The organism is Streptomyces sp. NPDC031365 (assembly GCF_055569765.1).
Map to the genome: position 1 here is coordinate 1 of NZ_JBVIIM010000044.1, position 46,739 is coordinate 46,739.

Annotated in this window: 40 protein-coding genes and 3 pseudogenes; 12 read left to right on the plus strand and 31 right to left on the minus strand. The window is 70.9% G+C overall.

The features are described 5' to 3' along the window. Positions 1–190 precede the first annotated feature (190 nt). On the minus strand, positions 191–490 hold the full coding sequence (locus ACZ5C2_RS36260) for a WXG100 family type VII secretion target (protein ID WP_006133193.1): 300 nt from the start codon (positions 488–490) through the stop codon (positions 191–193). Positions 491–791: 301 nt separating this feature from the next. On the opposite strand from ACZ5C2_RS36260, the gene ACZ5C2_RS36265 reads away from it, so the two are divergent. Then, positions 792–5,468: an FtsK/SpoIIIE domain-containing protein gene (locus ACZ5C2_RS36265; protein ID WP_468800906.1), complete on the plus strand. Its 4,677-nt coding sequence runs from the start codon at positions 792–794 to the stop codon at positions 5,466–5,468. Positions 5,469–5,943: 475 nt separating this feature from the next. Here ACZ5C2_RS36265 and ACZ5C2_RS36270 read toward each other — a convergent pair whose 3' ends face one another. Together ACZ5C2_RS36270 and ACZ5C2_RS36275 are read right to left on the minus strand one after the other, a co-directional pair. After that, positions 5,944–7,941 (minus strand): serine/threonine protein kinase, encoded by a 1,998-nt coding sequence (locus ACZ5C2_RS36270; RefSeq protein ID WP_468800908.1) that lies wholly within the window; start codon positions 7,939–7,941, stop codon positions 5,944–5,946. 105 nt (positions 7,942–8,046) lie between these two features. Further along, on the minus strand, positions 8,047–8,895 hold the full coding sequence (locus ACZ5C2_RS36275; RefSeq protein ID WP_468800910.1) for a menaquinone biosynthetic enzyme MqnA/MqnD family protein: 849 nt from the start codon (positions 8,893–8,895) through the stop codon (positions 8,047–8,049). 307 nt (positions 8,896–9,202) lie between these two features. Here ACZ5C2_RS36275 and ACZ5C2_RS36280 point away from each other — a divergent pair, with 307 nt between their 5' ends. From ACZ5C2_RS36280 to ACZ5C2_RS36290, 3 genes are all read left to right on the plus strand, one after another. Next, on the plus strand, positions 9,203–9,406 hold the full coding sequence (locus ACZ5C2_RS36280; RefSeq protein WP_003992177.1) for a cold-shock protein: 204 nt from the start codon (positions 9,203–9,205) through the stop codon (positions 9,404–9,406). A gap of 490 nt (positions 9,407–9,896) precedes the next feature. After that, positions 9,897–10,592, plus strand: a complete 696-nt coding sequence (locus tag ACZ5C2_RS36285) for a class I SAM-dependent methyltransferase (RefSeq protein WP_468800912.1) — start codon at positions 9,897–9,899, stop codon at positions 10,590–10,592. 416 nt (positions 10,593–11,008) lie between these two features. After that, positions 11,009–11,908 carry a LysR family transcriptional regulator gene (locus tag ACZ5C2_RS36290; protein WP_468800913.1) on the plus strand — a complete coding sequence of 300 codons (900 nt, stop codon included), beginning with the start codon at positions 11,009–11,011 and terminating at the stop codon, positions 11,906–11,908. Between the two features lie 63 nt (positions 11,909–11,971). On the opposite strand, the gene ACZ5C2_RS36295 is transcribed toward ACZ5C2_RS36290, so the two are convergent. Both ACZ5C2_RS36295 and ACZ5C2_RS36300 read right to left on the minus strand, forming a co-directional pair. Then, positions 11,972–13,894, minus strand: coding sequence for an AMP-dependent synthetase/ligase (locus ACZ5C2_RS36295; RefSeq protein ID WP_468800915.1), 1,923 nt, complete (start codon positions 13,892–13,894; stop codon positions 11,972–11,974). A gap of 251 nt (positions 13,895–14,145) precedes the next feature. Continuing rightward, complete coding sequence (locus ACZ5C2_RS36300; protein WP_468800917.1) at positions 14,146–15,432, minus strand: acetyl-CoA C-acetyltransferase; 1,287 nt, start codon at positions 15,430–15,432, stop codon at positions 14,146–14,148. An 87-nt stretch (positions 15,433–15,519) separates the two neighbouring features. On the opposite strand from ACZ5C2_RS36300, the gene ACZ5C2_RS36305 reads away from it, so the two are divergent. Together ACZ5C2_RS36305 and ACZ5C2_RS36310 are read left to right on the plus strand one after the other, a co-directional pair. Beyond that, on the plus strand, positions 15,520–16,842 hold the full coding sequence (locus ACZ5C2_RS36305) for a 3-oxoacyl-ACP reductase (protein ID WP_468800919.1): 1,323 nt from the start codon (positions 15,520–15,522) through the stop codon (positions 16,840–16,842). 7 nt (positions 16,843–16,849) lie between these two features. Further along, complete coding sequence (locus tag ACZ5C2_RS36310) at positions 16,850–17,713, plus strand: MaoC family dehydratase (protein ID WP_468800920.1); 864 nt, start codon at positions 16,850–16,852, stop codon at positions 17,711–17,713. Here the strand turns inward: ACZ5C2_RS36310 and ACZ5C2_RS36315 are convergent. The 10 genes and pseudogenes from ACZ5C2_RS36315 to ACZ5C2_RS36360 all read right to left on the minus strand — a co-directional run bounded on the left by ACZ5C2_RS36315 (position 17,683) and on the right by ACZ5C2_RS36360 (position 25,732). Next, positions 17,683–18,378, minus strand: a complete 696-nt coding sequence (locus tag ACZ5C2_RS36315; RefSeq protein ID WP_468800922.1) for a TetR/AcrR family transcriptional regulator — start codon at positions 18,376–18,378, stop codon at positions 17,683–17,685. The two genes, ACZ5C2_RS36310 and ACZ5C2_RS36315, sit on opposite strands and share 31 nt — an antisense overlap. Before the next feature lie 24 nt (positions 18,379–18,402). Next, positions 18,403–19,728, minus strand: coding sequence for an SPFH domain-containing protein (locus ACZ5C2_RS36320; RefSeq protein ID WP_468800923.1), 1,326 nt, complete (start codon positions 19,726–19,728; stop codon positions 18,403–18,405). After that, positions 19,725–21,530 (minus strand): SPFH domain-containing protein, encoded by a 1,806-nt coding sequence (locus tag ACZ5C2_RS36325; RefSeq protein WP_468800925.1) that lies wholly within the window; start codon positions 21,528–21,530, stop codon positions 19,725–19,727. The genes ACZ5C2_RS36320 and ACZ5C2_RS36325 overlap by 4 nt, the downstream gene beginning before the upstream one ends. A gap of 204 nt (positions 21,531–21,734) precedes the next feature. Continuing rightward, positions 21,735–21,893: pseudogene (locus ACZ5C2_RS36330) on the minus strand (dicarboxylate/amino acid:cation symporter); the annotation flags it as partial. A 119-nt stretch (positions 21,894–22,012) separates the two neighbouring features. Beyond that, complete coding sequence (locus tag ACZ5C2_RS36335; protein ID WP_468800926.1) at positions 22,013–22,312, minus strand: DUF4229 domain-containing protein; 300 nt, start codon at positions 22,310–22,312, stop codon at positions 22,013–22,015. Between the two features lie 96 nt (positions 22,313–22,408). Next, positions 22,409–22,933, minus strand: coding sequence for a GNAT family N-acetyltransferase (locus ACZ5C2_RS36340; RefSeq protein ID WP_468800927.1), 525 nt, complete (start codon positions 22,931–22,933; stop codon positions 22,409–22,411). A gap of 16 nt (positions 22,934–22,949) precedes the next feature. Further along, a complete protein-coding gene (locus tag ACZ5C2_RS36345; protein WP_468800929.1) occupies positions 22,950–23,234 on the minus strand; it encodes a hypothetical protein in 285 nt (94 codons plus the stop codon). Beyond that, on the minus strand, positions 23,231–24,394 hold the full coding sequence (mqnE, locus tag ACZ5C2_RS36350; protein ID WP_468800930.1) for an aminofutalosine synthase MqnE: 1,164 nt from the start codon (positions 24,392–24,394) through the stop codon (positions 23,231–23,233). The genes ACZ5C2_RS36345 and mqnE overlap by 4 nt, the downstream gene beginning before the upstream one ends. A gap of 74 nt (positions 24,395–24,468) precedes the next feature. Next, positions 24,469–24,927 (minus strand): Lrp/AsnC family transcriptional regulator, encoded by a 459-nt coding sequence (locus tag ACZ5C2_RS36355; RefSeq protein WP_468800931.1) that lies wholly within the window; start codon positions 24,925–24,927, stop codon positions 24,469–24,471. A 121-nt stretch (positions 24,928–25,048) separates the two neighbouring features. Continuing rightward, positions 25,049–25,732: a UbiX family flavin prenyltransferase gene (locus ACZ5C2_RS36360; protein ID WP_468800932.1), complete on the minus strand. Its 684-nt coding sequence runs from the start codon at positions 25,730–25,732 to the stop codon at positions 25,049–25,051. A 92-nt stretch (positions 25,733–25,824) separates the two neighbouring features. On the opposite strand from ACZ5C2_RS36360, the gene ACZ5C2_RS36365 reads away from it, so the two are divergent. Beyond that, positions 25,825–26,430, plus strand: coding sequence for a rhomboid family intramembrane serine protease (locus ACZ5C2_RS36365; protein ID WP_468800960.1), 606 nt, complete (start codon positions 25,825–25,827; stop codon positions 26,428–26,430). A 13-nt stretch (positions 26,431–26,443) separates the two neighbouring features. On the opposite strand, the gene mqnP is transcribed toward ACZ5C2_RS36365, so the two are convergent. From mqnP to ACZ5C2_RS36380, 3 genes are all read right to left on the minus strand, one after another. Further along, positions 26,444–27,370 (minus strand): menaquinone biosynthesis prenyltransferase MqnP, encoded by a 927-nt coding sequence (gene mqnP, locus ACZ5C2_RS36370; protein ID WP_468800934.1) that lies wholly within the window; start codon positions 27,368–27,370, stop codon positions 26,444–26,446. Positions 27,371–27,449: 79 nt separating this feature from the next. After that, positions 27,450–27,923, minus strand: a complete 474-nt coding sequence (locus ACZ5C2_RS36375) for a hypothetical protein (RefSeq protein WP_468800935.1) — start codon at positions 27,921–27,923, stop codon at positions 27,450–27,452. After that, positions 27,920–29,371, minus strand: a complete 1,452-nt coding sequence (locus ACZ5C2_RS36380; protein ID WP_468800936.1) for a menaquinone biosynthesis decarboxylase — start codon at positions 29,369–29,371, stop codon at positions 27,920–27,922. The genes ACZ5C2_RS36375 and ACZ5C2_RS36380 overlap by 4 nt, the downstream gene beginning before the upstream one ends. A gap of 67 nt (positions 29,372–29,438) precedes the next feature. On the opposite strand from ACZ5C2_RS36380, the gene ACZ5C2_RS36385 reads away from it, so the two are divergent. Beyond that, entirely contained in the window at positions 29,439–29,771 is a 333-nt protein-coding gene (locus ACZ5C2_RS36385; protein ID WP_468800938.1) for a PLD nuclease N-terminal domain-containing protein, read from the plus strand. Between the two features lie 15 nt (positions 29,772–29,786). On the opposite strand, the gene ACZ5C2_RS36390 is transcribed toward ACZ5C2_RS36385, so the two are convergent. Further along, positions 29,787–31,616: a serine/threonine-protein kinase gene (locus ACZ5C2_RS36390; RefSeq protein ID WP_468800939.1), complete on the minus strand. Its 1,830-nt coding sequence runs from the start codon at positions 31,614–31,616 to the stop codon at positions 29,787–29,789. Between the two features lie 147 nt (positions 31,617–31,763). Here ACZ5C2_RS36390 and ACZ5C2_RS36395 point away from each other — a divergent pair, with 147 nt between their 5' ends. After that, positions 31,764–32,363, plus strand: coding sequence for a TetR/AcrR family transcriptional regulator (locus tag ACZ5C2_RS36395; RefSeq protein WP_468800941.1), 600 nt, complete (start codon positions 31,764–31,766; stop codon positions 32,361–32,363). A 203-nt stretch (positions 32,364–32,566) separates the two neighbouring features. Here the strand turns inward: ACZ5C2_RS36395 and ACZ5C2_RS36400 are convergent, their stop codons facing one another. Beyond that, the gene (locus ACZ5C2_RS36400; protein WP_468800943.1) at positions 32,567–33,331 is read right to left on the minus strand and encodes a CDP-alcohol phosphatidyltransferase family protein; all 765 of its coding nucleotides are present in this window, start codon (positions 33,329–33,331) and stop codon (positions 32,567–32,569) included. Between the two features lie 111 nt (positions 33,332–33,442). Here ACZ5C2_RS36400 and ACZ5C2_RS36405 point away from each other — a divergent pair, with 111 nt between their 5' ends. Continuing rightward, positions 33,443–33,901: a nucleoside deaminase gene (locus tag ACZ5C2_RS36405; RefSeq protein ID WP_468800945.1), complete on the plus strand. Its 459-nt coding sequence runs from the start codon at positions 33,443–33,445 to the stop codon at positions 33,899–33,901. A 111-nt stretch (positions 33,902–34,012) separates the two neighbouring features. Here the strand turns inward: ACZ5C2_RS36405 and ACZ5C2_RS36410 are convergent. The 8 genes and pseudogenes from ACZ5C2_RS36410 to hemL form a co-directional block, all read right to left on the minus strand. Beyond that, positions 34,013–34,990: pseudogene (locus ACZ5C2_RS36410) on the minus strand (outer membrane protein assembly factor BamB family protein); the annotation flags it as partial. Between the two features lie 30 nt (positions 34,991–35,020). Continuing rightward, positions 35,021–36,133, minus strand: a complete 1,113-nt coding sequence (gene ccsB / locus ACZ5C2_RS36415) for a c-type cytochrome biogenesis protein CcsB (RefSeq protein ID WP_468800947.1) — start codon at positions 36,131–36,133, stop codon at positions 35,021–35,023. Beyond that, positions 36,130–37,866, minus strand: coding sequence for a cytochrome c biogenesis protein ResB (gene resB, locus ACZ5C2_RS36420; RefSeq protein ID WP_468800948.1), 1,737 nt, complete (start codon positions 37,864–37,866; stop codon positions 36,130–36,132). The genes ccsB and resB overlap by 4 nt, the downstream gene beginning before the upstream one ends. 4 nt (positions 37,867–37,870) lie before the next feature. After that, entirely contained in the window at positions 37,871–38,644 is a 774-nt protein-coding gene (locus tag ACZ5C2_RS36425; protein ID WP_468800950.1) for a cytochrome c biogenesis CcdA family protein, read from the minus strand. Position 38,645: 1 nt separating this feature from the next. Beyond that, positions 38,646–39,296, minus strand: a complete 651-nt coding sequence (locus ACZ5C2_RS36430; protein WP_468800951.1) for a TlpA family protein disulfide reductase — start codon at positions 39,294–39,296, stop codon at positions 38,646–38,648. 66 nt (positions 39,297–39,362) lie between these two features. After that, positions 39,363–40,640: a polysaccharide deacetylase family protein gene (locus ACZ5C2_RS36435; RefSeq protein WP_468800962.1), complete on the minus strand. Its 1,278-nt coding sequence runs from the start codon at positions 40,638–40,640 to the stop codon at positions 39,363–39,365. Between the two features lie 193 nt (positions 40,641–40,833). Further along, on the minus strand, positions 40,834–41,526 hold the full coding sequence (locus tag ACZ5C2_RS36440) for a histidine phosphatase family protein (RefSeq protein WP_468800953.1): 693 nt from the start codon (positions 41,524–41,526) through the stop codon (positions 40,834–40,836). After that, positions 41,523–42,839 carry a glutamate-1-semialdehyde 2,1-aminomutase gene (hemL, locus tag ACZ5C2_RS36445; RefSeq protein ID WP_468800955.1) on the minus strand — a complete coding sequence of 439 codons (1,317 nt, stop codon included), beginning with the start codon at positions 42,837–42,839 and terminating at the stop codon, positions 41,523–41,525. The genes ACZ5C2_RS36440 and hemL overlap by 4 nt, the downstream gene beginning before the upstream one ends. A 303-nt stretch (positions 42,840–43,142) precedes the next feature. On the opposite strand from hemL, the gene ACZ5C2_RS36450 reads away from it, so the two are divergent. Continuing rightward, positions 43,143–43,751 carry a hypothetical protein gene (locus tag ACZ5C2_RS36450; RefSeq protein ID WP_468800956.1) on the plus strand — a complete coding sequence of 203 codons (609 nt, stop codon included), beginning with the start codon at positions 43,143–43,145 and terminating at the stop codon, positions 43,749–43,751. 47 nt (positions 43,752–43,798) lie between these two features. Here the strand turns inward: ACZ5C2_RS36450 and ACZ5C2_RS36455 are convergent, their stop codons facing one another. Further along, positions 43,799–45,124: a tyrosine-type recombinase/integrase gene (locus tag ACZ5C2_RS36455; protein ID WP_468800964.1), complete on the minus strand. Its 1,326-nt coding sequence runs from the start codon at positions 45,122–45,124 to the stop codon at positions 43,799–43,801. 1 nt (position 45,125) lies between these two features. Then, complete coding sequence (locus ACZ5C2_RS36460) at positions 45,126–45,443, minus strand: helix-turn-helix domain-containing protein (RefSeq protein ID WP_468800957.1); 318 nt, start codon at positions 45,441–45,443, stop codon at positions 45,126–45,128. Positions 45,444–45,910: 467 nt separating this feature from the next. Between ACZ5C2_RS36460 and ACZ5C2_RS36465 the strand changes: the two genes are divergently transcribed. Beyond that, the gene (locus ACZ5C2_RS36465; RefSeq protein ID WP_468800958.1) at positions 45,911–46,153 is read left to right on the plus strand and encodes a helix-turn-helix transcriptional regulator; all 243 of its coding nucleotides are present in this window, start codon (positions 45,911–45,913) and stop codon (positions 46,151–46,153) included. A gap of 180 nt (positions 46,154–46,333) precedes the next feature. Here the strand turns inward: ACZ5C2_RS36465 and ACZ5C2_RS36470 are convergent. After that, positions 46,334–46,633 (minus strand): annotated as a pseudogene (locus ACZ5C2_RS36470) (flavoprotein); the annotation flags it as partial. Between the last annotated feature and the right edge of the window lie 106 nt (positions 46,634–46,739).

The following is a 46,739-nucleotide window of genomic DNA, read 5'->3' on the forward strand; positions in this document are numbered from 1 at the left end:
GGAGGCGTCCATGACGGGCGACTTGATCGCTTTGAGATTGGTCGTGTGCGGATCTGTCGCCCGCGCGGCGGGGGGGGGGGGGGGGGGGGCCCCGCCCCCCCCCCCCCCCCCCCCCCCCCCCGCCGCCCCCCCCCCCCCCCCCCCCCCCCCCCCCCCCCCCCCCCGCCGTCGTGTCCCCGGCGGGCCGGAGTTACTTCCGCGCCGCCTTGGCCAGTTCGTCGTCGATCTGCTCGAACTTGTCGGCGGCCATCGTCAGGTAGTCGCCCATGCCGTCCAGGCCGTCGAGCGTGGTCTTCGCACCGTTGGTGAACTCGTCGAAGTTCTCGTCGAAGGCCTTGGAGGAGCTCTTCGTGACGTAGCCGGAGTTGACGAGGTTGTTGATGTACTTGCGGAGGCCGTCCAGCTTCTCCTGCAGCTTCTCCTTCTCCTTCACGACATGCTTGGCAGCCTCCCGCATGTCCTGGTATGTGATGTCAAGGTCCTTGGCCATGAAGCCGCTCCCTCTCGCAACGCCGCAGGGCCAACCCCCGTGGCTCCCTGTTTGCGGAACCGTCGGCACGGGGCCGCTGGGGCCACCGGTGCGATCGTCCGCTCTTGCGGCAGCAGCTTACGGGGGCGAACTGTGGTGGCACATCCCGTGTTTGTGAAGGCGCCGGTGTGAAGTCGTGCATGCCGTTGCTGTCGGGAATACGGCACGCTCCCCGACTGCCCCGACCCCACGGGGGGCCGATATCGTCGACGGACCGTGACGCGCGGGGTGGAAGCGGTCACGGGGCCTGGGGAGGACAAGCGTGCGCCTGACTCTGACCGTCGTCGATCCGTTCGGTGGGGACGCCGCCGATGTCGTACTCGATGCCGATCCCGAGTCCACCGTGGGGGACATCGCGCAGGAGCTGGCCGCGCAGGTCGGGCACAGCGGGGCGCAGGTCATCCCCATCGGGCATCAGGGCCGGGCTCCGGCCCGCAACGTGCCCCTGGTGTATGTGGACGGGTACGCCGTCGATCCCGGCGCCACCGTCGTCGGATCGCCGCTGCGCGACGGTGCGGTCGTGTCGCTCCAGGACCCTGCCGGGTGTCTGCCCGGGGAGCCGTCCGGGCTCGTCGAGCTGCGGGTCGTCGGCGGGCCGGCCGCCGGGTCCGTGCACCGGCTCGGGGTCGGGCGGTACGACATCGGCAGCGGGGCGTCCACATACGTCCGGGTAGACGATCCCGAGGTCGACGGCCGGGCGCTCACCCTCTCGGTCGCCACCGACGGGACGTGTCAGGTCGTCGTGCACGGCGACGAGGAGGGCGTCACCCTCGATGGGAAGCCGATCGGCGGTTCGGAGGAGGAGAAGGGGAAGGAGAAGGGAAAAGAGAAGGGGAAGGGCCAGGCGGAGGGCAAGGGGAGGAAACGCCGGCGCAAGAAGGGCGAGGAATCCGCCCGCGAGAAGACCGACCGGTTCGACTGGCCCCTCGGTGCGCAGATCGGGCTCGGCAACACCCTTCTCGAGCTGACCCGTTACACCCCGCCGAACGCCGCCCTCAAGTGGTCCGACGACGGGATAGGGCTCGACTACAACCGGCCGCCCCGGCTGCGTCCGGCCGAGCGGCAGACCAACTTCCGGCTTCCGTCGGCGCCCCGCGAATACGAGGCCCGGCCGCTGCCGTGGCTGATGGCGCTGACGCCGCTCGTCGGTGCGATCGTCATGGTGACGATCTTCCAGCGCTGGTACTACCTGATCATGGCGGGGCTCAGCCCCATCCTGCTCTTCGCGAACTACTTCAACGACAAGAAGCACGGGCGCAAGTCCCACGCCAAGCAGGTCAAGGAGTACGAGGAGCAGAAGGAGCGGATCGAGAAGGACGCCCAGGAGGCGCTGGTCCAGGAGCGGAACGACCGGCGGCACGCCATTCCCGATCCGGCGACGGTGCTGTCGATGGGCACCGGGCCGCGGACCCGGCTGTGGGAGCGGCGGCGGACCGACCGGGATCACCTGCTGCTGCGGTTCGGGACGGGGCGGCTGCCGTCCGAGGTCGTGCTCGACGACCCCGAACAGGACGACCACCGGCGTCAGGTGACGTGGAAGATCGAGGACGCGCCCGTGGCGCTGAACCTGCGTTCGCTCGGCGTGATCGGTGTGGCGGGGCCCGGTGACTCCGCGCGGGCCCTCGGGCGGTGGGCGGTGGCACAGACCGCCGCGCTGCACAGCCCGATGGACGTGCAGTTCTACGTGTTGAGCGAGAGCAGCGCCCAGCCGTCCTGGGACTGGATGCGGTGGCTGCCGCACGCCCGGCCGTCCAGCGGGCAGGACGTCAATGTCCTCATCGGTACCGACGCCGAGACCGTCGGCGCCCGCATCGGCGAGCTGACGCAGATCCTCGACGCGCGCAAGAAGGCCGCCGAGCAGGCGCGTGCGCAGGGCACGACCTTCAGCGATCCGGACATCGTCGTCGTATGGGACGGCTCGCGGCGGTTGCGGTCGCTTCCCGGTGTGGTGCGGCTGCTGCGCGAAGGGCCGTCCGTGTCCGTGTACGCCCTCTGCCTCGATGCCGAGGAGCGGTTCCTGCCGGGTGAGTGCCAGGCGTTCGTCGTCGCCGAGCCCAGGGCCGAGGAGCACGACCGGGAGCAGCAGCAACTGCAGCAGGCCCGGCCGCAGCAGGTGAGCGGCGGTTTCCCCTCCTTCCAGGCCTGGCATACCAGCGCACCCGAGACCGGAAGCGCCCAGCAGGCGGACCGGCTGCGACTGCGCGTGGAGGAGGCGGGAGCGGAGCGGATCAAGGACGTACGGCCGGACTTCGTCCCGCCGGCCTGGTGCCTGCGGCTCGCCCGTTCGCTGTCGCCGCTGCGCGACATCAGCGGGGAGACCGAGGACTCGGCGCTGCCCGGCTCCAGCCGGCTCCTCGACGTGCTCCAGCTCGAGCCTCCGACGGCCGACGCGATCGGCGCCCGGTGGCGGATGGGCGGGCAGTCGACGCTCGCCGTCATCGGTGAGTCGTACGACGGACCGTTCGGTATCGACATGCGCAAGGACGGGCCGCACGGGCTCATCGCCGGTACGACCGGTTCCGGTAAGTCCGAGCTGCTGCAGACGATCGTCGCCGCGCTGGCCGTCGCCAACACGCCCGAGAACATGACGTTCGTCCTCGTCGACTACAAGGGCGGTTCCGCCTTCAAGGACTGTGTGAAGCTGCCGCACACCGTCGGCATGGTGACCGACCTCGACGCCCACCTCGTGGAGCGGGCACTGGAGTCGCTGGGCGCCGAACTGAAGCGGCGCGAGCACATCCTGGCCGCCGCGGACGCCAAGGACATCGAGGACTATCAGGATCTGGTGCGGCGGGATCCGTCCCACCCGCCCGTGCCACGGCTGCTGATCGTCATCGACGAGTTCGCGTCGATGGTGCGTGACCTGCCGGACTTCGTCACGGGGCTCGTGAACATCGCCCAGCGAGGGCGGTCCCTCGGCATTCACCTGCTGCTCGCGACCCAGCGGCCGAGCGGTGTCGTGTCTCCGGAGATCCGCGCCAACACCAACCTCCGGATCGCCCTGCGGGTGACGGACGCCGGTGAGTCGACGGACGTCATCGACTCGCCCGAGGCGGGTCACATCTCGAAGAGCACCCCGGGTCGGGCATACGCGCGGCTCGGTCACGCCTCGCTGGTGCCGTTCCAGTCGGGGCGGGTCGGTGGCCGGCGGCCCGGGGCGGCGGACCCGGCCGCCCTCGCACCCTGGGTAGGCCCTCTGACCTGGGAGGATCTCGGGCGTGCCGCACTGGCCAAGCCGAAGTCGGAAGCGCGCGAGGACGACGAGATCACGGATCTGAAGGTGCTCGTCGACGCCGTGCGCGAGGCGAACAGCGCGCTTGGCATCCCGGCCCAGCACAGCCCTTGGCTCCCCGCGCTGGACGAGACGCTGCTGCTCGACGACGTCGAGGTCCCGGCCGTCGCCCTCGCGCCGGGCAAGCTGCCGCCGGCCCCGTTCGGCATCGAGGACCTGCCGGGCGACCAGGCTCGCCGTCCGGTCGCCGTCGACTTCTCCACCTTCGGGCATCTGATGATCGGCGGTGCCCCGCGCAGCGGCCGGTCACAGGTGCTGCGCACCATCGCGGGTTCCCTGGCCCGCACCCACTCCGTGGCCGACGTCCACCTGTACGGCATCGACTGCGGCAACGGCGCGCTGAACGCGCTGACCCGGCTGCCGCACTGCGGTGCGGTCGTCGGCCGCAACCAGACCGAGCGGGTGGTCCGGCTCGTCAACCGGCTCAAGGGCGAGCTCTCCCGGCGCCAGGACCTGCTGGCGGACAAGGGGTTCGCGGACATCGGCGAGCAGCGGGCCGTGGTCGCCGAGGAGGAGCGGCTGCCGCACATCGTGGTGCTGCTGGACCGCTGGGAGGGCTGGGTGCCCACGCTCGGCGAGATCGACCACGGTTCCCTGACCGACGAGTTGCAGACGATGATGCGGGAAGGCGCGAGCGTCGGCATCCACCTCGTCCTCACCGGTGACCGGACGCTGCTCGTCGGCCGGATCGCCTCCCTCACCGAGGACAAGTACGGTCTGCGGCTGGCCGATCGCAGCGACTTCTCCTCGCTCGGCATTCCGACCCGCAAGGTGCCGGAGGAGATCCCGCCGGGCCGTGCCTTCCGTAACGAGGCCGGTACGGAAACGCAGTTCGCGCTGCTCTCCGAGGACACCACCGGTCAGGGCCAGGCAGCGGCGATCACGGCCATCGGTGAGGCGGCGGCCGCCCGTGCCGCCGAAGTGCCGCGTACGCGGCGGCCGTTCCGGGTGGACAGCCTGCCGAGCCGGATCTCCTTCCCGGAGGCGTGGGAGCTGCGCGACCCGGAGGGGTCCCGGTCCAAGCTGTGGGGGCTGGTCGGTATCGGCGGCGACGAGATCACCGGCTTCGGTCCCGATCTCGCCGACGGAGTACCGGCGTTCGTCATCGCGGGGCCGGCCAAGTCGGGCCGTTCGACGGTGCTGATGAACTTCGCGCAGTCGTTCCTCGCGCACGGCACCCGCCTGGTCGTCGCCGCCCCACGCCAGTCGCCGTTGCGCCAACTCGACGGTGCGGAGGGCGTGCTGAAGGTCTTCACCGGTGATGACATCGACGAGGACGAGTTCGAGGAGCTGATCGGTGAGGCGTCGACGGACGAACCGATCGCCGTGCTCGTCGACGACGGGGAGATCCTGGAGGACTGCGACGCCGAGAGCCAGCTGAAGAAGCTCGTCTCCCGGGGCGCCGAGCGCGGGCTCGCCCTGGTCATCGCCGGTGACGAGGAGGACGTGTGCAGCGGCTTCTCCGGCTGGCAGGTCGACGCCAAGAAGGCCCGGCGCGGGATTCTGCTCTCGCCGCAGGAGTCGTCCAGCGGCGACCTCATCGGCGTTCGGCTGTCCCGCGGGATGGTCGGGGGCCAGGTGGCCCCGGGCAAGGGCATGCTCCACCTCGGGGACGGTGAGCTGCGGACGGTCGTGGTGCCGGGGTGAGCGGCGGATCGGCGGATCGGTGGATCGGTGGATCGGTGGATCGGTGGATCGGCGAGTGTGAAGGGGCGGAAGGCGGCCGGACGGTCCGTGGGGTGCATGTACCGGCCCGGCCGCCGGGCGCCCTCCGCGTCGTGGCCCGGCCGGGCGCCCTCCGCGCTGTGCGAGGCACAAGCCGGGGTGACCGGGCCCTCGGCTGACTGGGGCCCCTGCTCAACTGCCTGGTGCCGGTCGTACGGTCCCCAAGGCTCGTGCCGGTCGTGCCGCTGATCCTCGTCCGCCTGTAGTGGGGCCCCGGGGTCTGGGGCCGAGCCGGTGCTGCCGAAATGGCCGGGTGCCGTGGGTCCCGTCGCCGTGGTCGCGGTGGCGGTGGCCGTGGCCGTGGCGGTGCTCATGATCGGCTGGTTCGACGCGTACGTGGTCAAGGACCGTCCGGCCGATTCCGGGGTGGGGACCACCGACGTGCCGGATTCCGCCTCTACTCGATCTTCGACAACCGGGCCTTAGGGCTCCCGGACGGTTTGCTGTCCGACTCGTACACAAGGTCGTCGCCGACTGGGGTGAGCCGGACCGTGTGGGGCTCCTGGTTGCAGACGTCACGGTTGGTCTTCGCGCCGACGGAGGTGGTGACGAGCTGCTTCTCCGTCACCTTCTTGAGGGTGAGTACGTCGTCGCAGATGCCGCCGAAGATGTCCGTGTGCCGGAGTGTGCCCACCTGCTCGCCCACCGTGGCCTCCTTGAGGGTCACGCGGAACGTACCGAGCGGAATGGCGATGGTCTCGCGGGAGTTGGCCTGGCCCTCCCAGGTGCCGAGATAGCCGGCGGGAACGGTGTCAGGGACGGTGGCGGGCGGTTCCTGGGGCCTGGCTCCGTCGTCGGCATCCGAGTTGCCGCTGGAAGACTTGCCCGTGCCCGGCAGCAGGTCGAGTACGAACGCGGACCCGACGGTCACGACGGCCAGCGCGCCCGCGACGGCGAGCGCGACCGTGCAGCTCACCCTCCGGCCCCTGCCGCTGGGGCCCGGGGAGGCCGTGGCCGCCACGGAGACGGAGAGCTTGCCGGGGCGGTGGCTGCCGCCTGGGCCTGCGCCGGCGCCCGTGGGCTGGGTCGGTGGGTGGGGGGTGGCGTGCGGGTCCGCATACGGGTTCGGGGTCGGGCCGGCGTCCGGGCCGACCGGTGCGTCGCGCGGCGCGGGAATGACAGTCCCGCTCCGCCCCTCGGGCGCAGGCATCACCGGTGGCGGCCCGAAGATCCCGCTCGCCGGCCCCGCACCCGGCACCCCGGCGGCCGACGCATCACCGGACCCCGCGCCCGGCACCCCGGCGACCGCCTGGTCACCGGACCCCGCACCCGGCATCCCCGCAACCGAGGCATCACCGGACCCCGCACCCGGCATCCCCGCAACCGAGGCATCACCGGACCCCGCACCCGGCATCCCCGCAACCGAGGCATCACCGAGCCCCGCACCCGGCATCCCCCCGACCGACGCATCACCGGACCCGGCGAACCCGGTGCCCGACGCCCCGCCCACCGACGGCCTGCTGAACCCCACCGGTCCCGACGCCGGTCCGGCCCCCGTCGCCTCCAGGTTCAGCAGCTGCACCGCGGCCCGGCTGACCTGTTCCACCAGGGGTCCCGGCAGCCAGCCGCCCGCCACCAGCCGGGCCGCGCCGCCCTCGGGAGCGAGCCGCCGGGCCACCTCGGCGGGGGTCGGCCGCGCGGACGGTTCCTTGGTCAGGCAGGCCTCGGTCAGCTCGCGTACGTCCCCGTCCAACTCGCCGAGTTCCGGGGGCTCGTGCACGACCTTGTACAGCAGCGCCGCCGAGGAGTCGCCGGGGAAGGGCGGCCGCCCGGTCGCCGCGTACGCCAGGACCGCACCGAGTGAGAAGACGTCCGCCGCGCCCGTCACGCCCTTGCCGAGGATCTGTTCGGGGGACATGTAGCCGGGCGAGCCGATCGAGACGCCGGTGGAGGTCAGGGAGGCCGTACCGTCCATGGCGCGGGTGATGCCGAAGTCGATCAGCAGCGGGCCGTCGAGGGTGAGGAGGACATTGGACGGCTTCACGTCCCGGTGCACCAGGCCCAGTTCGTGCACCGCCGTCAGCGCCTCGGCCAGACCCGCGCCCAGGGTCCGTACGCTGTGGGCGGGCAGGGGGCCGGCGTCGGTGACCGCCGCCGCGAGGGAGGGGCCGGCCGCGTAGGCGGTGGCGACCCACGGCACCCGGGCCTCGGGGTCGGCGTCCAGGACGGATGCCGTCCAGGCGCCACCGACCCGGCGCGCGGCGTCGATCTCGCGGCGGAACCGGGCGCGGAACTCCTCGTCCAGCGCGAAGTGCGGGTGCACGATCTTCACCGCGACGGTGCGGCCCCCGGCGCTGCGGCCCAGGTAGACCCGTCCCATGCCGCCGGAGCCGAGCCGGCCGAGCAGCCGGTAGGGCCCCACGACCGTGGGTTCGTCCACATCGAGCGGCCGCATGGCGTCCATCCCTCCCCCGTCACGCCCGTGTGCCGGGCCCTGCCAGCAGGGTAGTGCGCGGCCCGCCCGGTCTCACGGCCGAAGGGAGCTGAAGGGGATCCGGTCTTACGGCCGGAGCAGCTCCACCCTGACGTCCGCCGGGAATCCGGTCGTCGGCCCGACCCAGCGGGCGAACTCCGCGACCGCCTCCAGCTGCGGGGCACCGAAGCTGAAGTCAAGGGTGGTGAAGTACTGGGCCAGGGTCTTCTCGTCGAAGGACTCCCAGCGGGCCGCCTGCTCGGCAACCTTGTCGACCTCTTCCAGGGAGACGTTGCGGGAGGTGAGGAAGGCCTCGTGCACCTTGCGGGTGATGGCCGGCTCGCGCTCCGCGTAGTCGCGCCGGGCGGCCCAGACGGCGAAGACGAACGGCAGGCCGGTCCACTGCTTCCACAGCACGCCCAGGTCGTGGACGTCCAGGCCGTAGCGGGGCCCGTCGACCATGTTCGCGCGCAGGGCCGCGTCCCCGATGAGGACGGCCGCCTCGGCCTCCTGCATCATCAGGCTCAGGTCGGGCGGACAGGTGTAGTAGTCGGGCTGTACGCCGTACCGCTCGGTGAGGAGGAGCTGGGCGAGGCGTACGGAGGTGCGGGAGGTCGACCCGAGGGCGACCCTGGCACCGTCCAGCCGGTCCAGCGGGACCTGCGAGACGATCACGCAGGACATCACCGGGCCGTCGCAGCCCACGGCGATGTCGGGGAACGCGACGAGTTCGTCCGCGTGCCTGAGGTACTCGACGAGGGTGATGGGCCCGATGTCGAGGTCGCCCCGCACCAGCTGCTCGCTGAGCTTCTCGGGGGTGTCCTTCGTCAGCTCGAAGTCGAGGAGCGTGCCCGTTCTCGCGAGCCCCCAGTACAGCGGCAGACAGTTCAGGAACTGGATGTGGCCGACGCGCGGCCGGGTGCGAGGATTGTCCACATCGTGAGGCTAGCCCTCGCCGGGAGCGGAAGGGCCTTCACCCCCTTGTTCAGTCTTGAACGACCGGACAGGTGTGACGTACGGGACATGCAAACATCCGGGTGACGTGATCTTGACCTCTCTTGCATTCGGGCGTCCGCGTGCTAGGCTTCTTCGCAAGTTGCAGTTTGGTTTCCCTTGCAGTACAGAGCCTGCGGAGCATGTGACCGCGGGCTCTCGTCGTTCTCAGACGTATGCAGTTGTGCGGATTGGTCTTCACACTTGCTGGTTCTGGAGCAGGGCAACCCTTTGGGCCCAAGGAGGGCTTATGGCTACCGGAACCGTGAAGTGGTTCAACGCCGAAAAGGGCTTTGGTTTCATCGCCCAGGAAGGCGGCGGCCCCGACGTCTTCGTCCACTACTCCGCGATCAACGCGAGCGGCTTCCGCTCCCTCGAGGAGAACCAGCAGGTGTCCTTCGACGTCACGCAGGGTCCGAAGGGCCCGCAGGCGGAGAACGTCACCCCGGTCTGATCGATCCTCCGATCCGGGAACGACTAGCAGTACCCAAGGAGCCCCGCGCCGCAAGGCGACGGGGCTCCTGCCTTTACGCCTTTCCGGCGCCTTGTTGAATTCCCGGCGAATTCCTCTCCTACGGGGCGCCTGATCGGCACGCATTCCCTACGGGGCTCCAGCGTCTCGTCCGCATGCGGCACATCACCGCGATACGGCATCACCCCGATGTGCCCCACCGCCCACCGAACATGCGACGCACATGGCGATCCCGGCCCGCCCGGTCGGCCGGAGCGGGATTCCCTCCCCGGGGCCCGGTCGTCCGCGTCGACGAAAGCAAGTCGGCCACCCGGATCCGCGAGCCTGCGTCCGGGGACCACCGTCGCCGGTCCCGCCCCCGGCCTCCCTCGGCGACGGCCCACCCCCGGCTGCCGGACACGCGCGTGCGTTCCCGCACCCGTCACCCCGAACCCGCCCCGGCTGTCGGTGGGCACGGGTAGGGTCCCCGCCCATGACCGCCACCACCCCTCACCACACCAGCCCTCACCACACCAGCCCTCACCACACCACCGCCACCCGCACCTTCTACGACGCGGTCGCCGAGGACTACGCCGCCCTGTTCCGTGATGCCCTCGCCGCCATGCCCCTGGACCGGGCGGCCATGGCCGGCTTCGCCGAACTGGTCGGGGCGAGCGGCAAGGTGGCCGATCTGGGATGCGGCCCCGGCCGGGTGACCGCGCATCTCGCCTCCCTCGGGCTGTCCGTCTTCGGCCTCGACCTCTCGGAGTCCATGCTCGCGATCGCCCGCCGCGAGAACCCGGGGCTGCGCTTCGAGCAGGGCGCGATGCAGCATCTGGACCTCCCCGACGGCTCCCTGGACGGCGTGGTCTCCTGGTACTCCACCATCCACACCCCGCTGGACGAACTGCCCGCCATCTACGCCGAGTTCCGCCGGGTGCTGACACCCGGGGGGTACCTCCTGCTCGCCTTCCAGTCCGGCGACGAGCCCCGCCGGCACGAGCACCCCTGGGGCCATCCGGTCACCCTCGACTTCCGGCGCATGCGGCCGGAACGCATCGCCGAGATCCTGGAGACGGCCGGTTACACCATCGTCCAGCGCACGGTACGCATGGCCGACACGGCGCAGGGAGAGTCGACCCCGCAGGCCTTCCTCATCGCCCGCACCGCACAGAGCCCCGAGGACTAACACGCGGGGTGCCCTCGCGCCACCGTCCCGGAGTCCCCCGTACGGCCTGGCACTCCCGCCAGAAAACAGCACTCAGCAGCGGCTGCAGACGCGTGAAACACGTCCGGCAGTTCCCGCCCCCCGCTGGTCACGGAAGGCGGGGCCGACCCGTGCGAGGTCCCGCTCGTCGGCGACGGTGAGCTCGACGAGGTCCGGCGCATCCGGGGCCCCGGTTCCCCTGCGCGGCCGGTGAAACGGTCGTGGAAGGGAGCGGGTGAGGTGGGTCGGCACCCGCTCGCGTCCCCTCCCCTGTTCCGGACCTCGGCGGGGGCTGGGAGCGGGTTGCCGCCCGGGCCCTGCGACGATCGTCGCCGAGTACCGCAGCCTCAGTCAATCCTTGGAATCTGTCGGTAAGTCCAAGTGTTAGCTTGGGTGTTGTGACGTTGGACGACCTACGCGTCTTTGTCGCCGTGTGCCGGGCCGGCAGTCTGAGCGCGGTCGCCCGCGACCTGGCGTGTACGCAGTCGGCGGTGAGCCAGCATGTGAAGCGGCTGGAGCGGGAGACGGGAGTCAGCCTGCTGGAGCGGCTGCCGCGCGGGGTCGTCCCGACCCCCGCCGGCCGTCTCCTGGAGACCGCCGCGGCCGAGGGCCTCACCGGTCTGGACGCCGCCCTGCGGCGGCTGCGGGAGCTGGTCGACGGTGAGCGCGGTTCGGTGCGGATCGCCACGGGGGCCACGACCGTACGGCACTTCATGTCGGGCGCGGTCGTCGCCTTCCGGCAGCGTCATCCCGCGGTCAGCCTGGAGTTCCGCACGGAGAGCTCCAGCCGGGGCTGCTTCGACGCGCTGGGCGACAGCGAACTGGACCTCGCCTGGATCACTCTCGGCGCGCCGGTGCGGGGTATCGAGCAACGGGCGGTCATGGAGCTGCCCTGGGTCCTCGCGATGCGGTCCGACGACCCGCTGGCCACGCGCTCCTCCCTTGCCCCGGGCGAGGTGCAGGATCAGCGCCTGATCCGCCTGCCGCCCAACTCGACCTCCGCCGCCCGCCTGGACGCCGCCTGCGCCGAGTCCGGGGTCCGTTTCACCTTCGACACGAGCGTGGCCGACTGGGACACCGCCCTGCTGCTGGCGGAGCTGGGCCTGGGGCGCGCGGTGGTTCCCGCGCTGCCGGGCCACGCCGTACCCGGCGAAAAGGGCTCCCTGCGTCTGGTCCCGATCCGCGCGCTGCGCCCCCTGACGGTCGGCTGGGCGGTACGCCGCTGGGACGCCCTGACGCCGCTGGCACGGGCGTTCGCGGACACGGTGAGGGACAGCTGCGCGGGCGGTACGCCGTGACCGTTCCGGCGGTGGGAAGCCACCGGCGGCCGGTCACCGGCCACGGCCGTGCCGGGGCGCGACCTACCCCCCGTACAGCTCCTCCACCTCCCCCGCGAAGTCACGCAGGATCTCCTCCCGCCTCAGCTTCATCGACGGGGTCAGGTGGCCTGCCTCCTCGGTGAAGTCCACCGGGAGGACGGTGAAGCGGCGGATCGACTCCGGGCGGGAGAGCATCTTGTTGGCCTCGTCGATGGCGCGCTGGAGGATCGCCATCAACTCCTCGTCGGAGGCGAGGAGTTCCGGGGGGACCGGGTGCTTGCCGTTCATGCGGCGCCAGTGGGTGATGCCGTCGGGGTCGAGGGTGATCAGGGCGGAGACGAACGGGCGGTTGTCGCCCAGCACCATGACCTGGGAGATCAGCGGGTGTGAGCGCAGCCAGTTCTCCAGCGGGGCCGGGGCGATGCTCTTGCCGCCCGCGGTCATGATCAGCTCCTTCTTGCGGCCCGTGATGGTCAGGTAGCCCTCGTCGTCCAGTTCGCCGATGTCACCCGTGGGGAGCCAGCCGTCGGGGGCGGCGGAGAGGACTCCGCCCGCCTGCGGGTCCCAGTAGCCGCGCAGCACGTGCTCTCCGCCGACCAGGATCTCGCCGTCCGCCGCGACACGGATCCGGGTGCCGGGCAACGGCCAGCCCACCGTGCCCAGGCGGGGCTTCAGCGGGGGTGTGACCGTCGAGGCACCGGTGGTCTCCGTCAGGCCGTAGCCCTCGAAGATCTCGATGCCGGCGCCGGCGTAGAACGCACCGAGGCGGCGGCCCAGCGGGGAGCCGCCGCAGATGGCGTAGCGGACCCTGCCGCCCATGGCGTTGCGGATCCTGCGGTAGACCAGCGGGTCGTAGAGGGCCCGGGCCGCCTTCAGGGAGCGGGACGGGCCGGGGCCCGCGCCGGTCTGCCGGTTCTCGAGTGCCTCGCCGTAGCGGCGGGCCACCGACACCGCGCGGTCGAAGGTCGAGACCCGTCCGCCCGACTCCGCCTTCGCACGGGCGGAGTTGAAGACCTTCTCCAGCATGTACGGGATGGTCAGCAGGCAGGTGGGCCGGAAGCTCGCCAGGTCCGGCAGCAGGTCCCCGGCCGCCAGACTCGGCGCGTGTCCGAGGCGCACCCGGGCGCGTACGCAGGCGACGGCGACCATGCGGCCGAAGATGTGGGACATGGGCAGGAAGAGGAGCACGGAGGCCTCTTCGCTGGTCCGCGCCCTGAAGATGGGGTAGAGCAGCTCGATGGCGTTGTCCACCTCGGCGAAGAAGTTGCCGTGGGTGAGGGCGCAGCCCTTGGGGCGGCCGGTGGTGCCCGAGGTGTAGACGAGGGTGGCGAGGGTGTCGGGGACCAGCATGCCCCGGCGTACCTCCACCTCGGCGTCCGGAAGGTGCGCTCCCGCTTCCGCCAGGGCGCCGACGTGGCCCTTCTCCACGATCCACACCCACCGCAGGTCGGGCAGGTGCGGGAGTTCGGGGCCGAGGGCGGCGGCCTGGCCGGCGGTCTCCGTGATCAGGGCGACCGCGCCGGAGTCGTGCAGGATCCAGCGGGCCTGGTAGGCGGACGACGTGGGGTAGATGGGGACGGTGACCAGCCCGGCCGCCCAGGCGGCGAAGTCGAGGACCGTCCACTCGTAGATGGTGCGGGCCATGACGGCGACCCGGTCGCCCGGCACCAGGCCCTCGGCGATCATCCCCTTGGCGACGGCCAGGACCTCGGCGGCGAACCGCCGCGCCGACACGTCACGCCAACTGCCGTCGGCCGTCTTCCGGCTGAGGACCACCGCGTCCGGCGCCGTGGCCGCGTTCTCGAAGGGCAGGTCGGCGAGCGATCCGTGCCGCACCGGCTTCGCGAACGGCGGTACGTACGCTTCCCGTACGACCCCGTCCAGCCGCCGGGTCTCGGGCTCGACCAGGACGGGTGCTCCGTAGACGTCGTCGTCGAGAGCGGTGGCGGAATGCGCGGTGGACACGGGCGGCTCCTGGGGCGTGCAGTGGAACTGCGTGATGCCACGACGTACGTGCCTCGCACGCCGAGGCGCTCATCTCGGTGGGTCCCGGCGAAGAGGGCGACACCGGTCGGTGCCGGGATCGTACGGCCGTGACGTGGGGGGTCTGTGCGGGTACGGGGGTGGTCCCGGGCCGGGCGTGTGCAATGTCGGGGGTTACGTGCGGGTCGCTCACGAAAACACCCGGTCAGGGCCGCTTCAGGATCAACACCCGGTCAGGGCCGCTCCAGGATCGCCGTCACGCCCTGGCCGCCCGCCGCGCAGAGGGAGATCAGGCCCCGGCCGGGGGCGTCCCGTTCGGCGAGGAGGGTGGCCAGCGTCGCCACGATGCGGGCGCCCGTGGCGGCGAAGGGATGGCCGGTGGCCAGGGACGAGCCGGCGACGTTGAGCCGTGCGCGGTCGACGGGCGCCAGGCCCCGCTTCTCCCAGGCGGCCAGCGTGGCCAGCACCTGGGAGGCGAACGCCTCGTGCACCTCGATGAGATCGAAGTCCGTCATGTCCAGTCCGGCCCGTTCCAGCATGCGCGGCACCGCGTGGGCGGGTGCCATCAGCAGACCGTCCTCGCCGTCGGCGACGTCCCCGTGCACGAAGTCCACGGCGGCCGTCTCGTACGCGGTGAGGTAAGCGAGCGGCCGCACACCCCGTTCCTCGGCCCACTCCTCGCTCGCCAGCAGGACCAGCGCGGCGCCGTCGGTGAGCGGGGTCGAATTGCCCGCCGTCATGGTGGGGTCGGGGTGGCCGAGACCGAACACCGGTTTCAGGGTGGCGAGTTTCTCCACCGTCGAGCCCGGGCGGAGGTTGTGGTCACGGGCCAGACCCCGGAACGGCACCACCAGGTCCTGGAAGAGACCCCGTTCGTACGCCGCCGCCAGCCGCTGGTGGCTGGCCGCCGCGAGTTCGTCCTGGGCCTCGCGGGAGACGCCCCAGGCACGGGCGGTGACCGCCGCGTGCTCGCCCATGGAAAGGCCGGTTCGCGGTTCGGCGTTGCGCGGGATGTCGGGGACGAGGTGGCCGGGGCGCACCTTCGCCAGGGCCCTGAGGCGGGCACCCGTCGACTTGGCGCGTCGCGCCTCCAGCAGCACCTTGCGCAGCCGGTCGTTGACGCCGAGGGGTGCGTCACTCGCGGTGTCGGAGCCGCCGGCGATCGCGGCCTCGGTCTGGCCGAGGGCGATCTTGTTGGCGGCGGCGATGACGGCCTGGAGGCCGGTGCCGCAGGCCTGCTGGATGTCGTAGGCGGGGGTACGGGCGTCGAGCCGTGACCCGAGGACCGTCTCCCGGGCGAGGTTGAAGTCCCGGCTGTGCTTGAGGACCGCCCCGGCGACGAACTCCCCCACCGCGCCCGGCGTGTGCAGCCCGTACCGCTCGACCAGGCCGTTCAGCGTGGCGATGAGCATCTCCTGGTTGGAGGCGGTGGCGTAGGGGCCGTCGGACCGGGCGAACGGGACACGGCTGCCGCCGATGACCGCGACGCGCCGGACGGCGGTCGGCTTCAGAGTGCTCATATCGACCTGCTCCTCACCGGTGACATAGGATTACCTCCGGTAACCTTACTTCAGAGTAAGCAGAGCGAGACCACACCGGGAGCCCCCATGGCCGACCGCTATCTGAGCTTCACCGGGACCGCGCCCGGCCGCTTCCTGACCCACCGCCTGGGTCTCCCCCGGCCCGCTTCACTGCGCCGCTGGTCAGCCGACCGGCCGAAGCTGGACGGCGGTCTGCTCCACCTCACGGCCGGTCGGTCCGGCCTCGGCCTCGCCCCCGTACTCGCCCGCACCGGACTCGACCCGGACGACGCCACGGGCCGGCCCGGCGCCGTCGTCCTGGACGCCAGTGGGATACGGGACGTCGAAGGCCTCGGCGAGGTGCACGCCGCCCTGCATCCCGTCGTACGGTCGGTCGCCGCGAGCGGCAGGATCGTGGTGCTCGGCGCCCCGCTCGACCCGGACGACCACCATCAGGCCGCCGCACAGCAGGCGTTGGAGGGCTTCACCCGCTCCCTCGGCAAGGAGACCGGCCGGGGCATCACCGTGAACCTGGTCCGTCTCACCGACGCCGACGCCGCCGAGTCCGCTCTCCGCTTCCTGCTCTCCCCCAAGTCGGCCTACGTCAGCGGCCAGGTGATCGAAACCACCGCGCACGGGACCACCGCTGACGAACCCGCCGCCCCCTACGACGTGGACCGCCCCCTCGCCGGCCGCACCGCCCTGGTCACCGGCGCCGCGCGCGGCATCGGCGAGGCGGTCGCCGAGACCCTGGCCAGGGACGGCGCCAAGGTGGTCGTCCTCGACGTCCCCGGGGCCGAACCGGACGCCCGCCGCGTCGCCGAACGGCTCGGCGGCATCGCACTCCCCCTCGACATCACCGCCGCCGACGCGGGCACCCGGATCGCCGAGGCCCTCCCCGACGGCATCGACGTACTCGTCCACAACGCCGGCATCACCCGTGACCGCCGCCTGGTCAACATGCCCGCCGACCGCTGGAGTCCGGTGCTGGAGGTGAACCTCGCGAGCGTGCTGCGCACGACCGACGCACTGCTCGACGCCGGTGTCCTGAAGCGAGGCGGGCGGATCGTGGCGACAGCCTCCATCGCGGGCATCGCCGGGAACGCCGGGCAGACCAACTACGGGGCCAGCAAGGCCGGAATCACCGGACTGGTCCGCACCCTCGCACCGCACGCGCTCGCCCGGCACGGGGTGACGGTGAACGCTGTGGCACCCGGATTCATCGAGACCAAGATGACCGCCGCCGTTCCGCTGTTCATCCGTGAGGCGGGGCGCCGTATGAACTCCCTCGCCCAGGGCGGCCTGCCCGTCGACGTCGCCGAGACCACCGCCTGGCTCGCCCACCCGGCCTCCGGCGCGGTGAACGGGCAGGTCGTACGGGTCTGTGGCCAGAGCCTGTTGGGGGCGTGAGCACACCATGACCTCCAGTGCCGCACCCACGGTCGAGCTCACCGGGACCCCCGCCCTCGCGCCGCTCCTCGCGCGCGGCGCCCTGCTGTCGCCCCTCAAACGGCCCCGCCCCGACGCCGGTCACCCCCGCACCCGGCTGGTCCTGCCCGCTCTGCGCGTCGACCCGGCCCGGCTCACCGCGTACGAGCGGGTGTGCGGCTTCCCCGCCGGCGAGAACGCGCTGCCGGTGACGTATCCGCATGTGCTCGGCTTCCCTCTCGCCATGCGGCTGATGAGCGGGCGCGACTTTCCGCTGCCGTTGCTCGGGCTCGTCCACACGTCCATTGCGATCACCCGGCACCGCGCGACACCGTCCACCGGCACGTACGACCTGACGGTCCACGTCGACGGCCTGGCCCCGCACCGACGCGGCACGGAGGCCGCCGTGGTCACCCGGATGCGGTCCGGCGAGGAGATCGTATGGGAGTCACGGAGTACCTATCTGGCCCGGCACCGGACCGCCGCCGAACCCCCGAAGGCCCCGGCAGCCCCGGCGGAGGATCTCTCGCCGCTCCCCGCCCTCGATGAGTGGCAGCTGGCCGGGGACCTGGGCCGGCACTACGGCGCCACGTCCGGCGACCGCAACCCGATCCATCTGCACCCACTCACCGCCAGACTCTTCGGCTTCCCCCGCGCCCTCGCGCACGGCATGTGGACGGTGGCCCGCTGCCTCGCCGCGCACGGCACTCCGGACGCGGCAGCGGTACGTGCGGACTTCAGGGCGCCGGTGTTCCTGCCCGGCACGGTGACGTACGCGGCACGGGGCGGGCGCTTCGAACTGCGCGGCGGAGGTGACCGGGTTCACCTCACCGGCGAGGTCCGCCCCGTCTGAACGTCGGGGGCACCGGCACCGGAGTCGTCGGGCGGTGTCCAGTGGCGGCCGGCCATCAGGTCGCCCAGCCCCGCCCAGGCGAAGTTCATCAGGGTGGCCGCCGACTGCCGGGCCGTGACACCGGGCATGGTGTTGGCCCAGTCGGCGAGGGACTCTGCGGCGCCCACCAGGGCCTCCGCCAGTCCGGAGACCTCTCGCTCGGGAAAGTCGGGGTCCCGGTGGGCCTCACGGGCCGCGGCGAGGATGAGCTGGGTCACGAACGCCACGATCTCCGCGCGCATCGCGGCGACCTCGGCGGCGAACACCTCGCCGTGCGTACGGGCCTGGAGGTGCAGCACCGCCCAGCCGTCGGGGTGCCGGGCGGTGTGCGTGAAGAACGCGGTGAGGCCCGACCAGAGCTGGCGGTCCGCCGGCAGCTCCGGGCGGGCACCGGCGCGGACCGCCTCGGTGAGGGCCTCCGCCTCCCGCCGGATGCAGGCGGTGAAGAGGTCCTCCTTGGAGTTCAGGTACAGATACACCAACGGCTTCGACACGCCCGCCAGTTCGGCGATCTCATCCATCGACGCGGCCATGTACCCCCGTTGCCCGAAGGTCCGCACGGCTGCGTCCAGCATCTGCTGTTCACGGACCGCACGCGGCATCCGCTTCGTCTTCACGGCACCCATGGGACACAGAGTACGGTCCGTCTCCTACTGCGGATCCCCTCCACCGTCGTTCCCCAGCCCCATCCGCTCACCGAGGGCCGGCCGGTCGCCCGCCGTCAGTCGCGGCAGCAGCTGCGCGGTGAACAGCGTGGACAGCGCCGAGGTGTCCGTACCGCCATCGGTACGCACCACCACCGGCTGCGGGGCCTTGCCGGCGAGCCCGGCACCCACCTCGAGGCGCCTGCGGGCCAGTTCGTACTGGAGCACCGCGCGGTTGTCCCGGTAGGCCATGGCCAGGGCGCGCTGGGCGCGGGCCTCGTTCTCGGCGGCGATGAGCCCGCTGCGGCCGCGCGTCTCGATCTCGAACCGCACCCGCTGGGCCTCGGTCTCCTGCCGCTCCAGCAGCTGGGCGACCTCCTCACGGGCCCGGTTCAGCGCGGCCCTCACCTCGACGATGCGGGCGTCGCGCACCTTCTTGGCGCGCTCGATGTCCATGCCCAGGCTGTCGATGCGCCGCTTGCGGGTCAGGCCCCACTCCTGCTCGTAGGCGGTGCGCTCCTTGGCGATCCGCTCCCGGGTGGCCAGGTGGTGCTGGTACTGCGTCGGCAGCTGCACGTCGGGGATGTTGCAGCCGGTGATACGCACGCCGTAACCGGACAGCTGCCGGTTGAGCAGCTCCTGCATGTCGGCCACGTCCGAGCCGCGCAGGTCGTAGGCGCGCTGGGTGCGCATCTGCCGGGCCCGTTGCCGGATCGCGTCCTGTACGGCGCTGGACAGCACCAGGTCGAAGTTGCCGGCACCGATGGTGCGGACGAACAGCACCGCGTCGGTGATGCGGAACTTCAGGAAGAACTCGATCGAGCGCAGCGGCACGTTCTCCTGCGTGGGGCAGGCCATGACCGGCGCCGAGTACGGGATCTCGGTGGCCGTGTCGACGACGAAGTCGACCCGCGACCAGGGGTGCCAGAGATAGTGCCGACCGGCGTCCAGGGTGCGGGTGACAGCGCCGTAGCGGGTCAGCACACCGTTGGTGCCCTGCTCGATCTCGACGATCGAGGAGCGCCACCACCACAGTGCGCCGATCGCCAGCAGCACCACGCCACCGACGTAGGCGAGGGTGGCGAGCGCACCGTAGGCGAGGTCGGCCACGCCGTCGGAATCGGCCTCGCGCAGCGTCAGCATCACGCCCGTCAGCAGGGCGTAGGCGCCGAGCCAGAGCGGCAGCATCCACCACAGCCGGCGGCGATGGCGGGGGATGATCACCGGAATGAGGGTGTCGGCCTCGCCACCGCGCAGCAGACGGGCGATGTCGCTCCAGGGGGCGACGGCCTCGGAGATGACCGATCGGCGGTGCATACGGGCGGAACTCACGGCTGGGCCTCCTCGACGGGCTCGTGCACATCACCGGTTGCGGCGGTCTCGCCGGCCGCACCGGTCGCGGTGGTACCGGCAGTCCCGGTGGCGGTCCCGGTAGTCCCGGCGGGCGCGGCAGTCCCGAACGTCCCGGCAGTCCCGGAGGTCGCGGCGGCCCCGGTGGCTCCGGCGGTTTCGGGCGCATCGCCCGCCCCCGCGTCCCCAGGCACCTGCGGCACCGTCGGCCGCTCGGCCGCCAGCAGCGCGCCGATCTCCTCCTCGCGGGCGGCGATACGCTCCGACACCTCCCCCAGCCGGCCCCGTACGGCGGCCATGTCCGCGTCGGTGAACAGCTCGGCCCCGCGCTCACCGACCATCTCGCGGGCCAGTTCCAGGAAGTCGATGCCGGCCGCGCCGGCGCCGTCCACACCGCCGATGCGCACCAGACGGGGCAGATGGTCGGCGACCTGCTCCAGGGTGTCGAGCACCTGCTGCTGGTAGCGGTACTCGAGGATCTCCGGCGCCTGTGCCGCGGTCACCGCGCGGATGTCGAGGGCCTGGGCCTCCAGCAGTGCCGCGTTGGCCTTGGCCTCCGACTCGGCCTGGACATAGCGCTGGCGGGCCAGCGCCTCGGCACGGTTGGTCTCGCGCTCCACGGCGGTGTCCATCTGCGCCTGGTACTGGGCGATGTCGGCCTGGATCGCGGAGAGCGTCTCCTGACTCGAGGCGAGTTCCCGGCTCAGGTCGCCCTCGTCCTGCTCCTTGCGCAACTGGAGCGCGTACTCGTGGGTGTACGCCTCCTTGGCCATGCGCACCATCTCGGGGGCGGCCAGGTCCATCCGGTAGCGCCGGTCCGCGGGCTCGGCGTGGGTGATGTTGGCGTTGGTCAGCTCCACCGCGGGACGGAACTGGTGGTTGAGCTGCTCCAGCAGGCGGCCGCTGTCCTCACCCACCATGTCGTAGATACCGGACGCCTCCTGCTCGTAGATCAGGCTGCGGATGGTCTCGCTGACGGCGTTGCCCAGCTTCTCCTGGAACCCGCGCACGGCGCCGAGGGTGTAGACGAACTCGACCGGGTCACTGATCCGGAACTGGATGAACAGGTCGATGGACGCCTTCACCCCGCCCTTGGTCGGGGCCTCGCGCACCGGCGCGTTGAACGGGTACTCGCGGACCGTGTTGACGATGTACGACACCCGCTTCCAGGGGCTGAGCAGGGTGATCCGGCCGGGTCCGACGACCTTCTCCAGCTTGCCGAACCGGGTGATCAGCGCCTGGCAGCCGTCCGGCACCATGACCAGGCCCTGCCGCCACCACACGAACGCGACGGCGAGCAGCGCGATCACCCAGTAGTGCAGTCCGAACAGGGGGTTGGTGAGGCCCCCGCCACTGGTCGCCGACACGACCGAGGTACCGACGGCACCGACCACCAGCAGCGACAGCACCGGCAGCATGGAGAGCAGGGAGCGGCCCCTGGGCATCACCATCGGGCAGATGGCGTGCACCACCTCGCCGCCCTCGCGCAGCTGCTCGCTGCGGCCGAGCGCCTCTCCGGCCTCGTCCAGCGGTACCGTCTTCTGCCGCATGACGGTGTCGACGGAACTTCCGTCCTGTTCCCGGGCCGCCGGGAAGTCGGCGGGGTCCATGCCCTCGCCCTCGGCCTCCTGACGTCCGCCCCGACCGTCCCCGCCGCCCTGCGACGACGTGCCGCCGCCTCCGACGCGGCGGCGCAGTTCGTCCTGGGCCGCCGCGCGCGGATCCGTGCCGGACGCGACCGCCTCGGCGACGCTGCGTAGGCTCTGCGCCCGCGTACGTGCCATGGGTTCCCCCTTCGCGTGTGGTGCTGATCCCTGACGGATCGCCCATGTGGTGCACGTGATGCGTACGGTGCGCGTGGTGCGCACGATTCACGTGGTCCAAGGGATTCCACACCATCGGGGAGACAGAAGTAAGGGGCGCTCCCAGCAACGCTCACCTGCCGGTGGTTGCCGGGAAGCTCCCCTCGCCCGGGGTTCCAGGAACGGTCAGGCCACCGCGGGGGTCCGCCGGGGCTCGGTGCCCGGGGTCCCGTCGGCGGGGCCGTCGTCCACCGGGGAGGCGCGGACCGAGTCGTACGCCGTGCGGTCGAGGAGCCCCTCGCGGGCGGAGACGACGACCGGGACGAGCGCCTGACCGGCGATGTCGTCACCGTGGTGTGGGTCATGCACGCGCGGTCATGTATCCGCGCAACACAAAGCGCCCCGGGTTTCCAGGGGATTCGGGAACCCGGGGCGCCGAAGCGCGATGCGCGGTGTGACGGACGTTAAGACGCCTGCCGCTGCGCGCGGGCGGTGTCGTCGGCACCGTCCTCCATGGTGCGGTTGGCCTCCAGGTTGGCCTTGGCCCGGTCCACCCGCTGCACGATCCGCTCGGAGGCCCGGTCCCGCTCCTTGCGGAGCACGACGAGGCTGATCGGGGCGGAGACCAGCATCGCGAGCAGGATGATCCACAAGCCGTTGGAGTCGCCGAGGCCGCGCGGGGCGAGGCCGGAGTAGACGAGGCCCCAGACGACCACGAGGCAGCCCGCGAAGATCCCGAGGCGCATCAGTGTGTAGCGGAGCATCTCATCCACTCTTCCCTGCGTACGGTCAGAACGTCCCAAAGGGACAACGTCCAGTGAAGCACGGCCGACGGAGGATCTTTCAGCGGGGTACGCGCCTCAGGTCAGCGGTAGCAGCATGATGACGTCGTCCCGGTCGTCGCCGGGTGCCACGCGGATGGCGCCGGGGACCCGGCCGACCTCCTTGTAACCGCAGGAGGCGTAGAAGCGCTCCAGTCCGAGGCCGCCGCGGCAGGTGAGCCGTACCGCCTCGACGCCGTCCAGGGTGCGGGCAGCCCGCCCGGCGGCGGCGAGCAGGTCCCGCCCGTAGCCCCTGCCCTGGTGGCGGGGGTGGACCATCACCGTGTACAGCCAGATCCAGTGGGTCATCAGGTGGTGGGTGTTGAGGGTGAGGAACGCCGTCGCGGCCACCCGCCCCTCCTCGTCGTGCCCGACGAGCAGCCGGGAACGCTCCTCCGCCATCGCCACGAACTGCCGCACCAGCCCGGGCCGGATGTCGTCCCGTGTCACGGGCGGCACGAAGCCGACCGCCCCGCCCGCGTTGGTGACATCGGCCCACAGGTCGAGGATGCCGTCGCGGAGTTCGGGGGTGACGACGGGATCGAAGGTGAAGGTAAGGGGCATGGACCGATAGTAGGCATTACCCCAGCGTCGGCGCAGCTCCTTTCGGGTCGGCCGGCAGCCCTCGGTACCCCACCTCCCGGTCGTCCGCCCGCGGCACCACCGACGGGTGGACCGTGGGCACCAGCCGCTCGGGGCGTCCGTGGATCTCCTCCTCCAGCACCGTGCCCCGCACCTGCGTGCCCCGGAACGAGGAACCGAGCAGCGCCTCCCCGGCGGTCGCGAGTGTCCCCACCCAGGGGCGCGGGGAACTGCGCGACCAGTCCTCACCCACCCGCGGCCGGCCAGCGACCGGAAGCGTCACACCCGCATCGGCTGCGGCGACTCCCGGCGCGCCGGGTCCGCACCGTCGTACTCCCGGATGATCTCGTACCGCGTGTTCCGCTCCACCGGCCGGAAGCCCGCGTCCCGGATCAGGTCCAGCAGATCCTCACGCGACAGCTTGTTCGGCGTGCCGTAGTCGTCCGCGTCATGCGTGATCTTGTACTCGACGACCGACCCGTCCATGTCGTCCGCCCCGTGCTGGAGGGCGAGCTGTGCCGTCTGCACGCCGTGCATCACCCAGAAGACCTTGACGTGCGGCACGTTGTCGAACAGCAGCCGCGACACCGCGAACGTCTTCAGCGCCTCCGCCCCGGTCGCCATCTGCGTCCGCGCCTGGAGCCGGTTGCGTACCTTGCCGTCCTTCATGTCCACGAAGTCGTGCTGGTAGCGCAGCGGGATGAAGACCTGGAAGCCGCCGGTCTCGTCCTGGAGCTCACGCAGCCGCAGCACGTGGTCCACGCGGTGGCGGGGCTCCTCGATGTGGCCGTACAGCATGGTGCTCGGGGTCTTGAGCCCCTTCTCGTGCGCCAGCCGGTGGATCCTCGACCAGTCCTCCCAGTGGGACCGGTGGTCGACGATGTGCTGCCGCACCTCCCAGTCGAAGATCTCGGCGCCGCCGCCGGTGAGGGACTCCAGGCCCGCGTCGATCAGCTCGTCGAGGATCTCGGAGGCGGACATGCCGGAGATGGTCTCGAAGTGGTGGATCTCGGTCGCGGTGAACGCCTTGAGCGAGACGTGCGGCAGCGCCGCCTTCAACTCCCGCAGCGAGCGCGGGTAGTAGCGCCACGGCAGGTTGGGGTGCAGTCCGTTGACGATGTGCAGCTCGGTCAGGTTCTCCGACTCCATCGCCTGGGCGAGCTTCACCGCCTCCTCGATGCGCATCGTGTACGCGTCCTTCTCCCCCGGCTTGCGCTGGAAGGAGCAGTAGGCGCAGGAGGCGGTGCACACGTTGGTCATGTTGAGGTGGCGGTTGACGTTGAAGTGCACGACGTCGCCGTTCAGCCGCGTCCGCACCTCGTGCGCCAGTCCGCCCAGCCAGGCCAGGTCGTCCGACTCGTACAGCGCGATGCCGTCCTCACGGGTCAGGCGTTCGCCCGCCCCGACCTTCTCCTCCAGCTCGCGCTTGAGCCCGACGTCCATCCCGTCCCTCATTTCCTCGACCTCTGCGACCTCTACGGCCTCTTCAGGCAGACCCCGTCAACCGTACGCGCCCTTTACTGCACCTCTTCGGGCAGCTCACCGACGCGGTTCTCCCACTTCGTGGAGAGCACGATCGTCGTACGGGTCCGGGAGACGCCCTTGGTGCCGGACAGCCGGCGGATGGTCTTCTCCAGGCCGTCCACGTCATTCGCCCGCACCTTGAGCATGAAGGAGTCGTCACCGGCGATGAACCAGCAGTCCTCGATCTCGCGGAGGTCCTTCAGCCGCTGCGCCACGTCCTCGTGGTCGGCGGCGTCGGAGAGCGAGATCCCGATCAGGGCGGTGACGCCGAGTCCGAGCGAGGCGGCGTCCACGGTGGCGCGGTAACCGGTGATGACACCGGCCGCCTCCAGCCGGTTGATGCGGTCGGTGACGCTGGGTCCCGACAGGCCGACGAGGCGCCCCAGCTCCGCGTAGGAGGCCCGGCCGTTCTCTCTCAGGGCCTGGATGAGCTGCCTGTCCACCGCGTCCATGCGAATCGAGCCTTCCGCTGAAGAGGTACGAAGTTCTTGAAAAGGGTGGTACCGAGGGTGGTGCCGAGGGTGGTGCCGAGGGTGGCGCTGAAGGTGGTACTGCGGTGCCGTGGTGACGGGCTCAGTCGGTACGGGATCCGCCACCGAGCTCGCCCTTCCAGCGGCGGTAGAGCCGGTGCTCCACGCCCGCCGCGTCGAGCACGCGTCCGGCGACGAAGTCCACCAGGTCCTGGATGTGCGTCGCGCCCGCGTAGAAGGCCGGTGAGGCGGGCACCACGGCCGCGCCCGCGTCGTCCAGTGTCACCAGGTGCCGCAGGGTCTGACCGTTCAGCGGGGTCTCCCGTACGGCCACCACCAGCGTGCGTCCCTCCTTCAGGGTCACGCTCGCCGCCCGCTGCAACAGGTCCTTGGACAGTCCGAGCGCCACCCCGGCCACACATGCCGTGGAGGCGGGCACGATCAGCATGCCCCTGCTCGGATACGACCCCGAGGACGGCCCGGCCGCGAGGTCACCGGCCGCCCAGTGCCGTACGCCGTCGAGGTCGACGGTGAAGGTGCCCGGCTTTCCGTCGGCCCCACGGGACAGCCATTCCCGCAGGTCGTCGCGCCAGTGGGCGTCACGGAAGGCGATGCCGGTCTCGTCCAGCAGGGTGAGCCGCGAGGCCCGGCTGACGACGAGGTCGACGCTCTCGCCGGCGGCGAGCAGGGCACGCAGTACCGAGGCGGCATACGGGGTGCCGGAGGCGCCGGAGACCCCTACGATCCAAGGCGTACGCCGCGTCTCTCCTGGCTTGACTGGGTTCACGACTCCGAGCCTATCGGGAGTCACAGGGCGGGAACCGGGCAAGGGTGCCGGGCGTTCTTCAAAGGGAACGGGCCGGCGGCGGGGGGTGGATGATGTCGGGTTCGCGTACGGAGTGGTCGCAGGGTGACCGGGTCGGGACCGCGGTCAGGCTGATGGCCGGCTGGGTGGCCCTGCTCTGGCTGCTCGAAGTGATCGACGTGGCCACCGGCCACGCCCTGGACGACTACGGCATCGTGCCGCGCACCCCGTCCGAGCTGGTCGACATCCTCCCGGCCGCGTTCCTGCACTTCGGCTTCGGCCATGTGGCCGCCAACAGCGTGCCGCTGCTGGTGCTGGGTTTCCTGGTGGCGCTCGGCGGGATACGCCGGTTCCTCGCCGTCTGCGCGCTGATCGTCGTGGCCGACGGTCTGGGGGTGTGGCTCATATCCCCGGCGCACACCAACACCGCGGGCGCCTCCGGCCTGATCTTCGGCCTCTTCGGCTTCCTGCTGGTCAGCGGCTTCGTCGAGCGCCGTCCGCTGGGAGTCCTGGTCGGTGTCCTGGTGGCCGCGGTCTGGGGCGGCTCGATCGTCGCGGGGCTTGCCCCGACCCAGTCCGGTGTCAGCTGGCAGGGCCATCTGATCGGCCTGGCGGCGGGCGTGACGGCGGCCTTCCTCTTCCGCCGCCGACCCGCGCCCCGGGAACTGCCGGCCCAGTAGCGCGGCCCGCGCGTCACACCGTCAGCCCGCGCACCAGCAGGTCCAGCAGCGCGCACACGAACAACGCGATGCCGATGAAGCCGTTGACGCTGAAGAACGCCCGGTTCAGGCGGGTCAGGTCGTTCGGGCGGACGATGGTGTGCTCGTAGACGAAGGCCCCGGCGACGATCAGCAGGCCCAGCCAGAAGAGGGCCCCGGCGTCGGTGAGGAGGGCGAACCAGACGAACAGGGCGGTCGTCACGGCGTGGCAGACGCGGGCACCCCGGACGGCGGCCGGGATACCGAAGCGGGCCGGGACGGACCTGACGCCGCTTTCCCGGTCGGTGTCGACGTCCTGGCAGGCGTAGATCAGGTCGAAGCCGCCGATCCAGATGCCGACCGCCAGACCGAGGACGACCGCGTCCCAGGACCAGGTTCCGGTGACGGCCAGCCAGCCGCCGACCGGCCCCATGGCCTGTGCGAGTCCGAGGATGGCCTGCGGGAAGTCGGTGAACCGCTTGCCGTACGGATACACCACCATCGGGATCACGGCGACGGGCGCGAGGGCGAGACAGAGGGGGTTGAGCAGGGCCGCCGCACCGAGGAAGACGACGAGGGCGATCAGCGCACCGGTCCAGGCGTGCCTGACCGACATCGCGCCGGTGACCAGCTCGCGGTGCGCGGTGCGCGGGTTGCGGGCGTCGATCTCACGGTCGATGATCCGGTTGGCGGCCATCGCGAACGTCCGCAGCCCGACCATGGCGACGGTGACCAGCAGCAGCCGGCCCCAGTGGATGTTCTCGTCCCATTCGTACATCGCGGTGAGCGCGGCGATGTAGGCGAAGGGCAGCGCGAACACCGAGTGCTCGATCATGACGAGGCGCAGGAACGCCGGAACACCCCCGCGTCGGCGGGGAGCATGGTTCGCGCTGCCCTCGCCAAGGATGGCTTCACTGCTCATAGTCCGTATTCCTTCCAGCGCCGCATCACCCGGTCGTGGGTCGTCGGGTCCGAGCCCACGACCTCCTCGGCGGTGGTCATCATGCGAGGCTCCCGAGGAACGAGTCGAGGTCGGCCAGCAGCGCGCGGACGGGCAGCGGGCCTGTCGTCACGGTCAGTGGCGTTTCGGCGTCGCCCGGCAGGATGAGGTGTGCGGTGAAGGCGTACGCGTCGGCGCCGGACGGGCGGGCGTCCAGCCGCAGCACCGAGCCGCCGTCGACCGTGAAGGGTCCGCCCGCGGCGGCGGCCAGCTCGTCCCGCAGCCGCCGCGCGAACTCGGCGGGTTCCGTGTCGCGCACGCCGGGCAGCTCGAAGCCGTCGCCCTCGCCGCGCTGCTCGAAGAGCACCGCCCAGGTGTCACCGGAGCCGGCGAGTTCCTCGGGTGTGACACCCGCCTCCTCGGCGGCCCGGCGGACCCCCTCGTCGCCCGGGTCCAGCTCGGGACGCACGAGGGCCACGTAGTCGGTGTCGGTGCCGATGAAGAGCGCCGGGCCACCGACGGCGATGGGACTCACAGTCCGTACTCCTTCCAGCGGCGGTCGACCTTCGCCGCCGTGTCGGGGTCGGACTCCACCATGTCGGGCCAGCCCCCGTCGCGCGTGTACCCCTCCTCGGGCCACTTCCTCGTCGCGTCGATGCCCGCCTTGCCGCCCCAGAACTGCTGATAGGAGGAGTGGTCGAGGTGGTCGACGGGGCCCTCGACGACGGTGAGGTCACGGGCGTAGTCGGTGTTGCCGAGGGCCCGCCAGGAGACCTCGTGCAGGTCGTGGACGTCGCAGTCGGAGTCGACGACCACGATCAGCTTGGTCAACGACATCATGTGGGCGCCCCAGATGGCGTGCATCACCTTCTGGGCGTGTTTGGGGTACTTCTTGTCGATCGAGATGATCGCGCAGTTGTGGAAGCCGCCGGACTCGGGGAGGTGGTAGTCCACGATGTCCGGAACGATGATCTTCAGCAGCGGCAGGAAGAAGCGCTCCGTCGCCCGCCCCAGCGGCCCGTCCTCGGTCGGCGGCCGGCCGACGACGATCGACTGGAGCAGCGGACGCTTCCGCATGGTCACGCAGTCGATCCTCAGGGCGGGGAACGGCTCCTGCGGGGTGTAGAACCCGGTGTGGTCGCCGTAGGGCCCCTCGGGAAGCATCTCGCCGGGCTCCAGCCAGCCCTCGATGACGACCTCGGCCTGTGCCGGAACCTGGAGCGGAACGGTCTTGCAGTCGACCATCTCGATCCGCTTGCCTTGCACGAACCCGGCGAACAGGTACTCGTCGATGTCCCCGGGCAGCGGTGCGGTGGACGCGTAGGTGACGGCCGGCGGGCAGCCGAAGGCGATGGCGACCGGCAGCCGCTCACCGCGGCGGGCGGCCACCTGGTAGTGGTTCCGGCTGTCCTTGTGGATCTGCCAGTGCATGCCGATGGTGCGCTTGTCGTGCCGCTGGAGCCGGTACAGGCCGAGGTTGCGGATGCCCGTCTCCGGGTCCTTGGTGTGGGTGAGCCCCAGGTTGAAGAAGGAGCCGCCGTCCTTGGGCCAGGTGAACAGTGCCGGGAGCTCGTCGAGGTCCACGTCGTCGCCGTGCAGGACGACCTCCTGGACGGGAGCCTCCTTCACCTTCTTCGGCGGTACGTGCGTCATCGAGCCGAGCTTGCCGAAGGCCTCGCGCACGCCGATGAAGCCCTGCGGCAGTTCGGGCCTGAGCAGCCCGCCGATCTTCTCGCTGATGTCCGCGTACGACGTCAGCCCGAGCGCCTTCAGCAGGCGGCGGTCGGTGCCGTACACGTTCATGGCGAGGGGCATGCTCGAGCCGCGCACGTTCTCGAAGAGCAGGGCGGGACCGCCGGCCTTGTTCACCCGGTCGACGATCTCACCGACCTCCAGGAACGGGTCGACCTCGGCCTTGATGCGCTTGAGGTCGCCCTCGCGCTCCAGCGCCCTGAGCAGGGAGCGAAGATCGTCGTAAGCCATGCGGTCAAGTATCCCCGAGCGGTTACCCTGGGCCTGTACCACCCACCGCTTTCGCTGGAGAGGCCCCATGCTGCGGGTGCTGATGTTCCTCGTGCCACTGGCACTGAGCGTGTACGCGTTCATCGACTGCATCGGTACGAAGGACGAGGACATCCGTCACATGCCCAAGCCGCTGTGGGCCATCCTCGTGCTGGTGTTTCCGCTGGTCGGCTCGATCTCCTGGATCATCGCCGGCAAGAAGCGGCACCCCGCGGGCGGGGGCGGCTCCGCGTGGGGCGGGCGCGGCGGCCGCCGGCAGTGGGTGGCGCCGGACGACAACCCGGAATTCCTGAAGTCGCTGGACGAGGACAAGGACAAGGACGACAAGCCGGGGGACGGAGAGCGCGGCGGGGCCGGCTGACCGACCCCGCGCGCGTCAGCTCCGGGTCCAGCTCTGGCCCCCCGAGCCGTCGCACTCCCGCGCCATGATCATGCCGCTCGGCCGCGCATGGTCCAGGCACCTGCCGGTCTTCGTGAGGACCACGGTGCCGCCCGAACCGAGACGCCACTCCTGGGCGTCGTCCGCACCACAGATCGCGCTGTGCATGGATCCGTAGGCGGACAGGCAGTTGCCGGAGGTCTGGTGGACGATCCGGTAGCCGCCGGACGAGACGCTCCGCAGGCTCCAGCGGGCCGCCCCGGCGGTGCAGCTGCCCATGGAGACGTTGCCGTATCCGGCTCCGCCGCTCGCGGTGAGGCACTGCCCGCTCTCCCCGTTGCGCAGGGTGGCCCCGCCCGTCGACGGCGCCTCGGTCCGCTCGCCCGGGGCGGGTTCGTCCCCGCCGCTGCCGCCCGCGTCCACGCCGTCGTTCTGCGCGGCTCCGCCGCCGCCCTTCGCGCCCGCGTCCCCGTCGTCCGCACCGGCGTCCGGGGCCCCGGACGGGGTCGCCGGCTCCCCCGATCCGGACCCCGGCTTCTTCTTCGCGGGGGACCCGCTGGGGGACGGTGACGGCTTCGCGGGTCCACCGGCCGCTCCCGACGGGGGCGCGGTCGCGGAAACGGTGACCGACGCGGAGGGAGCGGGTCCCGCCGCGTCGCTGGAGTCGGTGACGTAGGGCAGGAGCTGGAAGGCCAGGGTCGCTCCCGTCACGACGACCACGACGGGGATGAACACGGGCAGGACCCGGGTGCGGCGGCGCTCCTTCCGGGACGACGCCCCGGGCTTCGTCCTCTGTCCGGGCTCCCGCTCGGGTTTCAGCCCGGGAGCGGGCTCGGGAGCCGGTTCGGCCTGGGGCTCGGGGACCGCGAGATCGTCGCCGTCCGGGATCCGCGCCGCGAAGGCGGCCCGTTCGGTCAGCTGTGCGGTGACGGCATCCGGCCACAGGGGCGGAGTGAACGGGCCGTGCCGGTCGGCGAGTTCCACCAGTTCGGCGGCGGTGGGCCGGCCTTCGTAGTCCTTGTCGAGGCAGGCCGCGACGACCTCGGCGAGTTCCGGGTCCAGAGCGCGTACGGCGTCCAGGTCGGGTTCCTCGTGCACGATCCGGTACAGCACGCCGTGTCCGGACTCGTCGCCGAAGGGCGGCCGGCCGCTCGCCGCGTACGCGAGGACCGAGCCGAGCGCGAAGACGTCGACGGACCCGGTCGACCGGCGTGCTCCCGAGGCCTGTTCGGGGGACATGTAGGCGGGAGTGCCCACCACCATGCCGGTGCGGGTGAGCTGGCTCTGCTCGGCGGCGCGGGCCACACCGAAGTCGATGAGGGTGAGGCCGTCGAGGGTGAGCATGACGTTGGACGGCTTGATGTCCCGGTGCACCATGTCCAGCGCGTGCACCGCGGCGAGCCCCGCGGCGGCCTCGCGCAGCAGCAGCCACAGGACGTCGGCGGGCAGCGGCCCCTCGTGGACTTCGAGGGTCTCGCGCAGGGTGAGGCCGGGGACGTAGGCGGTGGCGAACCACGGGGGCCTGGCGGTGCGGTCGCCCACGAGCAGCGGGGCCGTGGCGTGTTCGGGTAAGCGCGCCAGGTTGTCCAGTTCGTGTCCGAAGCGGCGTAGGAAGTCCTTGTCCTCGGCGACGACCGACGGCAACAGCTGTTTGACGGCGGCGTACCGCCCCTCGTGCACGCCGAGATAGACGCGGCCCATGCCGCCGGCCCCAAGTCGTCCGACCAGCGGGATCGGTCCGATCCGCCGCGGGTCCTCTTCCTCCAGCGGCTCGGCACCGCTTCCGCCCAGCTCGATCACGCCTGCCCCGTCGTCGTGTTCCGTCATCGCGCCACCGGTGGCGGTCCGCCCGTTCCCCCGCGAAGGACGGACCGCACGTCGGCAGGGGTCAGTCTGAAGCAGGGAAGGCTAGGATTGGAAGGGAATTCTAGAAATTCACTCCAGAAAACACCGGGAAGGTACAGCTACCCTGCGATGAGCCCCAAGCAGCAGCGTGGTGAGGTCACCTCCGAACAGCTTCTGGACGCGGCGCTCCGCGTCTACGGGGAGTCGGACGGGCAGGGCCTCACCGTCAGCGCGGTGACCAGGGCGAGCGGCGTCAGCCCGGGTAGCCTCTACCACCACTTCGGCAGCATGGACGGCCTGCTGAAGGCCCTGCTGATGCGCTGGCTGGGGCGGCTGCTGGTCGAGATGGTCACGGCCCTGGAACAGTCGGACTCCGCCCGCACCGGCATCCGCGCCCTCGTGCACGCGTATCTGGCCTTCATCCGGGACCACCGGGACGCGGGTCTGCTCCTGCACTCGTCCCGCGCGGACGAGCTCGGGATGCACCAGGCGAAGCAGCTCCGTGACGCTCAGGAGGCCCGGCTCACCCCGCTGTCCGCGTGGGTGAGCCGGCACGTCGAGTCGGGTGAGGTCGCGCCCCTGCCCGTGTCCGTGCTCGAATCCCTCATCCTCGGCCCGGTGATCGGCGTCAGCCGCCGCTGGCTGACCCTCGGCGATGTCGACCTCGACGAGGCGGCGGACGTCCTGCCGGACCGGATCTGGCGGTCGATCGACGCGGACGCGGGGTGAGCACGGAGCTCAGGCCGAGAGCGGGCGCGCCCGGTCGGATCACCGTTCTCCGAAGATCTCCTCGGACGTGTTTCCCTGCTGTCGACCGACCACAGCCGGCCTACGTCGTCGGCCTGTGCGTCCGGCGTAAGGGAGACAGGACTCCCGAAGAGGACGAACAGGCCTCCCGTCCTTGACCTGGGGAAGGGGCCTGCGGCGACGGTTCACCGCAGGCGGGACGACGACAGGATCGAGAGCAGGTGGGCCGGGACCATCACCCAGGTGATGACGGCGAGCGCGCCCAGGGCCCAGCGGGTCGGCTCGATGCCGTCGGTCATCGCGTCGGCGACGGCCGCGACCAGCAGGACGAGGGATGCCTCGATGCCGTTCGTGACGCGGTGGATCTTGAATGCGGCGGCGACGCGGCGGACGGTGGCCACGCCCTGTGAGCGCGGGCGGGTCGACTCGTCGTCGGCGACGGTCAGACCGCGACGGGCGCGGGCGACGTCCACCAGGTCGGTGGACGCCTTGAGCAGGACGACACCGAGGGCGGTGGCGATGCCGATCGACAGCCAGCCGCCGACGCCCGACTCGGCGGCGCGGTAGCCGGCGCCGGCCAGCAGCGCCGCGTCGGCGAGATACGCGCCGAGCCGGTCGACGTAGATGCCGGCCGCGCTGTTCTGGCCCTTCCAGCGGGCCACTTCGCCGTCCACGCAGTCGAAGAGCAGGAACAGCTGCATGAGGATCACGGCGAGGATCGCGCCGGTCAGGCCGGGGATCATCAGCGCGGCGCCGGAGGCCACTCCGCACACCACCATGGTCCAGGTGAGCTGGTCGGGGGTGACCGGGGTGCGCACCAGGTGGCGGGTGGTGCGCAGGGAGATCTTCCGCATGTAGAGCCGTCCGGCCCAGTGCTCGCCGTTGCGGCTGTCCATCTTGGCCTGCGGCTGGCAGACCTCCCGCAGCTCCTCCAGTACCGGAGCACCCATGTCGTTCCTTCCAGCAGAGCTCAACTGCCGCTCGCGCGACGGTGATCGGGACAGCGTACAGAGCCGGTGCGCCGCGCCCCTCGGGGGCCGACGGCGGGAGAGACTGGCCGCATGGAGCCGATCGACACGCTCACCGCCCGCGCCTGGCTCGCCACCGCTCTCGCGGAGGCCCGCACCGGGCTGGAAGAGGGAGGGATTCCCGTCGGCGCCGCGCTGTACGGCGCCGACGGGAGCCTGCTCGGCCGGGGCCACAACCGCCGCGTCCAGGACGGGGATCCGTCGGCGCACGCGGAGACCGCCGCCTTCCGTGCGGCGGGACGGCAGCGGTCGTACCGCGGTACGACGATGGTGACGACCTTGTCCCCGTGCTGGTACTGCTCGGGCCTGGTCCGGCAGTTCGGCATCTCCCGGGTGGTGATCGGCGAGGCGGCCACCTTCCGCGGCGGACACGACTGGCTGGCAGCGCACGGCGTGGAGATCGTGCTGCTGGACGACCCGGAGTGCGCCGCGATGATGCGGGCGTTCGTCGCGCGCCATCCACAGCTGTGGAACGAGGACATCGGCCAGTAGCCGGCCGACCGCGGTCAGGTGCCGGTGAGGGAGATCCTTCCCGCGTGCAGGCGTCCGTCGCCGCCGTCGACACTTGGTTCCGGGCGCCGTGTGCGCCCCGGCACCCACGCTCCACGCCCGCCTGCCGCTGTCCAGGTCGACGGCGTGCACCGCGCCGCTGTCCCTGCCGTAGGCCACCACCAGTCCGTCGCTCACGCCGACGAGGTCCGTCCCGCCCAGTTCGTCGTACGTCCATACGACATCGCCGTCGGCGGCGTCCAGCGCCTGCACCGCGCCGTCCTCGCCCTCGACGACCAACCTGCCGTCGGTGACCACCGGTCGGCCGGTGAACTCCTGCCCCCGAGACCACAGTTCCCGCACCACCAGCTGTTTCGCGGCGGCCGTGGGACTCCCCGTGCTCTCGGTGCCCCCGCCCGACGAGCCGGAGAAGGCACGGGGCAGGAGCAGGCCCGCCACCACGGCCAGGGTGAGGAGGGTGCCCGCCGCAGTGAGGACCGCCGTACGCCGTCGTCGGGCCGACCCGCGCAGCCGGGCGGCGAACGAGCGCCCCTGCGGCGGCGCGCCGAGCCGCGCGGTGGCGACGGCGGTCGGCGGCGTCAAGGTGACCGTCGGCAGATCCGCGTCCGCCGGTTCCGGGGCGGTCTCCTCCGGCAGCGGGGCCGCGCGCAGCGCGGTGATGTCGGCGGCGACCGGCGCGGGCAGCCAGGTGTCGGGGCTGAACGTGCCCCGGGTACCGTCCGCCCCCTCCCACCGGCCCAGTTCCTCGATGAGTTCCGGCACCCGTGGCCGCTGCCCGGGGTCCTTGGCCAGACACCGGGCGACCACGTCGGCGAGTCCGTCCGGCAGGCCCGCCACATCGGGATCCTCGTGCACGACCCGGTAGTTGACGCCGTACGCGGGCCCGCCCCCGAACGCGCCGGTCCCGGTGGCCGCGTACACCAGCAGCGCGCCCAGCGCGAACGCGTCGCCGGCGGGCCCCACCTCACGGCCGACCAGTTGCTCGGGCGGTAGGTAGCCGGGGCTGCCGACCACGGCCCCCGTAGTCGTCAGCTTGGTGTCGTCGGCGGCCACCGAGATCCCGAAGTCGATAGACGGGAACCGGCTTCGTGGTGGGTGGGTTCAGAAGCCCACGGAACCCAGTGCGCCCAGGCCGACGTCGGCGTAGGAGTGCTTGCCGGAGACGAAGATGTTCACGCCGTAGTAGTTGAACAGCCAGCAGCCGAAGGCGGCCAGGGCCAGGTAGGCGGCCTTGCGGCCCTTCCACCCGGCGGTGGCGCGGGCGTGCAGGTAGCCGGCGTAGGCGACCCAGGTGATGAAGGACCAGGTCTCCTTGGGGTCCCAGCCCCAGTAGCGGCCCCACGCGTCACCGGCCCAGATGGCGCCCGCGATGATCGTGAAGGTCCACAGCGGGAACACGGCCGCGTTGACGCGGTAGGCGAACTTGTCCAGGGAGGAGGAGGCGGGCAGCCGCTCCAGGAACGAGGTCGCGAAGCTGCCGGGCCTGCCGCCGTTCGCGAGCTTGTTCTCGTACGAGTCCTTGAACAGGTACATCACCGTGGCGAAGGCGCCGACGTAGAACACCGCGCCGCACAGGATCGCCGTGGAGACGTGGATGTACAGCCAGTACGAGTGGAGGGCGGGGACCAGCTGGTCGCTCTCGGTGTACAGGACGGTGACGGCGAGACCGAGGTCGAGGAGGACCGAGGTGGTGAGGAACAGGCCGAGCCAGCGGATGTTCTTCCTCAGCGCCAGCAGCAGGAGGTACACGCCGACCGCGGTGGTGGAGAACGTGATGTTGAACTCGTACATGTTGCCCCACGGCGCCCGCTCCACGGACAGCGCGCGGGTGAGTACACCGCCGAACGCGAGGGCGAACGCGAGCACGGTGAGGGAGATGGCGATCCGTCCGTAGAGGTCGCCCTTCTCGTCCCCGCCGTGCGCCCCGGGCCCGTCGGGCACGTCACGCGATCCGGTCGCGGCGCGGACGACGACCTTCGGCCGCTCCAGTACGGCGGTGCCGCCGGCCTGCTTGACGGTGACGGCCGGGGCAGTTGTCCTCGCCGCCGCCCCGGGGGTCAGGGCCGCGGCCGTACGGGCGACCTTGCTGCGGCTGCCGAGGAGCCATTCGGCGATGTACGCGAAGAAGGCAAGGGTGTAGACGGCCATCGCGGAGTAGATCAGCACGTTGCTGATCTCCGCGAGGTTCTCGTTGGTCGCGGCGGCGAGAGTCACTGCTCAGCCCCTTCGGCAGGCACGGCTTCGGTGTCGGTGGATTCGGATGTCTTCGGGGACGTCTCGTCCGGGTCGGGTTCCGGCGCGCCCGGCGCCCGGTCGTAGAGGAGCCCGGCGAGGTCGCCGAGTTCCTCGGGCACCTTCGCGGACTCGCTGCGGCCGAGGCCGGCCATCTCGACGACGGTGACGCCGTCGGGGCCCTCGACCGCGCGCACCCACACGCGACGGCGCTGGATGAACAGGGAGCCCGCGAGGCCGGCGATGGCGACGACGGCGCCGCCCAGCGCCCAGCCGGCGCCCGACTCCTGGACGACCTGGAAGCCGGCCCACTCCTTGACGTCCTTCTCGAAGGTGACCGAGCCGGCGCCGTTCGGGAGTGTCATGGTCTCGCCGGGCTTGAGCAGCTTCTTGAACAGCTCGCCGTCGGTGTCCTTGAACTCCTTCATCTTGGTCTTGTCCATCTGGTACACGCTCTGGGGAATGCCGGAGTTGGCCTTCAGGTCGCCGTGGTAGGCGTTCAGCGCCAGCACCGGATAGTCCAGCGCGGGGAACTGGGAGACCATCGCACCGGTGGCCGTGCCTCCGAAGGTGGGCACGAACCAGGCCTGGAAACCGAGCTGTTCCTTCTTGCCCTCGGGGTTGCGGTAGCCATCGAGGACCCTGACCACACCCTGGGAGGTGACGTTGGCGTCGAGCGGCAGCAGTGGCACGGCGTCCTGGAAGACGATCTCGCCCTTGCCGTCGCGGACGGTGACGACGGGCGCGTAGCCGTGGCTGACGAGGTAGACCTTGGCATCACCGATCTCAAGGGGCTTGTTCACCTTGACGACGGCCGTCTTCTCCTCGCCGTGGGCTCCCTCGGCGTAGGTGACCTCGGTCTGGTACGTGCGCGGGGTGCCCTTGTTGGGGCCACTGCGCTCGTAGGTGCCGGTGAACTCCTTGACGTCGAAGCTGAACGGCTCGAGGTCGTCGTTGGTGAACAGGTTCCCGGACTTGAAGTCGTCGTACTGCGTGAGCGTGTTGGCGAAGCCGTCGCCCTCGACGATCAGCTTGTTGCCCTCGGACTTGAACAGCTGGCCCCAGGCGAAGGCGATCAGCATCACGATCAGCGCGATGTGGAAGAGCAGGTTGCCGACCTCGCGCAGATAGCCCTTCTCGGCGGCGACGGCGTCACCGACGACGTGGGCGCGGAAGCGGCGCTTCCGCAGCAGGGCGAGGGCCGCCTCGCGGACCTGCTCGGGTGCGGCCCCGGTGCGCCAGGTGGTGTGGGCGGGCAGCCGGGTCAGCCGCCGGGGGGCGCCCGGCGGGCGGCCGCGCAGCTGGCCCACGAACTGCCAGGTGCGGGGCACGATGCAGCCGATGAGCGAGACGAACAGCAGGATGTAGATCGCGGAGAACCACACCGAGCTGTAGACGTTGAACAGGCCGAGCTTGTCGTAGACCGGCGCCAGGACGTCGTGCCGGTCGCGGAAGTCGGCGACCCGTGTCTCGTCGATGCCGGTCTGCGGGATCAGCGAGCCGGGGATCGCGGCGAGGGACAGCAGCAGGAGCAGCAGCAGCGCGACCCGCATGGAGGTGAGCTGGCGCCAGAACCAGCGGGCCCAGCCGATGACACCCAGGGAGGGCAGGCCCGGCGCCTCCTCCCTGGGGGCGGTGGAGAGCTGGGAGCCCGCGGCACCCAGGTCCTGGTCGTCGCCGGCCCTCGGGGTGTTGTCCGTCGTGGTGTCGCTCATCGGGTCAGATCCCCACCGTGAAGCCGTTGGACCAGGTCTGCATCTCCGCCACGAGGCTGTCCCACGCGCCGGTCAGCAGCAGCACACCGGTCACGATCATCATCGTGCCGCCGACGCGCATGACCCAGGTGTAGTGGCGCTTGACCCAGCCGAAGGCACCGAGCGCCTTGCGGAAGGCCACGGCGGCCAGCACGAAGGGCAGGCCCAGCCCCAGACAGTACGCGACGGTCAGTATGGCGCCGCGTCCGGCGCTCTCCTGCTGGGCGGAGAGGGTCAGCACGGAGGCGAGGGTGGGGCCGATGCAGGGCGTCCAGCCGATGCCGAACAGGGCGCCGAGGACGGGCGCGCCGACCAGACCGGTCGCCGGCCGTTTGTGGAACCGGAACTCGCGCTGGGTGAGCCAGGGCATCAGGCCCATGAAGAAGACACCCATGAGGATCATGAGGACGCCGAGCACCTTGGACAGGACGCCCGACTGTTCCTGGAGCGTCTGCCCGAAGTAGCCGAAGAAGGCGCCGCCCGAGACGAACACGACGGTGAAGCCGAGGACGAACAGGGACGCGCCGGCGACCATCCGGCCCCGCCGGGCCTCGGCCAGGTCGGTTCCCGAGACGCCGGTGACGTAGGAGAGGTAGCCGGGGACCAGCGGCAGTACGCAGGGGGAGAAGAAGGAGACGAGCCCGCCGAGTACGGCGATGGGCAGGGCGACCAGCAGGGCGCCGTTGAGCACCGTGCCGTTGTAACCCGTGTCGGCGGCGAGCGCGTACAGGGCCGTCACGTCACTTCTCCGCGACGACCGGCTTGAGCATCTTCAGCAGCCGTTCCTCGTCGAGCGCGGTCAGCGAGCGGGCCGCGATCTTCCCGTCCCGGTCCAGGACCAGGGTGGACGGGACGGCCTGCGGGTTGAGGGTGCCCTTCTCGAAGCGGAGCATCAGCTTGCCCGTGGGGTCGTACAGACTGGGGTAGGGGATGCCGAAGTCCTTCTCGAAGGCGAGGGCTGCCGTGGTGCTGCCGTCGCGCGTGTTGATGCCGACGAACTGCACGCCCTTGTCGGCGTAGTCCTTGGACACCTCGGCGAAGTACTTGGCCTCCGCGCGGCACGGGTTGCACCAGGAGCCCCAGACGTTGAGGACGACGACCTTGCCCTTGTAGTCGGCGACGTCGAGCCGCTCGCCCTCCAGTGTCTCCCCGGACAGTTCGGGTGCGGCATCGCGCTTGCCCTCGGGGACCGTGGCGATGCCGTCGGTCCCGGCGACGAAGTTGGTGTGGCCGCCCCCGCCCGACGTCCCTCCCGAGCCGCACGCGGTGACGAGCAGTGCGGCCGCGGCGACGCCGGCGGCCAGGGTGGCGCGACGGCGGACGCGGGTGGCGCGGTTCGAGCTCTGCGGGGCTCGGTTCGAGCGCTGGTGGGCGCGGCTGGCGGCACTCATGTGAAAAGTTTCGCATGCCGGTTCCGGGGATCTTGTGCACCCCCCTCGCGGGCGGAAACCCGCATATCAGGCGGCGTCGCCGGCACCTGTTCCGGTGGTGCCGCCGGGGTCCTTCGCGAACGCCTTCCAGCCTCCGGCCGGTTCCTGCCCCACGTCCAGGGTGCGGAGCTGCTCCAGGATCTCGGGCTTCTGCACGTCCAGCCAGTCGGTGAACTGCCGGAAGGAGACGAGCCTCACGTCGCCGCCCTTCTCCTTCTCCCGCGCGATGTGCTTGAGCGCTTTCTCCACGGCGTCCATGTAGATGCCGCCGTTCCACTCCTCGAAGTGGTTGCCGACGAAGAAGGGCGCCCGGTTCGACTCATATGCCCGCTTGAAGCCGGATATGTACGCTCCTGCCGCCTGTTCACGCCACCCCGGGTAGTTGTGGGCGGGCGCCTTGGTCGTGTTGAGGGACTGGTTGGCGAGCATGTTGTAGTCCATCGACAGGACCTCGAAGGAACGTCCGGGGAACGGCACCTGCTGGAGCGGAAGATCCCACAGGCCCTGCTTCTTCGCCGGCCAGACCTGACGTCCGCCGGGCGACGAGGCGTCGTAGCGCCAGCCGAGGGCGCGGGCGGTGGGCAGCAGTCTGTCCTGGCCGAGGAGGCAGGGCGTACGGCCCCCGACGAGTTCCTTGTCGTAGTCGAACGGCAGGGACTCCAGTTCGGTCCAGCCGGAATTCGTTCGCCACTCCTTCACGAACGACTTGGCCTGATCGATCTCGCTGCGCCACTGCTGGGGCGTCCAGTTGCCGACGCTGCCGGAACCGGCGCAGAAGTGGCCGTTGAAGTGGGTGCCGATCTCATGGCCCTCGAGCCACGCGCGGCGGACGTTCTTCAGCGTGTCCTTGATGTGCCCGTCGGTGAGGTAGCCGATGTCGGAGGCGCCGCGCCGGTTGTTCGGCGGGTCGTAGAGCCGCTTCTTCGACTCGGGGAGCAGATAGACGCCCGAGAGGAAGAAGGTCATGGACGCGCCGTGCTCCTTGGCGAGGTCCAGGAAGCGCGGGAAGAGCCCGTTGCCGACCTCTCCGGCGCCGTCCCAGGAGAAGACGACGAACTGCGGGGGCGTCTGACCGGGCTCCAGCGGCACGGGGCTGTCCGGCTGATGGGGCTGCTTGCCGGTGAAGGAGGTGGAACCGTCACCGATCGGACGGGCCGTTCTGGTCGGCTTCGGCTTCGGCGTTCCGGACCCGTCACCGCCCCCGGAGGGGGGGCCGTCCCCGGAGGGTGCACCGTCCGAACCCGCGCCGCCGCCGCAGCCGGCCAACGAGACCGCGGCAGCGGCCCCCGCACCGAGCCCGAGCATTCCCCTGCGGGAGTAAGCGCCCATGGCGTCCCCACTTCGTCACGTCCTCTGGTGGTCACCCATTCAGAGGACGCGACGGAGCGGACGGTTCCCGTCGAGTGCGACGGTTTGGCAACGAAGTCCCGCGGGGGCGTTACCTTTCGAACCCTGTGCCGTTGCGCATCGAAGGCCTTGTACGCCGACGGCCTCGGGATCACGCCCCGAAGGCCTTGCCCTTGCCCTTCACCGGCTTCGCACCCGCCAGCAGATGCGCGGGGACGAGATCGCGGGCCGGCTCGCTGTAGCCGACCGAGACGATGCCGTCCCCCCGGTAGGTGAACGTGGTCAGCGAGGCGAGCGTGCACTGCCGCTTGCGCGGGTCGTGCCACAGCCGCCGCTTCTCGACGTAGGACCGCACGATCCAGATCGGCAGCTGATGGCTCACCAGCACCGCCTCGTGTCCGCGCGCCGCGTCCTTCGCCGCGTTCAGCGCGCCCATCATCCGGATGACCTGCTCGACGTACGGCTCGCCCCAGGACGGCTTGAACGGGTTGACGACGTGCTTCCAGTTGGCCGGGCGGCGCAGTGCCCCGTCACCGATGCCGAAGGTCTTTCCCTGGAAGACGTTCTCGGCCTCGATCAGCCGCTCGTCGGTGGCGATGTCCAGGCCGTGCGCCTTGGCGATGGGCTCGGCGGTCTGCCGCGCCCGCTCCAGCGGGGAGGCGACGACGTGGGCGATGTCGCGGGAGGCGAGGTGCTCCCCGACCCGGTCGGCCATGCGCCGGCCCAGCTCGGAGAGGTGGTAGCCGGGCAGCCGTCCGTACAGGACGCCGTCCGGGTTCTCGACCTCGCCGTGCCGCATGAGGTGGACGACGGTGACGTCGTCGTCCTTCTTCCGGATGCTCATGCCGTGGCCTCCGCCGCCGCTCGGGCCGCCGCCGGGAGGGCGTCGGCGATGCGCTGGACGGCCTGCTCGTCGTGCGCCGTGGACACGAACCAGGACTCGAACGACGACGGCGGCAGGTAGACGCCGTCGGCGAGGAGGGAGTGGAAGAACGCGGTGAAGCGGAACGACTCCTGCGCCCTGGCACCCTCGTAGTCGCGCACCGGGCGGTCGGTGAAGAACACCGAGAACATGTTGGAGGCGTTCTGCAGCGTGTGCGCGACACCCTCCTTGGTCAGCGCCTCGGTGACGAGCGACCGGATCTGCGCGGAGACGGCGTCGACCTTCTCGTACGCGGCGTCGTCGAGCAGCCGCAGCTGGGCGAGCCCGGCGGCGGTGGCCACGGGGTTACCGGAGAGGGTGCCGGCCTGGTAGACGGGCCCGGCGGGGGCGAGGTGTGCCATGACGTCGGCGCGCCCGCCGAAGGCCGCGGCCGGGAAGCCGCCGCCCATCACCTTGCCGAAGGTCATCAGGTCGGGCCGGACGCCGTCGACGCCGTACCACCCGGCGCGACTGGTCCGGAAGCCGGTCATGACCTCGTCGGAGACGTACAGCGCGCCGTTCGCGGCGCACGCGTCCTTCAGCCCCTGGTTGAAACCGGGAAGCGGCGGTACGACACCCATGTTGCCCGGAGACGCCTCGGTGATCACGCAGGCGATCTCACCGGGGTGCGCGGCGAACGCGGCGTGCACGGCGTCGAGGTCGTTGTACGGCAGCACGATCGTGTCGCCGGCCTGCGCGCCGGTGACACCTGGCGTGTCGGGCAGGGCGAACGTGGCCACCCCGGACCCTGCGGAGGCGAGCAGCGAGTCGACGTGGCCGTGGTAACAGCCGGCGAACTTGACCACCTTGGTGCGCTGCGTGAAGCCGCGCGCGAGCCGGATCGCCGACATGGTGGCCTCGGTCCCGCTGGAGACCAGCCGCACCTGCTCCAGCGGCTCGATCCGGGCGACCATCTCCTCGGCGAGCGCGACCTCGCCCTCACCGGGCGTGCCGAAGGACGTACCGCGCGCGACGGCCTCCTGCACGGCGGCGATCACCTCGGGGTGCGCGTGCCCCAGGATCATGGGACCCCACGAGCACACGAGGTCGACGTACTCGCGGCCGTCGGCGTCGGTGAGATAGGGCCCGGTTCCGGACACCATGAACCGGGGGGTGCCGCCGACGGCGCGGAAGGCACGCACCGGTGAGTTCACGCCACCGGGAGTGACGGCCGCGGCACGGTCGAACAGCGCCTGCGAGGCTTGGGCTTCGTACGAATATGGCAGTTCGCTCATGACCTGCGACTTCTCCGACCTTCTCCGACGTCCCGGCCTCTCGCCGGGCTGCGGGTACGTGTGACGTGTTTCAGGGTAGGCCAGGGCCGGCCTCGGGCATCCGGCCCCCGATTCGCCGTGATCTGCGAAACTGGCGTCTGATACACACAGCTCACACGGCCAGGGCGGCGGGAGACTGCGAAGGTCCCGCGGACAAGATGTTTCACCGTACGTTTCGGCGGGCGGCCGTGGGGGAGGTCACTGACACGATGATCGGGTTGCGCGGCGGGGCCACGCGTCCTAGAAAAGCAGTCGGGTGGAGATATGCATCGCGGTGGCGGACTGGGCGAGGGGACTGACGGCCTGGGTCCTCGACGTGCCCGGCGGGGAAAGCACCGGCGCGAGGCGGAGGACGCGGACGAGGCACGTCTGAGGCGCGGCGAGTCCGAGCGGATCGGCCCTCTGAGGGGGGCGGAGAGCAGGAATGGTGGTCGGGTGGGGGTGACGTACAAGTACTTCGGCGCGCCGGACGGCGCCACCGCTGCCCGCGTCCCGATCTCGATGCGCCCCGAGGAACTCGGCGGCGACGAACTCGGCATGAACGGCATGTTCACCAAGATCAAGCCGGAAACCATGGCCGCGATGGTCCTCACGGGCATCGAGGGCGTCCCCCTGCACAAGGTCCCGCCGCTGGAACTGGTCGTCCTGCACCCCGACTACGCGGTCGTGAAACTCCCCATGACGGTCGTCGACCCCCTGCGCGGCATAGGCGAGGAGGCGGTCGGCGCGGCGGCGTTCATCTGGTCGACGGTCCCGGACCGGGGCGGCCCGCGGGACGCGTTCAACGTGTACCAGCTGCTGCACGAGTGGCAGGACTTCTCACACCGGCTGCATGAGGCGGGGCATCAGCCTTATTGCCTTGTGTGGCCCTGACCTGGGGTTTCACTGGTTTTGGGCGGGGTTTCCGAACCCCGCCTTTGTCATGTGCTGGGAGGGGCCGTCAGGCGGCCAGGGCACATTGGCTTGGACGGGGGCGATGATGTGCCCTCCGGCTCGGGTTCCTCGGTTTCATCGGTGAAGGCGTCGTCGATCGCCTTGCGGGTGCGGGTCTCGCTGGACGGCAGCAGGTGCGTGTACGTCCGCAGCGTGAAGCCCGGGTCCGAGTGGCCGAGGTACTCGGAGAGCGCCTTGATGCTCTCCCCCGCGTCCAGAAGTACGGAGGCGTAGGCGTGCCGGAGGGCGTGCATGCCGTCTTCCGGAGCCGCCTGGAGGTAGCGCGCCCCGCGCTCGCGAGTAGGGATCACGCCGGCGGCGGCCAGGGCCCGCTTCCAGTCGCCCATGTTGAAGACGCTGCGGTTGTAGGCCCGCCCCTTCTTGTCGACGAAGAGAAGGCGGAAGGACTTCGGCTCGCCATCCGGCTTGGCCCATGGCAGGGTGACCTCGACCGGCGGGAACTCCTTCATGTGGGCCTTGAGGGCGACGGCAAGCTGGTCCGGTAGGGGCACCGACCGGATCTTGTTGCCCTTGGGGAGGGCGAAGACGGGCTTCGTGCCAACGAGCCGCACCTGGCGGTTGACGTGGATCCAGCCGCCCTTGAAGTCGACGTCCTCGACGGCGAAGCCGAACACCTCGCCCTGCCGCAGGCCGCAGCCGAAGGCGAGCTTGCCCCCGGCCTCAAAGCGCTTCGGGAGTTCGGCGATGACTGCGCGGACGCGCTCCAGCGACCAAGGGATGATCTTCTTCTTGGTCGCGGTCGGAAGCTTGACTGACTTCGCCTTGCACGGGTTCTTCGGCAGCAGCCCGTCCTCCACGGCCGCGCCGAGGATGCTGGAGAGGATGTCGAAGATGCCCTCGATCGTCGACACCTCCAGGCCGCCGTCCTGGAGGGTGCGGATCCAACCTTGGATGGCCGAGGGCTGGTTGAGGGACCGCAGCTCACGTCGGCCGAGGTGCTCGACGATGTGGTTACGGACCGTCGCCTCGTAGCGGAGCGCGGTGGTCGGGCCGACGGAGTTCGCGTCAAGCCACTTCTGCGCGTATGCGCCGAGCGTCTGCTTCGTCTCGGCCGGGACGACGTAGGAGCCCCGCCGGATCTCGACGTCGACCTCGGCGGCGCGGTTGTCCGCCTCGGCCTTCGTGTGGAAGTTCTCCTTTCGCTGGTGGCCGTCCAGGTCGCGGTAGCGGACCTGCCAACGCTTGCCGATGCCGTGGTCGGCGGTGCGGACCATCCGCTTCGTACGGCTCTTGTGCTCGCCGCACTCGGCCTCGGTGGGCTTGGGGTGGGACTTGTGCCAGCGGTCGTACACGTCAGCCAAGAAGGGCCTCCTGGAAGGGGGTGAGGGAGTGGGAGGTGGCGTGGGGACACCGGGGAGTGCTTCGGCCACGGGAGCAGCAGAGCTCGGGCGAGGTGCCGAGGGCTGCGGCGAGGGCGACGAGGTCGTCGATGTCGCAGCGGCGGCGGGCGCGTTCGGTGCGGCTGAGGGCGGTGTTGGCCATCGGACGGCCCAGCGCGGTGCAGCGGGCGGCGAGCTGGTGCTGGGTCAGGCCGCGCACGAGACGTAGGTGCTCGATGGCGCGGGCGGTGTGGAGGCCAGCAGGGCCTATTTCGACAGGTCGGTTGGGCATGACAGATAGCTGTAACTTACAGCCGGCCGCCATGGCAAGAGTTAGCTCTTAAACTCTCCAATAGTCGTTCGGGGCCGAAGTGGCGTTCGTCTCGTCGAATTCCGGTACATCGTGAGGCGTTTCAGACGAGGCACCGTGTTACCTTCCCTCGCCGTTTTCAAGGTGGGCGATTTGAGCACACATCAGCCATGATGCCCGGCGGGTCAGTCACATCATTAATGACCGCCCAGTGTCACCTCTGAGCTGCAGAGGTACCGGATTCCGGCACCTCGACCGGTTGCTTCGCCGCAAGAAAAATTCGGGCCAGGCGAGAGCGATTTCGGCAACCGGGGATCCACCCTTACTGTTTCCCTCTCCCCAGCCACACCGAAAGAAGTAGTGAGGAGTTTCAGAACCAACTCTGGACTTTTCTCCGGGTGGTGTGGCTGGGTTGTCCATCCCATTATTCAAGACCGAAAAGGAGCCCTGTGCCGAAGACCCCTCCCCGTAGCACCAACGCCTCTGCCACCGCTGCGGCTGTCCAGCGTGGCCCGCTTGCCACCCCTGCGGAGGTCGCCGCCTGCCTCGGGGTGCCGGTGAAGACGCTCTACCAGTGGAAGTACCGGGGCATCGGCCCCAACGTTCACAAGGTCGGCCGTCACCTGCGCTACCGCTGGCGGGAGGTGGACGCGTGGCTGGACGCCCAGACGTCGTACGACCTCACGGCCTGACCCCGCGCCCGGCGCGGACAACAGAACGGCCCCCGGCGCGCCAACGCCGAGGGCCGAAGACTTCCCAACTGGTCGCCCATCCCTGAACGAACGAACTGGTGAGGGGCGGGACCTTGCCCGTCCTGCCCCTCGCCGGAGAGGAACGCCTATGGAGGACTCTACGTCCCCCAGCACCACGGACACTTCCAGCGCATCCTCGCAGCGGTAGCGGTCGGCCCCGCCGCCAGCCTTCGGCCGATGCGGCACATACGAACCGACCAGAACGCCCATCTCCCGCAACCGCTCCAGGCTCTGCCGGTACGCGGGATGGGCGGCCTGGGCCGAGTTCACGTACGGCAGGACGGCCGTGGGGATGCCCATGCCGTACGCCTCGCACAGGATGCCCAGGGCAAGCGTGTCGGATATCCCTGCCGCCCACTTGTTGACCGTATTGAAGGTGGGCGGCGCCACCGCGATGGCGTCCGCGGGCTGCAGCGGACGACGGCCTCAGGACTGGTGAGCTCGCATGTTGAGGTGTCGTGTATTCGCTGGGCATCCACGACTTCGGTCACGGCGAGTAGCTGGTTCAGGGTGGTTTTCCGCGAGC

Bases quoted from the DNA above. Each gene is read 5' to 3' on its own strand.
- resB (WP_468800948.1), bottom strand. From the start codon at position 37,866: ATGAGCGACACCACGACGGACAACACCCCGAGGGCCGGCGACGACCAG.
- ACZ5C2_RS36260 (WP_006133193.1), bottom strand. From the start codon at position 490: ATGGCCAAGGACCTTGACATCACATACCAGGACATGCGGGAGGCTGCC.
- ACZ5C2_RS36460 (WP_468800957.1), bottom strand. From the start codon at position 45,443: ATGCCCAACCGACCTGTCGAAATAGGCCCTGCTGGCCTCCACACCGCC.
- mqnE (WP_468800930.1), bottom strand. From the start codon at position 24,394: ATGGACGTCGGGCTCAAGCGCGAGCTGGAGGAGAAGGTCGGGGCGGGC.
- ACZ5C2_RS36405 (WP_468800945.1), top strand. From the start codon at position 33,443: ATGGAGCCGATCGACACGCTCACCGCCCGCGCCTGGCTCGCCACCGCT.
- ACZ5C2_RS36280 (WP_003992177.1), top strand. From the start codon at position 9,203: ATGGCTACCGGAACCGTGAAGTGGTTCAACGCCGAAAAGGGCTTTGGT.
- ACZ5C2_RS36305 (WP_468800919.1), top strand. From the start codon at position 15,520: ATGGCCGACCGCTATCTGAGCTTCACCGGGACCGCGCCCGGCCGCTTC.
- ACZ5C2_RS36440 (WP_468800953.1), bottom strand. From the start codon at position 41,526: ATGAGCATCCGGAAGAAGGACGACGACGTCACCGTCGTCCACCTCATG.
- ACZ5C2_RS36390 (WP_468800939.1), bottom strand. From the start codon at position 31,616: ATGACGGAACACGACGACGGGGCAGGCGTGATCGAGCTGGGCGGAAGC.
- hemL (WP_468800955.1), bottom strand. From the start codon at position 42,839: ATGAGCGAACTGCCATATTCGTACGAAGCCCAAGCCTCGCAGGCGCTG.
- ACZ5C2_RS36355 (WP_468800931.1), bottom strand. From the start codon at position 24,927: ATGGACGCGGTGGACAGGCAGCTCATCCAGGCCCTGAGAGAGAACGGC.
- ACZ5C2_RS36300 (WP_468800917.1), bottom strand. From the start codon at position 15,432: ATGAGCACTCTGAAGCCGACCGCCGTCCGGCGCGTCGCGGTCATCGGC.
- mqnP (WP_468800934.1), bottom strand. From the start codon at position 27,370: ATGAGCAGTGAAGCCATCCTTGGCGAGGGCAGCGCGAACCATGCTCCC.
- ACZ5C2_RS36340 (WP_468800927.1), bottom strand. From the start codon at position 22,933: ATGCCCCTTACCTTCACCTTCGATCCCGTCGTCACCCCCGAACTCCGC.
- ACZ5C2_RS36395 (WP_468800941.1), top strand. From the start codon at position 31,764: ATGAGCCCCAAGCAGCAGCGTGGTGAGGTCACCTCCGAACAGCTTCTG.
- ACZ5C2_RS36385 (WP_468800938.1), top strand. From the start codon at position 29,439: ATGCTGCGGGTGCTGATGTTCCTCGTGCCACTGGCACTGAGCGTGTAC.
- ACZ5C2_RS36400 (WP_468800943.1), bottom strand. From the start codon at position 33,331: ATGGGTGCTCCGGTACTGGAGGAGCTGCGGGAGGTCTGCCAGCCGCAG.
- ACZ5C2_RS36310 (WP_468800920.1), top strand. From the start codon at position 16,850: ATGACCTCCAGTGCCGCACCCACGGTCGAGCTCACCGGGACCCCCGCC.
- ACZ5C2_RS36365 (WP_468800960.1), top strand. From the start codon at position 25,825: ATGTCGGGTTCGCGTACGGAGTGGTCGCAGGGTGACCGGGTCGGGACC.
- ACZ5C2_RS36325 (WP_468800925.1), bottom strand. From the start codon at position 21,530: ATGGCACGTACGCGGGCGCAGAGCCTACGCAGCGTCGCCGAGGCGGTC.
- ACZ5C2_RS36430 (WP_468800951.1), bottom strand. From the start codon at position 39,296: ATGAGTGCCGCCAGCCGCGCCCACCAGCGCTCGAACCGAGCCCCGCAG.
- ACZ5C2_RS36335 (WP_468800926.1), bottom strand. From the start codon at position 22,312: ATGCTCCGCTACACACTGATGCGCCTCGGGATCTTCGCGGGCTGCCTC.
- ACZ5C2_RS36315 (WP_468800922.1), bottom strand. From the start codon at position 18,378: ATGGGTGCCGTGAAGACGAAGCGGATGCCGCGTGCGGTCCGTGAACAG.
- ACZ5C2_RS36270 (WP_468800908.1), bottom strand. From the start codon at position 7,941: ATGCGGCCGCTCGATGTGGACGAACCCACGGTCGTGGGGCCCTACCGG.
- ACZ5C2_RS36450 (WP_468800956.1), top strand. From the start codon at position 43,143: ATGCATCGCGGTGGCGGACTGGGCGAGGGGACTGACGGCCTGGGTCCT.
- ACZ5C2_RS36435 (WP_468800962.1), bottom strand. From the start codon at position 40,640: ATGCTCGGGCTCGGTGCGGGGGCCGCTGCCGCGGTCTCGTTGGCCGGC.
- ACZ5C2_RS36380 (WP_468800936.1), bottom strand. From the start codon at position 29,371: ATGGCTTACGACGATCTTCGCTCCCTGCTCAGGGCGCTGGAGCGCGAG.
- ACZ5C2_RS36285 (WP_468800912.1), top strand. From the start codon at position 9,897: ATGACCGCCACCACCCCTCACCACACCAGCCCTCACCACACCAGCCCT.